Genomic DNA, 42,157 nt, shown 5'->3' with positions numbered 1-42,157 from the left:
TTGACGCACGCGTAACCCGCAGAACATAACCCTCAGGCGGGTCACTCCTCGACGAAAAACCCGGGTCAGCTCTCAGTGGAAATCAAAACCGCGCACCAATGTAGTCGCTGGTCTGGCCCGCTGAAAGGAACATGCGGATCGGCCGACCGCGAGCGTCGGCAACGACGTGTAGTTTGGAGTTCAAGCCACCCTTTGTGCGCCCGATCAGGCGCCCCCGCTTGTCGCCGCAGCCCCTTTTGGGGCTCGCAAGCTGCAGGCCGTCCGGTGCGCCTTCAGGTGGGTTGCGTCGATCATCAGGACCTCGGTCTCCTGATCCTCGGCTGCCAGTTCCAGCAGGATGCGGGCAAACACGTCATGCGACTCCAGCGGACCCAGCGGTTATAGAGAGTCTTGGGCCTTCCATACACAACTGGCGCGTCCTTCCACATCAGCCCGTTGCGCTGTACATAGATGATTCCACTCAGCACCTGACGGTCATCGACCCGTCCTCGCCCGCGTGGCCTTGGAAAGAAGGGTCGTAGCCGCTCCATTTGCACTTCAGATAGCCAGAATTGTTCGCTCATGCAGCACCTCCCGGCGCTGCAGAGAGTCAGAGCCCCTGCGCCAGTGCAATCCGGTTTGTAGGTCCTGAGCCTAGGCCGGTTCGCCGTAGGCTGAGTTAAACCCCAGCGCTGTGTGCACTGAGCGGCCGTTGGGCTTTCGGGGACTCACTTATAATCACCAGGCATGGGTGCGTCACGGCCAAACGGACTGGTGTGCTGCCCCTACCCTCCTCACTGAAACCCGTTCCGTCCCAAGTCCTTTGAGTGTGTCGAGAGTATTTGGCCCAAAAGCTGACCCACCGACTGCCAGACCACAATCTAATGTATGATTTAACTTACAGATTTGGCTTGACTGGCGCACCCGACAGGATTCGAACCTGTGACCTCTGCCTTCGGAGGGCAGCACTCTATCCAGCTGAGCTACGGGTGCCTGCGCGCCGGAATAGGCTAAGCGCGAACGGTCTGCAACCGCAAAACCTCAGCCGAAGAGATCTCGACAAAGTTCGAGTCCCGAGACGAGCGCGTCCACCTCGGCTTCGGTGTTGTAAAGCCCGAAGGACGCCCGGCAGGTGGCGCCTACGCCCAGGTGCTGAAGGAGCGGCATGGCGCAATGGGTGCCCGCCCGTACCGCGATCCCCCTGCGATCCAGAACCGTCGAGATGTCATGGGCATGGGCGCCTTCCATGGTGAAGGAGAAAATCGCGGCCTTCCCATCGCTGTTGCCCTGTAGCTGAAGCCAGTTCAGGCTGCCCAGCCTGTCGCGGGCGTAGTCGCGCAGGCCGCGTTCATGTGCGGCGATGTTCGCCATCCCGAGATCGGCAAGGTAGTCGAGCGCCGCGCCGAAGCCGATCGTCTGAACGATCCCCGGAGTGCCCGCTTCGAACTTCATGGGCGGATCCGCATAGCTCACGGCGTCCCGGGACACCTCACGGATCATGTCTCCGCCCCCCAGGAACGGACGCATCTCCTGCATGCGCTCACGGCGGATGAAGATGGCCCCCGACCCTGACGGACCATAGAGCTTGTGACCGGTGACCGCATAGAAATCGCAACCGATTGACTGGACGTCGATCGGCATGTGAACCGCGCCCTGACTGCCGTCCACAAGGACGGGAACGCCACGGGCATGGGCGCCCTCGACGATCGACGCGACATCGACCACCGTGCCAGTCACGTTCGACAACTGCGTGACCGCCACAAGCTTGGTGCGCGGGCCGATGGCATCGATCACGGCCTGCGGATCGAGATCCCCCTTGGCGTCACAATCCACCCACTTCAGCACGACGCCCTGGCGTTCCCTCAGGAAGTGCCAGGGAACGATGTTGGCGTGATGCTCGAGGACGGACAGGACGATCTCGTCCCCCGCCTCCATCCGCGGCATCGCCCATCCGTAGGCCACGAGATTGATCCCCTCGGTCGTTCCGGAGGTGAAAACGATCTCCTCCTCGCTGGGCGCGTTCAGGAACCGGGCGACCTTGCCACGAACGGCCTCATACTTCTCGGTCGCGAGCGAGGAGAGTGTGTGAAGGCCGCGGTGGACGTTCGCGTACTCTTCGGCATAGCCCTTCGTGACCGCATCGATCACGGTCTTCGGTTTTTGGGCCGAGGCCCCATTGTCCAAGTAGACCAGCGGCTTGCCATGGATCTCCCGCGTCAGGATCGGGAAATCCGCGCGGACGCGTTGCACGTCATACATCAGAAGAGCCTCCGAAACCCACGACGCTCATCAGGATCGTCAGGGCAATGCCGACCACGATCGCCCCCAGCAGAAGCGCCAGGATCGTGCGACCGAAGCCGCCGAAGCCATGAAGCACCCTTGTGAACTGCACGACGCACCAGATCAGAAGGAACAGGCCCGCCAAGGCCAGGATCGGCGCGACCGGCGGCAGCAGGATGGAGAACAGGAGCTGGGCAACCTGGATGACGATCGCCAGCAGTTCCAGCCAGGCGACGACGAGAAGCGCCTGTTCGAACTGACCGCGCCCCCCCAGGACACGCCCGCCCACGAACAGGGCCACCGCCGAGATCAGCAACGAGGCTCCGAGAAGGGCGGCATGGGTGAACGGGTCGAGGATCACGTCCCCATCGGGAAGCGGGATTACGAAAGCGCCCCCGGTCAACGCGCCCAGAAGCAGGGCGTCGAGAATCGAGACCAGCGCCGCCGCCTGAACGACGGCGGCGAGCCCCGGACGCAGCGACAGAAGGCGGCTGGCCACCTCACCGGGCGCAGCGAGGCTGTCGCGGATCAGGACCAGGAGATTGGTATCACTGGACGCCATAGACTTGCGGCCCCCGGGCCGCCTCCCCTTGAGAACGCCACCAGAGGCCGATGAAAACCAGAATCCAAAGGAGGCCCGCGAGATTGGTCAGGATGGACGCCCCCGTGAAGCCGGCCAGGATGCCCGTCAGCAGCGCCAGCGGCGATGCCGCGAGCCACGACCAGAACAAGGCCAGTCGCGCACCGAATGCCGTGCCCTGCCCGCCGGTCAGGCGGGACACCGTGTGGACGACGCCTGCCAGCGCATAGAACACCAGCGGCCAGATCATGAGCCAGCCGAGCAGCGCGTAAGCCGCGAGCCTGGGAAACTCATCTCCCTCCAGCTGAGCGGTCCGCGCCAGGCGCGGCCACTGGCTCACGAAGACCAGGATGCAGCCGATCATCAGGAACGCAAGCGCCCGCGCCTCGTTCTCGCCCCGGGCCAGATGCTCCCGGATGACGGCGCGCGGACCTGTCCGCAAGGTCCGTCCTATGTCGGCTGCAACTCCCATCAGCGCCGCCGGGCCAGCCAGCCCTCAAGGCGGCCTGCCAAATCCTCGGCCAGCCGGGCGTCCGGGATCTCCTGCAGGGCTTCCCGCAGGAAGGCCAGCGTCAGAAGATCCTTGGCGTCGGATTCAGGGACGCCGCGCGACCGAAGGTAGAACAGCGCCGTTTCGTCGATCGCCCCGGCCGTGGAGCCGTGAGAGCATTTGACGTCGTCGGCGTAGATCTCCAGTTCGGGCTTGGCCAGGAACTGGCTCCGCTCATCCAGCAGGAGGGCCTGGCTCAACTGGTAGCCGTCGGTCTTCTGCGCCCCGGCGCGCACGAGGATCTTGCCCTGGAACACGCCGGTGGCGCCGTTCCGCAGCACCTTCTTGAAGACCTGCCGGCTTTCGCAGGACTCGGCCGCGTGGGTCACGAAGACCGTGTCGTCGTGATGAAAGTCACCGTCGCCCACGGCGGCGCCGGCAAGATGGGCAACCGCCCTGTCGCCGTTCAACCAGACCACCGCCTCGTTCCGGGTTAGGACCCCGTTGAAGGTCAGCGTGAAGGACCGGAAGTCCGCTTCGTCGGCCAGGCGCGCGAAGATATGGGTGGCCGTGCGACGATCATGGTCCCGACCCTGGGTCCGGACGTGATGCAGCCGCGCCCCTTCGGCCAGATCGACCTCCACCACGCTGTTGAACCGGGCGGCGGCAGGGCCGCTCTCGAGAAGGGTCAAGCTCGCTCCGGCATCGACCCGGACGAGGTGATGCAGCATGGCATCGGAGTCCGCGGCCTCGTGCCTGTAGACGAGGTGGACCGGCCTGCTCACCGCACCGGTGACGTGGATGACGATCCCGTCGGTCGCGAAGGCGCTGTTCAGGGCCGCCAGCGGCCGCAGCACGGGGTTCTGACCCTCCGACTCGAGGACGCCGTACAACCCCTGCGCCCAGTGGATGTCCCGGTCGGCGACGTCGGCCAGCCGCTCGATCTCCAGGCCATCCAGGTCAAGCGGATCGGAGGCTTGTGGGTCGAAACGACCATCCACGAAGACGAGGCGGAGCGCCTCGACCTCGGCGAAGGCAGGAGCCTCTTCCTCGGGCAACGGCGCCGCTGGCATCGGCTCGGGCGTGACGAGTCCCTGCGGATCGGTGAAGCGCCAGTATTCGTCGCGCCGCACCGGCAGCCCCATGCCTTCGACGCGCGCCAGGGCGGCGGATCGTGCGGCACGCGCCCACGAACCGCCTTCGGGAAGGGTCAGCCCTTCAAGCCGGCTGGTCGTGGCCTGAAGGCGCGGATTGGGGCGCGCGATCATTGCGCCTCCGCCAGGATATCGGCGTAGCCGTTGGTTTCGACCTCGCGCGCCAGCTCGGGGCCGCCCGTCCGGATGATCCGTCCGTTCGCCATGATATGGACCACGTCCGGCGTGATGTGGTCGAGCAGGCGCTGGTAGTGCGTGATGACGAGGAAAGCGCGTCCCTCGTCGCGAAGGGCGTTCACCCCTTCGGACACGAGCCGCATTGCGTCCACGTCCAGTCCCGAGTCGGTTTCGTCCAGGATGCACATCCGGGGTTCGAGGACGGCCATCTGGAGGATCTCGTTGCGCTTCTTCTCACCGCCCGAGAACCCGACGTTCACGGGGCGCTTGAGCATGTCGGCGTCGATCTTGAGGGATGACGCCTTGGCGCGCACCAGCTTGAGGAAGTCGGCAGAGGAGACCTCCTCCTGCCCGCGGGCCTTGCGCTGGGCGTTCAGGGCTGTCCGCAGAAAGGTCATGTTGCCCACGCCCGGGATCTCGACGGGGTACTGGAACGCCAGGAACAGCCCGGCTGCCGCGCGCTCCTCGGGCTCGAGGGCCAGGAGGTCGATATCGCCCAGATGCGCGGTGCCCTCCGTCATGGTGTAGCCGTCGCGGCCCGCGAGCACGTAGGACAGCGTGGACTTGCCGGAGCCGTTCGGACCCATGATCGCGTGAACCTGACCGGCGCCGACGGACAGGTCGAGTCCCTTGAGGATCGGCTTCGCGTCCTCCTCAAGTTCGACGTGCAAGTTCCTGATATCCAGCATCTACGTCTCCTGACCCCTGGGGCCTGTGCTGTTCTTGACCGATCTTGCCTAGGTCGGGTTGCCAATTCCTTAGGCCACCGCGCGGCAAGGGTGAATGACTGATTAACCGAGGCGAACCGCCGTGCCCGAAGCCGACACCATCAGCATGTTGTTGATGACCTCGTAATCGAGGTCGACACCTACGACGGCGTTGGCTCCCTTGGCAGCGGCCCGTTCCTCCAGTTCGCGGAGCGCGGTGTCCCGCGCTTCGGACAGGCTCCGCTCATAGGCGCCGGAGCGGCCCCCGACGATATCGGTGATCTGCGCGAACACGTCCCGGAACACGTTCGCGCCGAGGATCGCTTCGCCCACGACGATGCCCAGGTAGTCGGAGATGGGCCGCCCCTCGACGCTGGGCGTCGTGGTCAGGACCAGTCCCGAGGGCTGCGGCTTGCCCCAGACCATCAGCCGACGCTTCCTTCGAGCGAGATGGCCACGAGTTGCTGCGCCTCGACCATGAACTCCATGGGAAGGACCTGGAGGACCTCCTTGCAGAACCCGTTCACGACCAGCGCGACGGCCTCTTCCTCGCCCACGCCACGCGAACGGCAGTAGAAGAGTTGGTCTTCGTCCACCTTGGATGTGGTCGCCTCGTGCTCCACCCGTGACGAGGTATTCCGGACCTCGATGTAGGGGACGGTATGCGCCCCGCACTTGTCGCCGATCAGGAGGGAGTCGCACTGGGTGTAGTTGCGGGAGTTCGTGGCCTTGGGGTGCATCGACACCAGACCACGGTAGGTGTTCTGGGCGTGGCCAGCCGAAATCCCTTTAGAAACAATGCGCGAGCGGGTGTTCTTGCCAAGATGGATCATCTTGGTTCCCGTATCGGCCTGCTGGTGGTTGTTGGCGATGGCGATGGAGTAGAACTCACCCTGCGAGTCGTCGCCCCGAAGGATGCAGGACGGATACTTCCAGGTGATCGCCGAGCCGGTCTCGACCTGCGTCCACATCACCTTGGCGCGGTCGCCGCGGCAGTCGGCCCGCTTGGTGACGTAGTTCAGCACGCCGCCCTTGCCCTCGGAGTCGCCGGGATACCAGTTCTGGACGGTGGAGTACTTCACCTCCGCGTCCTCCTCGATGATGATCTCGACCACCGCGGCGTGAAGCTGGGCCACGTCGCGCTTGGGCGCGGTGCAGCCTTCGAGGTAGCTCACGTAGGAGCCCTTGTCGGCGATGATCAGCGTCCGCTCGAACTGGCCGGTGTTCTCGGCGTTGATGCGGAAGTAGGTCGACAGTTCCATGGGGCAGCGCACCCCCGGCGGAATGTAGACGAAGGACCCGTCCGAGAAGACGGCGCTGTTCAGCGTCGCGTAGAAGTTGTCGGACGGCGGCACCACGGAGCCCAGGTACTTGCGCACCAGCTCGGGATGCTCGCGGATCGCCTCGCTGATCGAACAGAAGATCACGCCGGCCTTCTTCAGCTCGGCCTGGAAGGTCGTGCCGACCGACACGGAGTCGAACACGGCATCGACGGCGACCTTGCGCGGCTCCTCGCCCTCGGGGCGCTCCACGCCCGCAAGGATTTCCTGTTCCTTCAGCGGGATGCCGAGCTTCTTGTAGGTGTCGAGCAGCTTGGGATCGACCTCGTCCAGCGACTTGGGCTTGACCGCCATGCTCTTGGGACGCGCGTAGTAATACTGGTCCTGAAAGTCGATCTCGGGCAGGTCGAGCATCGGCCAGTGGCGCGGCTCCTCGATCTGCTCCCAACGGGCGAAGGCCTGGAGGCGCCATTCGGTCATCCACTCCGGCTCGCCGTTCTTCTGCGAGATCAGGCGCACGATGTCGGTGTTCACGCCCTTGGGCGCGTACTCGGTCTCGATGTCGGTCTGGAAGCCGTACTTGTAGGCGCCAAGCGACGCGACGGCGGCCACGGTCGCCTCGTCCACGCCTTCGCGCACGTCCAATGCGCTTTCCCGGGCCTCGAGGGCCTCGGCGCGGACCTCCATGACGGGGGCTTCGGTACGATTGTCCAGAGCGGCCATCGGTGTTCCTCTCTCGTCCGAGGCCGTCACGCGGCCCGGCTCCGTTGCTTGCGTCGTGCGGCGGTGAAGGCGTCGGCAAAGCGCAGCACATCGTCCTCCGTCGTCTGGGGGCCGAGGGACACGCGCAACGCGCAGCCGGCCAACCCCTCATCATATCCCATGGCCCGCAGGACCCGGCTCGCCCGGACCTTGCCGGAGGAGCAGGCCGAGCCGGCCGAGACGGCGAACCCCGCGAGGTCCAGCGCCATCACCTGCGTCTCGCCCTTCCAGCCCGGGGTCAGGATCAGGCTGGTGTTGGGCAGGCGCCGCGACCGGCGCCCCACCAATATGGTGTCAGGCGAGTCGGCCTCAAGCGCGGTTTCTAGAATATTTCTAAACTGTGCAACCCGTTCCCAGACCCCGTCCGACAGGTCGCGCAGGGCCGCCCGAGCCGCCGCCGCCATGGCCACGATGCCCAGGATGTTCTCGGTCCCGGCCCGGCGGCCCATCTCCTGCCCGCCGCCTTTCAACCGCGCCTCGAGGTTGCTGTCGCGCGGGACGATCAAGGCCCCGACCCCCTTGGGGCCGCCGAACTTGTGCGCGGACAGGATGACCATCCGCACGCCCGACCAGTCATGCGCGTAGGGCAGCCGCCCGACCGCCTGCGTCACGTCACTGACGGCGAGATGCTGGGGAAGGTCCTGCACTACGCCGGTTTCCGAATTCGCGAGTTGCAACGCCGACCGGGCCGGATCGGACACGGTGACCGCGCCATCGTGATCGACCGGCAGGCTGCCATCGCACCAGGACAGCACGGCCTCGTGCTCGATGCCGGCGCAATGCAGGGTCCGGCCAGCTAGCGCGAGGGCTGCGGCTTCGGTCGCGCCCGAGGTGAAGACGATATCGCTTTGCGCGGCCCCCAGCGCCTCGGCCAGCTGTTCGCGCGACCTCTCGATCAGGGCCTTGGCCTTGCGCCCCTCGGCATGGACGGAGGACGGGTTCCCCACCACGTCCATGGCCGCCAGCATCGCCTCGCGCGCTTCGGGTCGAAGCGGCGTCGTGGCGTTGTGGTCGAGGTAGACGCGGGGCCTCAATCGTCCACGAGCTCCAGGAGCGAGGGCACCGCCGGGCACGGCGCCAGCTGATTGCGAACCACGTCGGACAGGCGGGTCTGGTGGAGGAAGACATAGACCTGCGCCGAGAGCCCTTCCCAGAGCCGGTCGGCCAGCGCCTGCGCGGTCGTCCCCGAGGTGCCCTTCCGGGCGGCTGCGCCCTTGTGCAGGGCGCTCACCGTCTCGTCCACGGCACCCAGGATCTCGGCCACGCGGATGTCCGAGGCGGGTCGGCCCAGGCGGTAGCCGCCGCCCGGTCCCCGCACCGATTCGACCAGGCCCTCGCGGCGCAGCTTGACGAACAGCTGCTCGAGATACGGGAGCGAGATGTCCTGGCGCTTTGCGATCTCGCCCAGGTTCACGAGCGTGCCGTCCGGCTGCATGGCGATATCCGCCAAGGCCACCATCGCATAACGCCCCTTCGTGGAGAGCTTCATCCCCTGCCCCCAAAAACGCCAATTCCGTTGACGCGCCGAACGGGCGTCTTTAACTGCTGCCGAGCACCAGTCTTCCGTCCGGAGGGCTGGTTTAGAATTGTTCTAAGGTCTCTGAGGGTTTCTGTCAAGAAAGCCTCCCGGCCTGTACCGCAAGGGACGTGCATGCCCGAAGTCATCTTCCCCGGCCCCGAAGGCCGGCTCGAAGGCCGCTACCACCCGCAGAAGGACCGGGACGCCCCGATCGCCATCATCCTGCACCCCCATCCGCAGTTCGGGGGCACGATGAACAACCGCGTGGTCTACAACCTCCACTACGCGTTCCACCAGATCGGGTTCACGGTCCTCCGCTTCAACTTCCGGGGCGTGGGCCGCAGCCAAGGCGAGTACGATCAAGGCATCGGAGAGCTCTCCGACGCCGCGGCGGCGCTCGACTACCTCCAGGCGATGAACACCAACGCCAAGCATTGCTGGGTGGCCGGGTTCAGCTTCGGCGCCTGGATCGGGATGCAGCTGCTCATGCGGCGGCCCGAGATCACGGGCTTCGTCTCGGTCTCGCCGCCGGCGAACATGTATGATTTCAGCTTCCTGGCGCCCTGCCCCTCGTCGGGCCTGATCATCAACGGCTCGGCCGACCGCGTGGCGCCGCCCGCCGATACCGTGGGGCTCGTCAACAAGCTCCACGAGCAGAAGGGCATCACGATCACCCATGAGGTGGTCGAAGGTGCCGGTCACTTCTTCGAAGATCCCTACATGGATCGGATGATCGACAACGTGAAAGGCTACGTGCGTCGGCGTCTCACGGAGAATACCCGCTGATGGAGACCGGACCGGGCGAGCCGAACGTGGCTAGCGATCGCCTCGCCCGGCAGATGGCCTTCCTCGCGGAAGCCGACCGGCTCAAGACGGTCCTGCGGGCCACGACCTTGTGCGACGGCTCGCGCCAGGAGAACTCGGGCGAGCATAGCTGGCACCTGGCCCTCTACGCCATGGTGCTGGCCGACCAGGCGGGCCCGGGCGTTCGCATCGACCGGGTGATCCGGATGCTGCTTCTCCACGACCTGGTCGAGATCGACGTGGGCGACGTCCCCATCCATTCGGCAAATGGCCAGGCGCACGGCTCGGCCGAGATCCTGGCGGCGGAGCGTCGGGCGGCCGAACGGATCTTCGGCCTCCTGCCGCCGGACCTGGGCCACGACTTCCGGCTCCTCTGGGAGGAGTTCGAGGCGGCCGAAACGCCGGATGCGGTCTTCGCGAAGTCGCTCGACCGGGTGCAGCCGGTGATGCAGAACCTCGCCTCGGGCGGCGGGACCTGGATCACCTACGGGGTCACGTCCGAGCAGCTCGAATCCCGCGTGGGCGTCAAGGTCGCCCGGGGGGCGCCGCGCCTGTGGGCCTGGGTCAGGGATCGGACGCGGACCTATTTCGGCGCGGCCTGACGGCCCGTATACCACGGCATACCCTATCCTTCCGGCGACAGCCGCGTTATGAGGTCGCCCAACCGAAGCTGCGGACGTGAAAGGCCCCCCGATGACCAAGATCAAAGTCGAGAACCCCGTCGTCGAGCTTGATGGCGATGAGATGACCCGGATCATCTGGGACTTCATCAAGCAGAAGCTGATCCTTCCCTACCTGGACGTCGACCTCAAGTACTACGACCTCGGTATCGAGGAGCGCGACCGGACCAACGACCAGATCACGGTCGATGCCGCCAACGCCATCAAGCAGTATGGCGTGGGCGTGAAATGCGCGACCATCACCCCGGACGAGCAGCGGGTCGAGGAATTCGGGCTCAAGCAGATGTGGAAGTCCCCGAACGGGACCATCCGCAACATCCTGGGCGGCGTCATCTTCCGCCAGCCGATCATTTGCCGCAACGTGCCGCGCCTCGTCCCGGGCTGGACCAAGCCCATCGTCGTGGGCCGCCATGCCTTTGGCGACCAGTACCGCGCGACGGACTTCCGCTTCCCCGGCAAGGGCAAGCTGACCATGAAGTTCGTGGGCGAGGATGGCACCACAATCGAGAAGGAGGTGTTCGACGCCCCGGCCTCCGGCGTGGCGATGGGGATGTACAACCTCGATGAATCGATCCGCGACTTTGCGCGGGCGTCGTTCAACTACGGCCTCAACCTCGGCTGGCCGGTCTACCTGTCCACCAAGAACACGATCCTCAAGGCCTATGACGGCCGCTTCAAGGACCTGTTCCAGGAGGTGTTCGACGCCGAGTTCGCCGACCAGTTCAAGTCCAAGGGCATCCATTACGAGCACCGGCTGATCGACGACATGGTGGCCTCGTCGCTGAAGTGGTCGGGCGGCTATGTCTGGGCCTGCAAGAACTACGACGGCGACGTGCAGTCCGACACCGTGGCCCAGGGCTTCGGATCGCTGGGCCTGATGACCTCGGTGCTGCTGACGCCCGATGGCCAGATCGTCGAGGCCGAGGCGGCGCACGGCACCGTCACCCGGCACTACCGCCAGCACCAGCGGGGCGAGCAGACCTCGACCAACTCGGTGGCCTCGATCTACGCCTGGACGGGCGGCCTCAAGCACCGCGCCAAGCTCGACGGCAACGCCGATCTGATGCGCTTTGCCGAGACTCTGGAGCGGGTCACCGTCCAGACCGTCGAGGATGGCTGGATGACCAAGGACCTCGCACTTCTCGTGGGGCCGGACCAGAAGTGGCTGACCACGATGGGCTATCTCGAGAAGGTCGATGAGTACCTCAACAAGGCCCTCGCGGGCTGATCCAGCGAGGGACGCCGCCCGCGCGGTGACGTCCCCGTCCGCTCCCGCCCACACCGCCGTCGATGACGCCCAGGGCTTGGCCTTCGGCGTCATCATGGCAGCGGTGGGGGTCGCCATCCTCACTCAACTCGGCCTCATCACCGGCCAGACGGCCGGGCTTGCCGTTCTGCTGTCCTACCTGACGGGCCTGCCCTTCGGAGCGGTGTTCTTCGTCCTCAACCTGCCGTTCTACTGGCTTGGATGGCGACGGATGGGGCCGGCTTTTACCATCAAGACCTTCATCTCGGTTGCGGCGTTGTCGGCGCTGACCTGGCTTGTTCCGGGATGGATGAGCTTTGCCCACCTGAACCCGGTGTTCGGGGCCGTGCTGTTCGGCCTGTGCTCGGGCGCGGGGCTGCTCGCTCTGTTCCGCCACGGGGCGTCGCTGGGCGGGGTTGGCATCGTCGCCGTGCTCATCCAGGACCGGACAGGGTTCCGGGCGGGCTGGACGCAACTCGGGTTCGACGCGGTGCTGTTCGCGCTCGCCCTGCTCGTGCTGGACCTGCCCACCGTGCTGCTAAGTGCCCTGGGAGCCGCGGTCCTGAACCTCGTCATCGCCATAAACCATCGGCGCGACCGTTACGTGGCCTACTGAGGCGCATCCTCGGGGAACTAAGGCGAAGCCTTGCCGTTGGCGCATCACATGCGCGCGAGCGGTCCCTGCCGCGCGCCCTGAAAGGAAAGGCCACACATGCACGGGATCATCTACCTCATCGGCCTCGTGGTCGTCGTTCTTGCCATCCTCTCGCTGCTGGGGCTGCGCTGACAATGGCCGAGCGGACCACAATCATCACGCCTGGATCGGGCGGATCGCCAGCACACTACGTGGACTGGCACGCCATCATCGCCGGGGCCGTCGTCGCCACCGCGATCGGAGTCGTCTTCGCGGGCTTCGGCGCGGCACTGGGCCTTTCCGCGATCTCGCCCCAGCCGGGCGAAGGGAACGCCACCCTTTCGTTGATCCTGACGGGCCTATGGGCTCTCATCACCATTCTCGTGTCCTATGGCACGGGCGGCTACATCGCTGGCCGCATGCGGCGGCGTTACGATGGCGCCACGCCTGACGAGGTCAGCGCGCGCGATTCGATCCATGGGATGGTCGTCTGGGGACTTGGCGTCCTGATCGGCGCCTGGATCGCGGCCGGCGCCCTGAGCACCGCCACCACGGCCGCCGGGAACATCGCCCAAGGGGCTGCGCAGGCGGTCGGATCGGCGGTCCAGGGTCTTGGATCGGCGGCTGGCGGCGCGGCCCAGGCCGCGACCGACGCGGCGACGGGCGACGGCGGGCTGAACCTGTCCGCCTTCAATCCCATCGAGGCGGTCAACAACCGGCTGCTGCGCGGCACCGGGGCGCAGGTCGACCCCGACGCGACCGTCTCTCCGGTGGCGCGGGATGTCATCTTCGACGTCGCGCGGACGGGCGAACTCACGGACGCGAATCGCCAGATCCTGGCCGAGGAGGTTGCCCGCAACACGAACCTCACCCCGGATCAGGCCAACGCCCGGATCGATGAGGCCGTCCAGCAGGTAACCCAGTTGCGCGACGAGGCGCAGCAGCGGATCGATCAGGCCCAGCAGGCCGCCCGCGACGCCGCCGACGCGGCACGCCGGGCGACGGTGTTGACCGGCTTCCTCGTGACGGCGGGCCTGGCCATCGCCCTGGGGGCCGCGATGTATGGCGCGGGGCTGGGCGGACAGCATCGCGACGAAGGACGCATGCTCTACCTATTCCGGAGCTACTAGCTCTTCCGTAGCTAGCAGGACGTGCCTATATGACGCACGGGAAAGGGGGTGGCCGGCCCGGGCCGCCCCCTAGCCTTTTCTGCAACTGCATTGTATCGCCGCCCCGTTCCCCGAAAGAGAGCTTCATGGATATCCGCAATATCGCGATCATCGCGCACGTCGACCACGGCAAGACGACCCTGGTGGACCAGCTCCTCAAGCAGTCCGGCGCCTTCCGCGACAACCAGGCGGTGGCCGAGCGGGCCATGGACTCCAACGACATCGAGCGTGAGCGGGGCATCACCATCCTCGCCAAGTGCACCTCGGTCGAGTGGAAGGGGACGCGCATCAACATCGTCGACACGCCCGGCCACGCCGACTTCGGCGGCGAGGTGGAGCGGATCCTGAACATGGTGGACGGGGTCTGCCTCCTGGTGGACGCGGCCGAAGGCCCGATGCCCCAGACCAAGTTCGTGACCTCCAAGGCTCTGGCGCTCGGCCTCCGCCCCATCGTCGTGCTCAACAAGGTCGACAAGCCCGAGGCCGATCCCGACCGCGCCCTTGACCAGTGCTTCGACCTGTTCGCCGCCCTGGGCGCGAACGACCAGCAGCTCGACTTCCCGCATGTCTACGCCTCGGGCCGCTCAGGCTGGGCCGACATGGAGCTGGACGGCCCCCGCCAGGACCTGTCCGCCCTGTTCGACCTCATCGTGCGCCACGTCGAGCCTCCGCGCCAGCTGGCCCAGAAGGACCAGCCGTTCCGGATGCTGGCGACCACGCTGTCGTCGGACCCGTTCATCGGCCGCATCCTGACGGGGCGCGTCGAATCGGGGTCGCTGCGCGCCGGTGACACCGTCAAGGCGCTGTCCCGCACCGGCGAGCGGCTTGAGCAGTTCCGCATATCGAAGGTTCTGGCCTTCCGCGGCCTGAACCAGCAGCCGATCGACGTCGCCGAGGCCGGGGACATCGTGACGCTCGCCGGCATGTCCAAGGCGACCGTGGCCGACACCATCTGCGACCTGTCGATCGACATTCCCCTGCCCGCCCAGCCCATCGACCCGCCGACCATCTCGGTGACTTTCGGGATCAACGATTCGCCGCTGGCCGGACGGGACGGCAAGAAGGTCCAGTCGCGCGTCATCCGCGAGCGCCTGATGAAGGAAGCCGAGCTGAACGTCGCCATCAAGGTGACCGACACGCCGAGCGGTGAAGCCTTCGAGGTGCACGGCCGCGGCGAGCTTCAGATGGGCGTCTTGATCGAGAACATGCGCCGCGAGGGATTCGAGCTCTCGATCTCGCGGCCCCGCGTGCTCTTCAAGGAAGAGAACGGCGTTCGCATGGAGCCGGTCGAAGAGGTCACCATCGACGTGGACGACGACTACACTGGCGTCGTGGTCGAGAAGCTGACCGGCCCGCGCAAGGGCGACCTGGTCGAGATGCGTCCCGCCGGGGCGGGCAAGACCCGGATCATCGCGCATGTGCCGTCGCGTGGGTTGATCGGCTACCAGGGCGAGTTCCTGACCGACACGCGCGGGACCGGTGTTCTCAACCGGATCTTCCACGGCTGGACCGCCCACAAGGGCGAAATCCAGGGCCGTCGGCAGGGCGTTCTGATCTCCATGGAGAACGGGACTGCCGTGGCCTATGCGCTGTGGAACCTGGAAGATCGGGGCAAGATGTTCATCGATCCGCAGGATCCCGTGTACGAAGGCATGATCATCGGCGAGCATAGCCGTGACAATGACCTCGAGGTGAACCCGCTCAAGGGCAAGAAGCTGACCAACGTTCGCGCCTCCGGCACGGACGAGGCCGTTCGGCTGACGCCGCCGGTCAAGATGTCCCTCGAGCAGGCGATCGCCTACATCGACGACGACGAGCTGGTCGAAGTGACGCCGAATGCGGTCCGCCTGCGGAAGCGCCACCTCGATCCGCACGAGCGGAAGCGTCAGGCCAAGGCGAGCTGAGGGACGATCAGGCGGCGGGCGGCGCGGGATGTTCCGCGCTCGTCCGCTCTGTCCCGAAGGACTGCGCTTTCAGCGCCTGCCCCGTGGGGCAAAGGTCAAGAAGTACGCACCGACGGCAGGCGGGGTTGCGGAAGTAGCAGCACCGCTGGCCATGCAGCATCAGCACTTCATGATCGTCGTAGACGGTTTGGGCGTCCCATTCCGGCGGCAAAAGCGCGGCGAGCGCGACATGGGCCGGCCCGACGTCCATGGTTCGTGGGATCAGTCCGGTGCGCTGAGCGACCCGGTGATGGTGGCTGTCAACGGGCAGCGCTGCCTTGCGCAGGCGGCTGAAGGACAGGACCGCGGCGCTGGTCTTGGGTCCGATCCCCGGGATCTGCTCGAGCCAGGCGCGCGCTTCGGGCACTGGTAGTTCGTCCAAGAAATCCAGCGCCAAGGTCCCATGCCGTTCCGTGATGGCCCGCAGGACAGCTTGGATGCGGGGCGCCTTCTGCTCGGGCCAGGTCACGCCCTTGATGAGCGTCTCCACCTCGGCGGTCGGCGCGTCGCGCAACGTTTCCCAGGTCGGGTAGGTGCGCCGGAGCGCCTGGAAGGCTCGGCCGGAGTCCTGATTCCGGGTCCGGTGCGACAGAAGCGACGAGATCAGTTCGCTCAGCGGATCATGATCGTGGAAATAGGCGATGGGGCACCCGTACTCACGGCAGAGCCGCCGGTGGATCTCCAGCGCCTTCTCCTTGAGGTCTTCGGGATCTGGGATGCGTTGTGCCATGACAGCCGAATCCGTGAAGGTCCGCTTCGGTTCCACCTTCGCAGCTACGGGTGGCAGCGCCTGGCCGGATCGGTCAGTCGCCTGACTGATTCACGTCGCGCTGGCGGCCCTGCCATAAGATGGGAACGAAGGGTGGCTCTGCCGCGAACAATGACCAAGCCCGCACGGCGTGTTGCGGCTTGGCCGCGATCTTCCCAGATTGGTTCGTCGGCCGACGGCAGCCGTCGTCATCCCAGTTCAGGGTGTCGAGCCTGTGTCGCCGGCGGCCCTCGACAGCCGGCGACAGGGTCTCAGACCTCCTCGAGAACCATCAGGTCGCGTTCGGCTGCGCCCTTCGCATGAGTCAGGGCCTCCTGGTAGGCGGGAGAGTTGTAGCACTCCACCGCGGCCTCTAGGCTCGGAAAGCGTGCGACGACGTTGCGAGCACGGTCGCGACCCTCAAGCTGGACGTAACGACCCCCGCGCGCGAGGAACACGCCCCCGTGCGCCGCGATAGCTTCGGTCGCAAGCTTGGCATAGCGACCATAGGCCTCCGGGTCGGTCACATGAACATGGGCAATCCAGAGCGCGGTCATGCGAGTACTCCCTCAATGACGGCTTCTGCGGCCTTGATGGCCGCTTCGGCGTTGGCGGCGCTGGCTGCGCCACCTTGGGCGAGGTCGGGCCGGCCCCCTCCGCCCTTGCCCCCGAGTTCCGCCACGGCGGCCCGCAGGATATCCACCGCTGACAGCTTGGGCGCAAGATCGGGGGTCACGCCCGCGGCCACGGCGGCCTTGCCCTGATCTTCAGCGATCAGGAGCACAGCGCCCGATCCCATCTCGGCCTTCATTCCATCGATCAGGGCGGGCAAGTCCTTGCCGGTCACCCCGGACAGGACCTGCGCCCGGAATGGCACGCCGCCGACCTCGCGTGAAGGCTGAGCCTCGCGCGCGGGCCCGCCCAGAGCACGCTCGCGGCGGAGTTGCGCGACCTCGTTCTGAAGCGAGCGACGTTCGTCCATGAGGGACTTGACCCGCGCGCCCACCTCGCTCAGAGGCGCCTTGAGAAGACCTGCCACTTCCTGAAGCGCACGTTCGCGCGCCCGCAGGTGATCCAGAGCCGCCTGGCCAGTCAGAGCTTCGACCCGCCGAACGCCAGCCGAGGAGGCGCTGTCCGACAGGACAACGAAGGCGCCGATGTCGCCAAGCCGCTGGACATGGGTGCCTCCGCAAAGCTCGAGCGAATAGGTCCGCCCCTCCGAGCCCTTGCCGGAGCCGTCGCGCGTCCCCATCGAAACCACGCGAACCTCATCGCCGTACTTCTCTCCAAAGAGAGCCTGGGCCCCGAGGTCCCGGGCGTCGTCCGGGGTCATGACCCGCGTCTCGACCGGTCCGTTCTGGCGGATGTAGCTGTTCACCTCACCCTCGACCTGGGCCAGCTCGTCGCTGGTGAGAGCCTGGCCATGGCTGAAGTCGAAGCGGAGACGGTCCGGCGCGTTGAGGCTGCCCCGCTGGGCGACATGCTCGCCCAAGGCAAGGCGGAGCGCCTCGTTGAGAAGGTGGGTGGCCGAGTGATTGGCCCGGATCGCCGACCGGCGGCCATGATCCACTTCCAGTCCGACGGCGTCGCCGACCGCCAAGCGGCCGGTGTCGAGGGTCACCCGATGCGCGAACAGGCGACCGTCCGCGAACTTCTGGACATCCGAAATCGTGGCGACCGAGTCGTGGTCGTTCAGGCGACGCAGATACCCCTGGTCCGCGACCTGACCGCCCGACTCCGCGTAGAACGGAGTCTGGTTGACGACGATCCAGGCGCTCCCCGGGCCGTCCACGGCCTCGACCGACTGGCCGTTCTCCACGATCGCCAGGACCTGAGCCTCGGCCTTCTCGGTGTCGTAGCCCAGGAACTCGGTCGCGCCGAACGTCTCGGCAAGGTCGAACCAGACCGCAGCATCCTTGGCCTCGCCGGATCCGGCCCAGGACGCACGGGCGCGGGCCTTCTCCTCGTTCATCGCGGCCTCGAAGCCGGCCACGTCGACGCTGCGCCCCTTCTCGCGCAGGGCATCCTGCGTCAGGTCGAGCGGGAAGCCGTAGGTCCCGTAAAGACGGAAGGCCGCGTCGCCGGGCAGGTCGGCCCCTTCGGGCAGGCGCGCCAGCTCGTCGTCGAGAAGCCGCAGGCCGCGATCAAGCGTTTCGCGGAACTTGGTCTCTTCGCGCTTCAGCGTGTCGGTGATGAGCGCCTGCCCGCGCGACAGCTCGGGATAGGCGGCCCCCATCTGCTGGACGAGCGCGGGGACGAGCCGGTGCATCACCGGATCCTTGGCCCCCAACATCGCCGCATGGCGCATCGCGCGGCGCATGATGCGGCGCAGCACGTAGCCCCGCCCTTCGTTCGACGGCATCACGCCATCGGCGATCAGGAACGAGGTGGACCGAAGGTGGTCGGCGATGACGCGGTGATGGATCTTGCCGGGACCGTCCGGGTCCGAATGCGTGGCATGGGCTGACGCCTCGATCAGCGCGCGCATGAGATCGGTGTCGTAGTTGTCGTGCTTGCCCTGAAGGAGCGCGCCGATCCGTTCCAGCCCCATGCCGGTGTCGATCGAGGGGCGGGGGAGACCCTGCCGCGATCCATCCTCGAACTGCTCGAACTGCATGAAGACGAGGTTCCAGATCTCGATGAAGCGGTCCCCGTCCTGGTCGGCCGAGCCCGGCGGGCCGCCCCAGACCGAAGGGCCGTGATCGTAGAAGATCTCGGTGCAGGGGCCGCAGGGACCGGTCGGCCCCATCATCCAGAAGTTGTCGTTCGTCGGGATGCGGATGATGCGGTCATCCGACAGGCCCGCCACCTTCTTCCAGATGTTCGCGGCGTCGTCGTCGGTGTGGTAGACCGTCACCAGCAGGCGGCTGCCATCGATTCCGAAGTCCTTGGTCAGCAGCTCCCAGGCGAAGGGGATCGCGTTCTCCTTGAAGTAGTCGCCGAAGGAGAAGTTGCCGAGCATCTCGAAGAAGGTGTGGTGCCGCGCCGTGTAGCCCACATTGTCGAGGTCGTTGTGCTTGCCGCCGGCGCGGACGCATTTCTGGGCCGTCGTGGCACGCTTGTAGGGCCGGGATTCAAGACCGGTGAAGACGTTCTTGAACTGCACCATCCCCGAGTTGGTGAACATCAGGGTCGGGTCGTTGCGCGGCACGAGCGGGGAGGACGAGACGACCTCGTGGCCGTTGCGGGCGAAGAAGTCCAAGAAGGTCGAGCGGATGTCGGCGAGGCTGGTCATGGCGGAGTTCCCCGGAAGCGGTCGGTGTGGAATAGCCCCCGAGTCACGCGGGGTCCAGTGTTTCACGAGGAGCTTGGCATCAACAGCTTAGGAACCGGTTGCGGCACCGTTCGCCCATCCGGTCGCTCGCGCAACGGCGCGGGGAGACGCGGCGGCACAGGACGGCACCGGCGCATGAGAAAAGGGGCGGAACCCTGCGGCTCCGCCCCCTGCCCCGTCCGTTTCGGGACGACCTTGATCCTTACATCTCGACCAGGTCGCCGTCCTCGTCGTGGCCTTCGCTGGACACCGAGAAGTCGAGCCCGTGCGCCGCACGGATCTTGTCCTCGATCTGAAGGGCCACGTCGGCGTGATCCTTGAGGAACTGCTTGGCGTTCTCACGCCCCTGGCCGATCCGCTCGTCGCCGTAGGAGAACCAGCTCCCCGACTTCTCCACCACGCCGGCCTTGACGCCGAGATCGAGGAGCTCCCCGGTCTTGGAGATGCCTTCGCCGTACATGATGTCGAACTCGACCTCCTTGAAGGGAGGAGCGACCTTGTTCTTGACGACCTTGACGCGGGTCGAGTTGCCCACGACCTCGTCGCGGTCCTTGATGGCACCGATGCGGCGGATGTCCATGCGGACCGAGGCGTAGAACTTCAGGGCGTTGCCGCCCGTCGTCGTCTCGGGCGAGCCGAACATGACGCCGATCTTCATCCGGATCTGGTTGATGAAGATCACCATGCAGTTCGACCGGCTGATCGAGCCCGTCAGCTTGCGCATGGCCTGGCTCATCAGGCGGGCGTGGACGCCCACCGAGGAGTCGCCCATGTCGCCTTCGAGCTCGCTCTTGGGCGTCAGCGCCGCGACCGAGTCGACCACGACGAGGCTGACCGCGCCCGAGCGGACCAGGGTGTCCACGATCTCGAGCGCCTGCTCCCCCGTGTCGGGCTGGGAGATCAGAAGCTCGTCGAGGTTCACGCCAAGCTTCTTGGCGTACATCGGGTCGAGCGCATGCTCGGCGTCCACGAAGGCGCAGACGCCGCCCTTCTTCTGTTCCTCGGCGACGACGTGGAGCGTCAGCGTCGTCTTGCCCGAGGATTCGGGTCCGTAGATCTCGATGATGCGGCCCTTGGGCAGGCCGCCGATGCCAAGGGCGATGTCGAGGCCCAGGGAGCCGGTCGACGTGGCCTCGATCTCGGGCAGCTTGTTGTCGCCGCCGAGCTTCATGATCGAGCCCTTGCCGAACTGCCGCTCGATCTGCTGCAGTGCGCTTTCCAGGGCCTTCTGCTTATCGGCCGTCTTTTTGTCGGTCATCGTGAGGAGGTCTGCCACTGCCATGTCCTGAGTCCTTATCCCATGCCCGCCCCTTGGCGGCAATCAGGCCTTTTGTTCCCGTCTTGTTCCGGTATCCTGAAATAGGACCAAACCGTGAACATTTCAAGCGTTTTCCATGCTGGAAACCATATCTCAGGCAAGGTTAACGGCAGGTTACCGCCCACCTTGGCCAGAGCTGGAAAGGCTTGGAATGCAGGGGCTTGGGGTGGGCTAGCGGGCCAGGACCAGGTCGGCGCGGAGCCCCCCGAGGGTGGCGCTCTGACCCAGGCGAAGGCTTCCCCCATGCGATCGCGCGATATCCGCGACGATGGCGAGCCCGAGCCCCACCCCCGGACTGTCCTGGTTGCGGGCGGGATCGAGCCGGGTGAAGGGGCGCATCGCTTCGTCCCGGCGCTCGGGCGGGATCCCGGGGCCGTTGTCCTCGACGACGAGGCGGATGGTCCGGTCGCTGAAGGACAGGCCGACCTGAACCTGCGTCCCATAGGCCAGCGCGTTGCCGATCAGGTTCTCGAGCGCCCGGCGGATGGCCATGGGGCGCATCGGGACCGGCCCCGGATCGGCGCCCGCGATCGGGGTCAGGACCACCGGGTCGCCCGCACGGCGATAGTCCTCGACGACGCTGCGCACCAGGACGGCAACGGAGGTCGGCTCCTGCGTGTCGCCGGCGTCCCCCCGCGAGAAGGCCAGGAAGGCGTCCACCATGCGGCTCATGTCGTCCACGTCCCGCACGAGATCCCGGGCCTCGTCGTCGTCGAGGAGCGACAGGCCGAGCCGCAGGCGCGTCAGCGGCGTCCGCAGGTCGTGGCTGATCCCGGCCAGCATCGTCGTGCGGGCCTGCGTCTGCCGTTCGATCCGGTTGCGCATATCGAGGAAGGCGGTCCCCGCCGCCCGCACCTCCTGCGCGCCCGATGGCCGGAACGGGATGATGCGGCCGCGACCGTAGGCCGTCGCCGCCCGCGCGAGCCGCTGGATCGGGCGCATCTGGTTGCGAAGGAACACATAGGCGACCGCCGTCAGCAGAAGCCCCAGGACCCCGGTCAGGACCAGCAGCTGATGCGGGTTGGTCGCCGCGATCCGTCGCCGCGCGAAGTTCACCTCGAGCAACCCGTTCGGCGTGTCGATCCAGATGCGCACCCGTCGCGGCGTCCCGAGATCGACCGCGGCGAGTTCCGGCAGGCCCTCGCGCAGGGTGTCGGCCATGGCCTGCCCGGCCAGGTCCCATTGCGGGATGTCGTCCCGTTCGGGCGCCGCCGGGAGGAGCGCGACGTCAAGCTCCAGCGGCACCGCGGCGGCCGTGGCATAGGCCAGCGCGGTGGGAGCATCGGGGGCCGACGCCGCCGCTTCGGCCAGGAACCGCAGTTCGAGAAGCAGTGATCGCGTCATCTGCCGCGTCACATCCTCGTAGTAGCGCTGGACGAAGCCGACCGAGACGGCCAGCTGGAGGATGATGACCGGAAGGACCAGGATCAGGGCGGCCCGCGCGACCAGGGAGCGCGGCATTCGGTCGTGGAGCCAGTCGCGGATCATGACGGCAACCGTAGCCCGCCCCGATGCGCCGCGAAAGGCATGGCGGGCGGCCCGCGGTCCGGGTTATGGCGCGCTGGCGGAGGTGGAGCGACGATGCCAGGGACCGAGCGCGAGCGGGTCAGCGAGCTGGAGCCGGGCCTGGTGCGGGTCCGCGCGGCCAATGCGTCCCCGCTCACGGCGGATGGCACGAACACCTACCTCCTGGGCCATGACGAGCTTTGCGTGATCGATCCCGGGCCGGAGGACCCGAGCCACCTCGCGCGGGTTCTCGATGTGATCGGACGACGACCCGTCCGCGCGATCGCGGTGACCCACGCGCATCTGGACCATTCGGGCCTGTCGCGCGCACTCGCCGCCCGGACGGGTGCGCCCGTGCTGGCCTTCGGCGATGCCAGGGCCGGGCAACGACCCGCTCCGGACGGACTGGCCTCGGGTCCGGGGGTGGACCAGACCTTCCGGCCGGACGGCCTGCTGCGCGATGGCGAGATCCTGGAGGGGGCGGGCTGGCGAATCGTCGCGCGCCACACCCCCGGCCACATGGGCAATCACCTGAGCTTCGACGATGGCCGCCACCTCTTTTCGGGCGACCATGCGATGGGGTTCGCGACAAGCGTCGTTTCACCGCCCGAGGGGCACATGGGGGACTACCTCGATTCGCTCGAGCGGCTGATCCGGATCGGCCCCCGGGTTCTCCTGCCCGGCCACGGCGATTCGGTGGCGGACGGGCTCGCGCGGCTTGGGGAGCTGCTGGCGCACCGGCTTCGAAGGGAAGCTCAGATCCTGGATGTGCTGGCCTCTGGACCGGCCAGCCCGGCCGAGATCGCCGAACGGCTCTATACGGGGCTGGCCCCGGACCTGCGCCCGGCCGCGCGCCGCAATGTGCTGGCCCACCTGATCGCCCTGGTGGACCGCAACCGGGTCACGTCCGACGACTCCGTGTCTGAGATGGCGACCTTCCGTCGGGTCTGACAAAATCTCTCGCCGGGGCCTCTGGACGCCGCCCGAGACCATTGCTATAGCCCCCCTCGTGTTCCGGCGTAGCTCAGCGGTAGAGCAGTTGACTGTTAATCAATTGGTCGTAGGTTCGATCCCTACCGCCGGAGCCAAAATCCTCGCAAGGTGATGAAAAGGCGAGGCCTTCATGAGATGGAGGCTGCTCGTCGCGTCGTCTGGGTCGGCATCGTCTGGGTCGAAGGTCCCGCCCCGCAGTTGAGATGAACGGCACGGCGTCTTGCCCGTCCCCCGCTGCGATTGGAACTGCCGCTGGGCCGCCCCTGTCAGGGTGACGGGATCCGGACGGCGCCGTCCGGCGCGTCGCGAATCGAGAGCACCCGGCTTTCGCCGAGTTCGCCCGCTTCCGCGAGGATCGGGTAGGCCACCGAGGCGATGTGCGCGTTCACCCGCTTCAGGTCCCGCAGGATGTCGAGGTGCAGCGAGCTGGTCGCCAGGGTCTCGGGCTGGCCAGCCCGAAGGCGGTCGAGGTGGCGGCGCTGCGACTGCTCCTCCAGGCGGCGCACCTGCACCTTCTCGCTGGCCAACCGGCGCGCGAGGCTGACATCGCGGCTGAGGAACACGGACTGGGCCAGCTCGAGGTTGGCGATGGTCTTGCGGCAGAACTCGAGGATCTCCCGCTCCCCCTGCTCGGAGAAGCGCACCTGCCGCGCCGCCTTCTTCTCGGCCATTCCGGCCAGGTCGCGGTCGAGGATGTCGCCGACATGCTCGAGGTTGATGGCGTAGGACATGATGTCCTCGCTGCGCCGCTTCTCGCCGACGCTGAGGTCCCGGGCGTTCAGGCGGGCAAGGTACATCTTCACCTCGGCGAGCATCGCGTCGACGCGGTCGTCCAGTTCGGAGGTGGCGCGTCGGACGGCGGGATCGTCGCTCCGGAACGCGGCGACGGTGCGCTCCATCATGGCGGCCACTGTGTCCCCGATCCGCAGCGCCTCGCGCACGGCGCCCGCCAGCGCGAGGCTTGGCATCTCCAGCGCGCTGTCGTCCAAGTGCGAAGCGGCCGTCCTCTCCGTCGGAGCGCCAGGCAGGAGCCGCCGGGTCAGCCGGTCCAGCGGACCGAGCGCCGGCAGGAACACGAGAAGCAGCGCCGCATTGAACCCGACATGGGCGACGACCGGCAGGGATGGCGTTCCGGGCGCCCAGGACTGCAGCCATGGCCCGAGCCAGTTCGCGGTCAGGGTGACCAGCGCGGCCCCTGCCCCGCGCACGGCGAGATTTGCACGCGTCACGCGCTGGGCTTCGATGCCGTCGGTCATGGCGGCAAGGCAGGGGGGAATCGCGCCGCCCAGGTTGGCCCCGGCCACAAGGGCGAGAGCCAGGGCGGGTGGCAGGTTTCCGGCGACCGACAGCGCCGACACGAACAGCACCACCGCCAGGCTCGAGGACGCCGCGACGGCGAGGCCCGCCGCGAAGACGACCGCGAAGGCCGGGGCGTCTGCCAAGGCCCCGAGAAGGGTGACGAGAACCGGAGATTCGCGCAGCGGATCGGTGGCGGCCCCGAGTTGCGCCAGCGCGAACAGCATCAGCCCCAGCCCGATCAGCCCCTTGCCGATGCCCTGCCCCCGGCCCAGCCGGCTGCGCGCGTGCACGGCAACCCCGGCCAGCGTGAAGGCGGGGGCCAGCCAGTGGACGTCGAAGGACAGGGCCACGGCCGTCAGGGCCGTGCCCAGGTTCGCGCCGAGCAGGACCGCCTGCGCCATGCGCCCTTCGATCAGGCCGCGCGCCGTGAACGACGCGGTGATCATCGCCGTCGCCGTGGACGATTGCACGGCCAGCGTCACCAGAAGGCCCGAGGCCGCCGCCGCGACCCGGTTGCCGGTGCCCCTGGCGATCCCATGGCGGAGGGACGCGCCGAACGCAGCGAGGATGCCCGACTTGACCATCCCGAGACCCCAGAGCAGCAAGGCCGCCGCACCCAGAAGATCCAGCAGGATGATGGTCGATGTCATGGGGACCCTCCGCGCGGCCCGACCGGTCGCGCGGGCCGCCTTCCCCTTGACGTAGGCTTGGCTGGGGGCTGTCCAGCCGGCGGGCGTTCCTTGTTCCTCTTGACGCGCCGAACGGGGCTGGGCGCGTCCTTCTGCCGGTCGCTTAACGGCGCGTTGCGCGAACGCGCGACCGGGGGCCGGCCATCCTTCAGGTCCGACACCACGTCTGCGTGACTCCCGTTTGCCTTGGGTCCACGGTCCGCTAGCTGCGGAGGGCTGGGCGTCCGGCAAACGGATGCCGGACCACGAGGCGAGCTGAATGACCGTCTTCCTGAATCGCATCTCGACGGTCGTTCCCCCGACCGACGTGCACCATATGTTCGTGGAGTTCGCCACCGGGCTGCTCAGGGGCACCCGAAGCATCCCCGTCTTCGAACGTCTGGCGCAGCGCAGCCAGATCGAGCATCGCTGGTCAGTGCTGGGCCTGGGCGGCGACGTCGGGGGGGTGGACGCCATCGATCTGTACCGGCCGGGCGCCTTCCCTTCGACGGCGAGCCGGATGCGCCTGTTCGAACGGTTCGCCGCCGATCTGGCCTTCAAGGCCGTGGACGGGCTGGATCTGGGCGCCGGGCTGAGCGATGTGACCCATGTGATCGCCGTGTCCTGCACCGGGCTGTCGGCGCCGGGGCTCGATCTGCAGATCGTGCAGCGCTGCGGCCTGAACCCGTCGGTCGAGCGGACGGTGATCGGCTTCATGGGGTGCTACGCCTCGGTCAACGCCCTCAAGCTGGCGCGGCACATCGTGCGATCGGACCCGGCCTCGCGGGTGCTGATCGTCAGCGTCGAACTGTGCAGCCTGCATCTGCAGGAAACGACGGATCTGGAACAGGTGCTGAGCTTCCTGGTTTTCGGCGACGGCTGCGCGGCCGCCCTGGTGTCCAGCGATCCGGTGGGCCTTTCGCTGGACAGGTTCCATGCGGCCCTGCTGCCCGAGGCGGCGGACCAGATCACCTGGCGGGTGGGCGACCAGGGCTTTGACATGTTCCTGTCGGGACAGGTGCCGTCGTCGGTCGGCACGGCGCTGCGCCGGGGCCGCGACAGCATCCTGGATGGCGCGGCGGTCGGCGACATCGATCTTTGGGCGATCCACCCCGGCGGGCGGTCCGTGCTGGATGCCGTCCAGAACGCGCTGGAGCTCGAGGCGCCTGCGCTCGGCGCTTCGCGGGAGGTGCTGCGACGGTATGGGAACATGTCGTCCGCCACCCTCCTGTTCGTGCTCCAGCGGCTGATGGCTGATGCGGAGGCGGGCCATCGGGGATGCGCCATGGCCTTTGGCCCGGGCCTGACCGCCGAAACGCTGCTGTTCACCGCCGCATGATGCGGGACCTGTCCGAGCGCTCGGGGCAGGCCGAGCTCATGGACTCGCCGGATGTCGACTACGCAACCTTCCGGGCCTGCCTGCAGGACCTGGCCAAGGTCAACGTGCTGTCCCTGGGCTACCGTCCCACGCTGACCTTTCTCGAATCCCTGCGCCGGAAGGGACGGCTGGATCAGGACCGGCCCATCGAGATCCTGGATGTGGGAAGCGGCTATGGAGACCTGCTGCGGACCATCCATCGCTGGGCCGACGGCCACGGAGTCCCGGTCCGCCTGACGGGGCTGGACCTCAACCCCTGGTCCGCCCGGGCGGCTGCCGGAGCCACGCCGGGGAACCAGCGGATCCGGTGGATCACCGGCGACGTCTTCGCGCATGAGGGCCGGGCCGACATCATCGTAAGCTCCCTCTTCACGCACCATCTGGACGATGGGCGGGTCATCCGGTTCCTCCGCTGGATGGAGGGCCGTGCCGGAATCGGCTGGTTCGTCAACGACCTCCACCGCCATGCCCTGCCCTATCGAACCTTCGGGCCGCTGGCGGCGGCGTTCCGCTGGCATCGCTTCGTCCGGCACGACGGACCGGTCTCCTTCGCGCGCGCCTTCGTCCCGGAGGACTGGGGGCGGCTGCTTCAGGCCGCGCAGATCCCGGACCAGGGAACCCAGGTCGCGACCTGGTTTCCGTTCCGTCTGTGCGTCAGCCGCGACCGGATGCGCTGATGCCCGAGATCCTGATCATCGGCGGCGGCCTCGCCGGGGCTGCGGCGGCGACGCATCTGGCGCGGGCCGGCCGGGAGGTAATGCTGCTCGAACGCGAGCCGGGTCCCCATGACAAGGTCTGCGGCGAGTTCCTGAGCTTCGAGGCGCAGGATTACCTGCGGGAGCTGGACATCGATGCCGAGGCCCTGGGCGGCGTTCCTCTCGACCGGGTGGCCGTGCAGATCGACCAAAGGCGGCGCGAGATCCCGCTGCCCTTTCGCGCGCTCAGCCTGTCCCGCCGCGTCCTGGACGAAGCGGTGCTCGGCGGGGCGATCCGGGCGGGCGCGGATGTCCGGCGGGGCGTCCGGGCGACGACCCTGGCGCGGACCGGGACGGGGTGGTCGGTGGGGCTTCCGGGCGGAGGCGGGCTGACGGCGCGCCACCTGTTCCTGGCAACCGGCAAGCATGACCTGCGCGGCTGGAAACGCCCGCCTGGCCGGCAGTCGGACCTTGTCGGCTTCAAGAGCTACTGGCGCTTGCCCGATCGTGGCAACCTGAGCGGCGCGGTCGAGCTGCATACCTTTCCCGGCGGTTACGCGGGCCTGGAGATGGTCGAGGGCGGACGCGCGAACCTGTGCCTCGTGATCCTCAAGACGGTTCTGGCGGCACTGGGCGGCGGATGGCGCGACGTTCTTGCCCATCTTCTGGCGACCTGCCCCGGTCTGGCCCGGCAACTCGTCCTTGGGGCTCCCTGTCCCGGGCGGCCCCTGGCCATCGCCGCGATCCCCTACGGCCTCGTGCAGCGGGAAAGCGACGGCTCGTGGCGTCTGGGCGACCAGGCCGCCGTCATCCCGTCCTTCACGGGCGAGGGCATGTCGATCGCGCTTCATAGCGCGCGGCTGGCCGCGTCCTTCTTTGCCCGGGGACATACGGCCGAGGACTTCCAGCGACGGCTGGCGGCCGACCTGCGCGGGCAGGTGAGCCGGAGCACCATGGCCTCGCGGGTCCTGGTGTCGTCCATGGGGCAGACCGTCCTGGGGCTCGCCTTGACGGCGCCGCTCATGCGCTGGCTGCTGCGGGAAACGAGGATCGCCCCGGTCGCGCGCCTGACGTCCTGACGCCTGGCCGCGAAGGCAGGGTCGGGACTGCCGTGGCGGCAATGGGCAGAACAGGGCCGCGTCTCCCTTGCACGGACGCCGCATCCATCCATATACCATCCACGTGGATGGCAGAGGCGCGGACATGCCGGCGAAGGTTCACCAACTCGCTCCCAAGATTCCGGAAAGCGAGAAGATCACGATCAACCTCGGCTATGTCGATCTGGGCCAGATCGACCTGCTGGTGCGCGAGGGATTCTACTCCAACCGCACGGACTTCATCCGGACGGCGATCCGGAACCAGCTCGATCGCCAGAACGAGGCGGTGAAGCAGTCGGTGGCCCGGCATCAGCTCGATCTCGGGCTCCGGCACTACACCCGAGCCGATCTGGAGAAGGTCAAGGCGGCGGGCGAGATGCTTCACATCCAGGTGCTGGGCCTGGCCGTGATCGCCTCGGACGTGCCGCCCGAACTGGCGCGCGAGACGATCGCGCACATCAACGTGCTGGGTGCCCTGTCGGCCCCTGCCCCGGTCAAGGACGCCCTGGCCGACCGCATCGGCTGACCCGCCCAGGTCAGGGCGGCCGATCCAAGTCCCATGATGGCCGCCCGGCATGGGCCGGCCGATCCCCCCGTCCTGCGGGCGCACAAAGGAACCGCGATGAATCCGTTCAAGCAGATCGACATGGCCGAGGCCACGCGCCTCACGCGGGAGGGACGGCTGGACGAGGCCATGGCCTTGCTGCGCGGCCTGCAACCGGGCGCGGGGCCGTCCACGGGGGCGCCACGGGCCAAGGCAGATGGCAGCGCGCGACGTGCGCCGAAGGAGGTCATCGACCTGGTTCCTCCGGCCCAGGGCTCGGACGGGGTCTGGACGCAGCCGGACGGTCGCCGCGAAGCCACCGCGAAGGCGGCAGCCTCGCCCGGGGGGCGGGACGGCCGCGGCCCCGGCCGGGACCAGCCCGGCCCCTCGCTGCGCGCCGCGGATCTGGAACAGGTTCTGCGGTCAAGCTTGGGCAACCGCTTTGCCGCAGGCTCGCGCAGCGCCGCCGTCGGGGTGCCACCCGGGGCGAGCTTCGAGGAGCACCTTTACACCAACGAGGCGGGAACCCGTCCCTACAAGCTATACGTCCCGGCGGCCCCGGGCGGGAACGCCCGCCCCCTGATCGTCATGCTTCATGGCTGCACCCAGTCGCCCGACGACTTCGCGGCCGGGACACGCATGAACGAACTGGCCGAGGAGTTCGGATTCCTTGTCGCCTATCCGGGGCAGACGCAGTCGGCGAACGTGTCGAAATGCTGGAACTGGTTCAACGCCGCCGATCAGCAGCGCGACCGGGGGGAGCCGTCCCTCCTCGCGGGGATCACGCGGACCGTCCTGCGCGACCACGACGTCGATCCCTCACGGGTCTACATCGCGGGACTGTCGGCCGGGGGGGCCGCCGCAGCGGTCATGGGAGCCGCCTATCCGGATCTTTACGCCGCGGTCGGCGTGCATTCCGGCCTGGCCTGCGGCGCGGCGCGGGACATGGCTTCGGCCTTTTCCGCAATGCGGCAGGGCGCACCGGCCGCCCGCACGAGCGGGGCCCCGAAGGACGGACCGCCTACGATTGTCTTCCACGGGGACCGGGATACGACCGTCCATCCGACCAACGGCGATCATGTCGTCGCTCAGGTCGGGGCCGGGCAGCGCACCGAGGTTCGGGACGGGCGGTCCGAGGGGGGCATGACCTTCACCCGCACCATCCAGTTCGACCGGGCCGACCGGGTCCTCTCCGAGCAATGGGTCCTGCACGGGGGCGGGCACGCGTGGTCGGGCGGCAGCGCGTCGGGCTCCTACACCGATCCGCGCGGCCCGGACGCCAGCCGCGAGATGGTGCGCTTTTTCCTGGAGCATGGCCGTCGCGGGCGGGTCGGGTGACCGCCGGACAGCCCTGAATACGCACCCATCCGAATGGGGTGGGTTCTGACACCCGAGGACGCCCGAGCCGACCCATCCCCCGGGACGAGGCGGCCGGTCACGTCATGTCTTGCCGGATCCGGGCTCGGAGAGGCCGCGGTGGATCTGCGCCGCCAACGGCGCCGGGGTGACGTCCGCAATCCCGGCCATGACCTTGTTCTTGAGCGTGGGGACGACCTTGTGCCGGTCGGCCATCAGCGCCTCGAACGCGGCCTTGGCCACGACGTCGGGATCGTCCTTGCCTTGCGACGCGCCCGCGCGGGTATCGTCCATGTCGGCGCGGTGGAAGAAGTCGGTGTCGGTGACGCCGGGCATCAGCACCGTGACGGCGATGCCCGTGTCCTTGAGCTCGTTCCGCAGCGCCTCGCCGAACCAGCGCAGGAAGACCTTGGTGCCGCCGTAGACCGCCTCGAACGGATCCGGCATCGTCGCCGCGATCGAGGACGTGAGCAGGATCCGGCCCTGGTCGCGGGAGATCATGTCCCGGAGCACAAGCTTGGTGAGCTGGACCGCGCCCCGGACGTTGAGGTCGATCATCCGCAGCTCGCGCTGGAGGTCCGTGTCGGCGAAGGCGCCGCCCAGACCGACCCCGGCGTTGACGCACAGGGTATCGACCGTCCGGCCCCGCAGGCTGCCGTAAAGCTGGTCCACGCCGGATTCGGTCGCGAGGTCGCTGGCGTGGGTGTCCACCTTGGCCCCGGTCGGCGCGAGAGCTTCGGCGGCCTCGCGCAGGTGCTGCGGATCCTCGGCCGCCAGCACGAGGTCGTAGCCGTTCTCGGCGAACTGGCGGGCCAGCGACAGGCCGATCCCATTCGAGCCGCCGGTGATCACGGCCAAAGGCCGGGTGTCGTCGTCAGGCATGTCACGCTCCGAAGCCAAGGGGGTCGCCCTCCAAGGCCGGATGCGGGGAAGTGGTTCCCTTGGGCGGCCACGACGGCCCGCCCCCGGGGACGCCGGGCCGTGGACTCAGGCCGACAGCCTGTTCGGGAACGGACCCAGGATGCTGCTCCAGGGGCGGCCGGACTTGCGGAGCACCATGATGCCGTCGACCACCACCACGAGGACGAGGACCGCGCCGATCACCACGGCCTGCCATTCGGACGGGACGGACAGGAGGTTGAACGCGTTGGTGAGCAGCGTCACGAACAGCACCCCGGCCAGCGCCCCGGCGTAGCTTCCCTTGCCACCCGCGATCGAGCCGCCGCCGATCAGGCAGGCGATGAAGATCTGCATCTCCAGCCCCTCGCCCATGTAGCGGTTGGCCATGCCGACCCGCGCGGTCATCAGCACCCCGGCCAGGGCCGCGAGTCCGCCCGACAGCACGAAGCACCAGAACTCGGTCGAGCGGCGGCGGATCCCGGTCGCCTCGGCGGCCTGCGGGTTGCCGCCCAGGAACAGCAGCGAGCGGCCCCGGAAGGTCAACCGCAGGAACGCCTCGAACCCGATGCAGAGCAGGAGCGCGAAGAGGAACAGGCCCGACAGGCCGCCGACCTCCCATTGGCCCAGAAGGTTGAAAGCCGGCGGGAAGCTCGTGAAGCCCGCGAGCTTTTCCCCTGACATCACGACCTCGATCACGCCGCGGGTCATGTAGAGCACGCCCAGCGTCACGATGAGGTGGTTGATCCCGAGCCGCGCCACCATCAGCCCGTTGAAGGCCCCGATCAGGAGCCCCGTCGCGATCCCGGCCAGGAAGGCGACCGGAACGGGCATCCCGGCCTCCAGCGCCATGGCCGAGGCGATGCCGGAGATCCCCATGACCGCGCCGACCGACAGGTCGAACCGCCCGATCATGAACAGCGTCATCATCCCCAGCGCGACGATGAGGTTCGGCGCCAGCGCGGTCTGGAGCGAGGCGAGGTTGTTGCCGTCGAGAAACGCCGGGGACACCACCGACAGCGCCACGGCCAGAAGGAGGACCACGCCGAAGGTGAGGCTTTCCTGTTCGAGCCGGGCGGAGCGGAGGAACGAAGTCTTGCGGATCGTGTCGGTCATCTCGGCCTCACTTGGCGCGGCGGTTGAGGACGGTGTCGAAGGCGACGGTCGCGATCAGGAGCGCACCGATGACGAACTGCTGGAAGACCGGCTCGATGTCGAACATGATCATCCCGTTCAGCACCAGGGCCAGAAGCAGCAGCCCGAGCGCGGAGCCGCGCAGGTCGCCCCGCCCGCCATAAAGGCTGGCGCCGCCGATGATCGCCGCGGTGACCATGACGAACTCGAGCCCCATGCCCATCTGCGTGTCGGCATGGGTGATCCGCGAGGCGGTGAAGATGCCCGCGATGCCCGCCGTCACCGAGCTGAGCACGAAGGCCAGGATCTTGATGCGGCCGACCCGGATGCCGTGCAGGACGGCCGAGCGGACGTTCTCGCCGATGAAGCACATCTTCCGGAACAGCGCGGACTGGCGCTGGAACACCCAGGCGGCCAGCACGGCGACGACCATGACGACGATCGTGATGCGGATGTCGAACAGGTCGGTCCGGGCGAACTGCCGGAAGGCGCGCGGGTAGGTCTGCCCGCCCAGGCTGTTGGCCAGCACGTTGGCGAGCCCCCGGACCAGCAGCATCGTCCCGATCGTCAGCATCAGGGAGTTGATGTTGAAGCGGACCACGAGGAAGCCGTTGATGAACCCGATCAGCGCCGCCACCCCGAGCGCCACCAGCGCGGCCGGCCAGAACGGCCAGTCTGCGACGAGGAGCGTCCCCGTGAGCATCCCCGTCAGGGCGAAGACCGATCCCACCGACAGGTCGATCTCGCGCATCACCATGACATAGGTGAAGCCGATGATCGCCAGGAACTCGATGGACACGCCAAAGAGGACCGAGTTGAGGTTGGACGCCGTGGCGAAGTTGGGCTGCGTGGCGGCCAGGAACACGGCCACGGCGGCCGTGACCAGCGCGAGCGGCAGGACGTTCGAGCCGAAGCCCCGCGCGCCGCCGAAGCGGAACCTGCGGACCGGGGTGATCTGTTCGAGCTGCTGGCTCATCATCTGTCCATCCCTCCTCAGCGGGTTCCGGCGGCCAGCGCCATCACCGCCTCTTCGGTCATTGCCTGGCCTGCCACCTCGCCCGCGAGGCGGCGCGATCGCATGACGACGATTCGGTGCGCGAGCCGCAGGAGCTCGGGCAAGTCCGAGGAGAACACGAGAACGGCCTTGCCCTGGGCGGCCTCGGCCCGCGCGGCGTCGTGCACCTCGGCCTTGGCGCCCACGTCCACGCCCCGGGTGGGTTCGTTGAGGATGATCACGCGCGGATCGTTGGCGAGGCAAGCCGAGACCATCACCTTCTGCTGGTTGCCGCCCGAAAGCTGCTTGGGCAGGCCCTCGGGACCGGGCACGCGGACGGCGAAGCGGCGGATGTCCTCGCGGGCGCGGTCGAGGACCTGCCGGCGGTCCACCATGCCCCAGCGCGACAGGCGGTCCAGGATGGGGGCGGATACGTTGTCGGCGATGGACCGCTCCATGTAGAGCCCCGCTTCCTTGCGGTTGCCGTTCAGGTAGGCCATGCCGGCGCGCATCAGCGCCGAGGGGCTGATGTCGCGCACAGGGCGGCCGTCCAGCTCCATGCGCCCCGAGGTCGGCGGCACGATCCCGAACAGGGACTGGGAGAACTGCTCGGCACCCGAACCTTCCAGCCCGAAGACCCCGACGATCTCGCCCTTTCGGACCTCGATCTGCATGTCCTGGAACTGTCCCGCCATCGACAGCCCCCTAACGGCAAAGGCTACGGGGGCGTCGGCCAGGGCCGCCGTGTCGGGGGCGCTGACCGGGCCGAGGTCGCGGCCCACCATGCGGCGGATCAGGTCATCCTCGCCGATCCCCTCGTTCCGGAGGGTTTCCACGAACTGGCCGTCCCGCAGGACGGTCACGTGGTCGGCGATCTCCAGCACCTCTTGGAGCCGGTGCGAGACGTAAAGGATCGTGTGCCCGCCGTCGCGCAGCCGCTGGATCAGGGACAGCAGCGTCTCCGCCTCGTGGTTGTTGAGGCCGGAGGTCGGCTCGTCCAGGATGAGGAGGCTCGCGTCGCTTTCGACGGCGCGCAGGATCTCGACGATCTGCTGCTGCCCGGGCGTGAGGCTGCCCAGGATCTCGCGCGTGTCGATCTGGAGGCCGAAGAGCCGCAGGAGCTCGGCCGCCCGCGCGTGCAGCCGGGGGAAGTCGATCCGCCCGCCCCGGCGCGGCATTCGGCCGACGAAGATGTTCTCGGCCACCGACATGTTGGGAAAGACGGCGAGTTCCTGGTGAACCATCGCGATGTCGCCGGACTTGCGGTCGCGGGCGCGGGTCGCGGCTCCGGCCAGGAGGATCTCGCCTTCGTCGGGTTCGATCTCGCCGTTGATGATCTTGAGCGTGGTGCTCTTGCCGGCCCCGTTCTCGCCCAGGATGGCGTGCACCTCGCCCCGGGCGACGCGGAAGGACACGTCGCGGAGCGCGCGGACGGCCCCGTAGGACTTGGACACGCCCCGGAGTTCAAGGATCGTCCCGGCGGGCCTGGCGCCCTCGACGCGGACGGGTTCGGCAATCGTCATCGCATCCTCCCTTGCGAGCGTCCGCCCGGAGCCTTTGCGCTCCGGGCGGGCCTGACGGTCAGAACTGCGGCAGGGCCTGGCGTTCGAACTGGTCGACGTTCTCGGCGTCGATCACCTCGGTGCCCATGTAGATGGCCTGCGGGAACGGATTGACGCCCGCCGCGGCGTTGTCCGCCGAGATCGGCACCGTGGCGAGGCCGGTGGCCGCATCGTTGTAGGCTTCGAGCATCTGCACCGCGAGGAAGGCCTGGAGCGCCGTCTTGTTGATGATGGACGCGTCGATCACCCCGTCCGCGATGCATTCGAGGACCGGGTCCTCGCGGTCGTGGACGATGACGGTCAGATCCTCGATGTCCATCTCGAGCTCCTCGGCGGCGAGGCAGATCCCCGTGCCGGACGAGCTGTCGAGCCCGACCACCGCCGTGATGTCCGGGTAGGTGTTGAACATCGTCTTGGCCGCGTCGATCGCCGCCGAGGTCGTGGCCTTGTCGTCGATCCGCCCGGCGAGCTCCCATTCGGAGTTGGCTTCGAGGTAGTCGACCATGCCCTGGAACTTGGCGTCGGTGTTGGACGCGCCCCAGTTGCCGGACGCGACATAGGTGCCGGAATTGCCGCCACGGGCGATCAGCTCCTTGGCGGTGTCGACGCCGGCCTGGTAGTTGTCCAGGCCGATGAAGGTCAGCGCGCCACCGTTGTCGGGCGTCACCGCCTCGATCACGACGACGGGGATGCCCTGCTCCATCGCCCGCCGGATACCCGGCACGGCGCCCGGCTCCCACAGGGTCGTGATGATGCCGTCGGGCTTGCGGGCGATCGCCTGCTCCACCGCCTCGGCGCCGGCGACGGGGTCCCAGCCCTGCGGGCCGAGCCGTTCAACCGTGACGCCGAACTTCTCCTGGGCGTAGTCCATGCCCAGCAGGCTGTCGAGCAGGTACGGATGGCCCTGGAGTTGCGACGCGTAGATGTAGGTGCGCCCGTCCTGCGCTACGGCCGGGCCTGCCAGGGCTGCGGCGATGGCAAGGGTGGCTGCGACAGCGGACGCGCGTGGGGCGGCGATGGATGCGGTCATGGTTCTCCTCCGGTGTCTCGGTGCTGGCACCTGCCACGCCCCATGAGCGTCGGCCCTCCCGGCTCAGCATCCGGATGGGAAATAGTTAACCAGCCTGAAAATGGCTGTCTACAAAAATTTGTATCTTGAAAGTGGCTTTCACGGGCGGCTAATTTCACGTCAGGGTAGCGTCCGACAGCGGCGCCTTGGAACGAAGAGATGGCATCCGAAGTCGGCATCCTGGAACACATCCAAAGCGTCAGGGGCGGCCTCAAGCCGACGCTGCAGGTCGTCGCCGACGCAGTCCTGGCCCGCCCCGCCGAGATGCGCAGCATGAGCATCCGGGAGCTGGCCACGACCTGCGGAGTCTCCGAAGCTTCGATCAGCCGTTTCGTGCGCGGGATCGGGCTTCCCAACTACCGGGCGTTCCAGCTCCGGATGGTGGAAGAAGGCGCAAGCGGCGCCGCGCCGCGCGGACAAGCGCCGGACGAGGGGCTGATCTACGAGAACATCGGCCGAACCGACACCGCCTCCACGATCCTGACCAAGGTCGCCCACCGCAACGCCGACGTGGCGCGGGCCTGCCTCTCGACCCTTGACCCCGCCGCCCTGGAGCAGGCGGCGCGCCTCGTGGGACAGGCGAGCACGCTTTACTTCTTTGCCGCCGGGCTGTCGGCGCTTGCCGCCGAGAACGCGCTGCTCCGCTTTGCCCGGATCGGCAAGCCCGCGATCTTTCATCGGGACCGGAACAACCAGATCCTCCTGGCGGGGTCGCTGCGCCCCGGCTCCCTCGCCATCGGGATCAGCGACTCGGGCAGGACGAACCAGACCGTCACGGCCCTGTACGCGGCCAAGGCGGCGGGCGTGCCGACCGTCGCGATCACGGCCTACGCGGATTCGCCGTTGTCACGGCAGGCCGACGTGACGCTGATCACCCCGGCCGGGTACCAGCCCTCCGGCGACGAGCCTCTCTACTACGAGAGCATGGTCTCGAAGTTCGGCCAGCTCATTGCCATCGACGTCCTTTATTCGCTGGTTGCCGTCCACGACTACGACGCGTCCGCGGCCGCCGTCCGGCGCGGCAACCAGTTCATCCAGGCGAGCCGAACCGCGAGGCGCCAGAATGGCACGGAATGACGTATCCCACGCCGCCCGTTCTGGCGCGGCGGGTCCGCTGAACCGGCATTGGCCCTACCGGGGCGGCTCCTTCGAGGAGCTTCTGGCCAGCACGCCCGAGGAGGGTCCCGTCCCGGTGCCCGGCCCCTCCGAGGTGGTCGCGCGCGTCGAGGCGGCGTCCATCTGCTCGTCGGACATCAAGGTGGTCCGGATGGGGTCCAGCCACCCGCTGTTCCGCGAAGGCGCCGGGGTCGACACCGTCCTAGGCCATGAGGTGTCGCTGCGGGTGCATTCCGTGGGGCAGCGCCAGCAGGACAGGTTCCGGCCGGGGCAGCGGCTGGGCCTCCAACCGGCCATGCGGATCGACGGCGAACGCCGGATCGTCGGCATGGACCTTCCGGGCGGCTTTGCGCAGTACATCGTGCTCGGCCCCGAGGTGCTGGCCGACTACGTCTTCGAGGTGCCCGACAGCCTCGGGGCTGCCGACGTGGCCCTTCTGGAGCCCTATGGCTGCATCGAGCGCGCCTGGCGCCCGAATGCGCGGACGAGCTTCCTGCCGGGCGGGCGGGCGCTGGTGGTCCTTGGCCCCGGGGCCGAGGCCTTCACGCTGGCCGATGTCCCCGCCTGGGGAGATGTCGCCGTCCTCGGGGGACGCCTGCCGTTTCCCGTTGGCGGCACCGCCCGCGCCCTGTCCGGGGTCGGCGCGGAACGGTTCGACGACATCGTTGCGCTCGGGGATCTTTCGGCCGGCGAACTCGAGACCCTCGTGGATGCCCTCGCGGATGGCGGGCTTCTCCTCCAGGCGCGCCGCGGTCCGTCACCGGGGCTGGTCGGCGTGGACCCCGCGCGCATCCATTACGACGCCCTGAGTTTCGTGGGCACCACCGACCCCGAGATCGGAACCGCGCTGTCCGCCGATCGGCAGCGGTTCGACGTCCGTCCCGGAGGCGTGGCGCTGATCCACGGCGCCGGCGGCGCCATGGGCCGCATCCATGTCCACCGCCTGCTGGAACTCGACGCCGGACCGTCGACCATCCTGGCCTCGTCGCGCAAGGGCAAGCGCCTGGCCGACCTCGAAACCGATTTCGGTCCCCTTGCCGCCGCTCGCGGCCGCAAGCTGGTGGTGGTCGATTCGGACGCCCTGCCCCGCGCCGTGGCGGACCATGCGCCGGGTGGACTGGACGACGCGGTCGTGGTCGCGCCGGACCCCGAGGCCATCGCGACGGCGGCGGGGTGGCTTGCGCCGGATGGGCTTCTCAATGTCTTCGCGGGCTTTCCGTTCGGCCGGAAGATTCCGCTCGACCTCGCCGGAGTGGCGCTGTCGGGCCTGCGGCTGATCGGGTCGACCGGATGCTCGGTCGCGGACATGCAGGGCGTGCTGGATCGCGTCCTGTCGGGCGAACTGGACCTGTCGACCAACATTAAGGCCGTGGCCGGGCTGGACGCTCTTCCGGCGGCGCTGGAGGCGGTCGCGAGCGGACGCGTTTCGGGCAAGATCGTGGTCTATCCGGACCGCCCGGACCTGCCGCTCACGCCCCTCGATCGACGTTGGGGCCGTGACGCCGAGCGCGCGATGCTGAGATGACGCCAGCCGCCGTCCGGCAGGACCGCGGGTGAACACGAGGCGAGGCCGCGCGGATCCGCGCAGCCCCGCCCGACAAAAACGGGAGGAGCCAATGCAGGACCATGTGATCGGTGTCGACATCGGCACGACCGGAACCAAGGCCGGGATCTACGACAGCGCGGGGCAGCTGAAGGGCGAGGCCTTCGAGGAGTCGATCCTGCGCTATCCGGGTCCCGGCCTCGTGGAGCAGGACCCCGAGGACATCTTCACCTCGGTCCTGAACACGGTGCGCACGGCGATGTCGCGCGCCGGTCTTGGGCCCGAACGGATCGCCGCCATGGCGCTCGACGGGCAGATGGCCGGGCTCATGGCGGTCGATGCGGACTGGAACCCGGTGACGCATTACGACAGCTGGCTCGACACCCGCTGCGCGCCGTGGCTCGAGGAGCTGCGCCCGCATGAGGAGGAGATCATCCGCACCTGCGGGATGGCGCTGGCGTTCAATCACGCGCCCAAGCTCCTGTACTGGCGCGACCAGCCCGAGGTGTGGAACCGGGTGGCCAGCTTCATCCAGCCGGCCGCCTACGCAGCGGGCAAGCTGGCCGGGCTGAAGGGCGCCGACGCCTTCATGGACCGGACCTACATCGTGTTCTCGGGCTTCGGCTCGGGCGAGACCTTCACCTGGAACGAGCAACTCCTTGCCAGGTTCGGCCTGACCACCGAGAAGCTGCCCCGCATCTGCGAGCCCTGGGAGATCATCGGGCACCTGCGCCCGGAATGGGCCGCCGCCATGGGCCTGCCCGAGGGCCTTCCGATCGCGGCGGGCTGCGGCGACCAGAGCGCCAACGTCCTGGGCGGCGGGCTGGTGGATCCCGGTGCCGTCTTCGACACCTCCGGCACGGCGTCCGTCTTTGCCACGGTGATCGACCGATTCGGCACCGACACGACCTATCGCTGCCTGATGACCTGCCCCCACGTGGTGCCAGGGCTCTACTTCCCGATGGCCTATGTCGCGGGCGGCGGCCTCAACCTTCGCTGGTTCCGCGACACCCTCTCGCCGATGGAAAAGGCGGATTGGGAGACCAGGGGCGTCAATCCCTATGACGCGCTCGCGCAGGCCGCCGGGCAGATTCCGCCGGGTTCGGAGAAGCTGATCTTCCTGCCGCACCTGTCGGGCCGCAACACGCCCAACGATCCCGACATGCGCGGGGCCTTCCTGGGCCTGACCTGGCGGCACGAAAAGCCCCACATGGTTCGCGCGATCATGGAAAGCATCGCCTACGAATACGCGCTCTACCTCCGGGCCGTGCGGGAGATCGCGCCGGGCTACGACCCGACCTTTGCGGTGAACATCGGCGGCGGCGCGAAATCCGAGGTCCTGCGGCAGATCAAGTCCGACGTCCTGGGGCTGGAGTACCGCTGCATGGACCGGGAGGAGTTCGGCACGCTGGGCGCGGCCATCGTCGCGGGTCACGCGGTGGGCCTCTTTCCCGACATCCGGGAGACGGCCCGCCGCTTTGCCGGACCGACGCGGGTCATGACGCGGCCCCGGCCCGAACGGACGCGCGCCTACGCCGCCTATGTCGATGCCTATATCGACGCGCTCCAGTCGCTTTCGCCCTTGTTCAACCGGTTGTCCCGCACCCTCCCCGACGCCGCCTGACCCTCGGGTCGCGCGGATCGGGGAGAGTCTCGTCCCGGGCCCCCTGTCCTGACACGGGGGCCCGGGGCCCCGTGGCCGGACCCGGATCGGATCGTGCGGAGCCGGTCCTGCCTGCCGGGACGGTGCAGCCGCCGGTAGCCGCCGTCCCTGGCGTCGCCTCGTTTTTCGGCGGACGAGGCCCGGGCCAAGGTTCGGCCGTCGCGTCGGTCGGCTTCGGGCTTGTTGGGTTCCGACGCCGCGATAACCTCGGGCGCACGGAGGACGTTCAACAGGGAAGACTGACACATGAAGACCACGGCACTTTTCGGCCTCGCCGCGATACTGGCCTTGTCCGTTGGCGGGGGCGTTCGGGCGCAGGACTCCGAGCTCCTGGTTTTCGACTACCCCGGCTTCGAGCGGCCGGAGTTCCACGGCGCCTATGTGGAACGATACGGCGCCTCGCCCACGTTCTCGTTCTTCGGCGACGAGGAGGAAGCCTTCCAGAAGATCAGGTCCGGGTTCCAGACCGACGTCACCTCGATCTGCGCGGGCAGCGTGCCGAAATGGCAGGAGTCTGGCCTCATCGAACCCTGGGACACGTCCAGGATCACCGACTACGCCAACCTGGACGCCAACCTGACCGGCACCTCTGTCGGCGCGGGCGGGGAGGTGTACTTCCTACCCACCTACTTCGGCACCACGGCGATCGCCTACAACCCCGACGAGGTGCCGGCCGAGGACGTGGCGAGCCTGGAGGTGTTCAAGAACCCCAAATACGCCGGGCGCATCGCCCTGCCCGACAACGTGGACGACGCCTGGGCGCTGGCCTACCTCGCCACCGGCGTGACCGACTGGACCAACGTCACCGACGCGCAGTTCGAGGCCGCCGCCCAGTGGCTCCGCGAGGTGCACCCCAACCTGCGCACCTACTGGACCGACCCCGCCGAGCTGGCGCAACTGATGAGCACGGGCGAGGTGCTCGTGGCCTGGGCCTGGAACGAGACCTTCCCCACCATGAAGGAGGAAGGCCGCCCCATCGGCTTCCAGCGCGAGCCCCAGGAGGGCTCCTCCATCTGGCTTTGCGGCCTCGTCAACATGGTCAACGGCCCCGGCTCCGAGGACAAGGTCTACGATTACGTGAACGCGTTCCTGGCGCCCTCCTCCACGGCGGCCCTGGCGTCGAACGGGTGGGGCCACGCCAACGCGGTAGCCTTGGCCGAGCAGATCCCCGCGGATGTGCTCGAGGCGAGCGGGATCGGCCAGATCAGCGCCCCGATCTTTGCCCAGCTGCCGATCTCCATCGAGTCGCGCGAACGCCACGCCCAGACCTTCGAGGAGATCAAGGCCGGATTCTGACTCCGGGCTGGGCTGGGGCAGCCCCGGCCCATGCCTTGGACGCAAGAGCCTGCTGCGATCGGCGCGGCTAGCGGCGCGGCCGGAGCATGCGCATCAGGAGCGGCGCACCCAGCAGCACGATCAGGATCCGTGCGAGGTGATGGAGCACCACAAAGCCCAGCTCGGCCCCGGCGACGATCGCTAGCACCGTCATCTCGGCCTGCCCGCCGGGGGCGAAGGCCAGGAAGGCCTCCACGGGCGGCGCCAGACCAAGGAGCACCACGGCCTCGGCGACGGCTCCGGCGAGCACGGCCAGTATCACCATGAACAGGGCGCTGACGCCGATCGTGCGGCGCAACTCCCGCCAGGTCACGCCGACGTAGTGCACGCCGATGCCGATCCCGATCAGGAACTGGGCCGCCTGAAGCGCCTCGCGCGGGGGACGCTCGTGAACGACGCCCAGGAGCGAGAGCGCCAGGGTCAGGATGAGGGGGCCGAGGATCGCGGCCCCGAACAGGCCCACGCGTTCGCCCAGCTTCCATCCGACCAGGGCGGCAACAGCCATGATCGCCATTTCGGAGATGGGCAGGCTGGCGGCCGACTCCCCCAGGGGACGGTCGAGCG

At 68.1% G+C, this 42,157-nt stretch carries 37 protein-coding genes, 2 tRNA genes and 1 pseudogene (1 of these 40 running past the window's edge); 17 read left to right on the top strand and 23 right to left on the bottom strand.

Features of this window, described 5'->3' with window-relative positions; all coding sequences use genetic code 11:
- Positions 1 to 91: 91 nt before the first annotated feature.
- The 11 genes and pseudogenes from J3P31_RS17345 to iscR form a co-directional block, all read right to left on the bottom strand.
- Positions 92 to 563: pseudogene (locus J3P31_RS17345) on the bottom strand (IS5 family transposase); the annotation flags it as partial.
- A gap of 332 nt (positions 564 to 895) precedes the next feature.
- Positions 896 to 972: transfer RNA gene (locus tag J3P31_RS17340), tRNA-Arg, on the bottom strand.
- A gap of 48 nt (positions 973 to 1,020) precedes the next feature.
- Entirely contained in the window at positions 1,021 to 2,238 is a 1,218-nt protein-coding gene (locus tag J3P31_RS17335) for a cysteine desulfurase (RefSeq protein ID WP_210529763.1), read from the bottom strand.
- Positions 2,231 to 2,821 carry a YIP1 family protein gene (locus J3P31_RS17330; RefSeq protein WP_210529762.1) on the bottom strand — a complete coding sequence of 197 codons (591 nt, stop codon included), beginning with the start codon at positions 2,819 to 2,821 and terminating at the stop codon, positions 2,231 to 2,233. The genes J3P31_RS17335 and J3P31_RS17330 overlap by 8 nt, the downstream gene beginning before the upstream one ends.
- The gene (locus J3P31_RS17325; protein ID WP_368373102.1) at positions 2,808 to 3,281 is read right to left on the bottom strand and encodes a YIP1 family protein; all 474 of its coding nucleotides are present in this window, start codon (positions 3,279 to 3,281) and stop codon (positions 2,808 to 2,810) included. The genes J3P31_RS17330 and J3P31_RS17325 overlap by 14 nt, the downstream gene beginning before the upstream one ends.
- Positions 3,282 to 3,310: 29 nt before the next feature.
- Positions 3,311 to 4,594, bottom strand: a complete 1,284-nt coding sequence (sufD, locus tag J3P31_RS17320) for a Fe-S cluster assembly protein SufD (RefSeq protein ID WP_438270308.1) — start codon at positions 4,592 to 4,594, stop codon at positions 3,311 to 3,313.
- Entirely contained in the window at positions 4,594 to 5,349 is a 756-nt protein-coding gene (gene sufC, locus J3P31_RS17315) for a Fe-S cluster assembly ATPase SufC (protein WP_210529759.1), read from the bottom strand. Before sufC ends, sufD begins: the two co-directional genes overlap by 1 nt.
- A 102-nt stretch (positions 5,350 to 5,451) precedes the next feature.
- The gene (locus J3P31_RS17310; RefSeq protein ID WP_210529773.1) at positions 5,452 to 5,763 is read right to left on the bottom strand and encodes a heavy metal-binding domain-containing protein; all 312 of its coding nucleotides are present in this window, start codon (positions 5,761 to 5,763) and stop codon (positions 5,452 to 5,454) included.
- Between the two features lie 29 nt (positions 5,764 to 5,792).
- Positions 5,793 to 7,334 carry a Fe-S cluster assembly protein SufB gene (gene sufB, locus J3P31_RS17305; protein WP_210529772.1) on the bottom strand — a complete coding sequence of 514 codons (1,542 nt, stop codon included), beginning with the start codon at positions 7,332 to 7,334 and terminating at the stop codon, positions 5,793 to 5,795.
- A gap of 62 nt (positions 7,335 to 7,396) precedes the next feature.
- Complete coding sequence (locus J3P31_RS17300) at positions 7,397 to 8,443, bottom strand: cysteine desulfurase family protein (RefSeq protein WP_210529758.1); 1,047 nt, start codon at positions 8,441 to 8,443, stop codon at positions 7,397 to 7,399.
- Positions 8,440 to 8,898 (bottom strand): Fe-S cluster assembly transcriptional regulator IscR, encoded by a 459-nt coding sequence (gene iscR, locus J3P31_RS17295; RefSeq protein WP_210529757.1) that lies wholly within the window; start codon positions 8,896 to 8,898, stop codon positions 8,440 to 8,442. The genes J3P31_RS17300 and iscR overlap by 4 nt, the downstream gene beginning before the upstream one ends.
- 162 nt (positions 8,899 to 9,060) lie before the next feature.
- Here iscR and J3P31_RS17290 point away from each other — a divergent pair, with 162 nt between their 5' ends.
- The 6 genes from J3P31_RS17290 (at position 9,061) to typA (ending at position 15,365) form a co-directional block, all read left to right on the top strand.
- Complete coding sequence (locus tag J3P31_RS17290; RefSeq protein ID WP_210529756.1) at positions 9,061 to 9,714, top strand: alpha/beta hydrolase; 654 nt, start codon at positions 9,061 to 9,063, stop codon at positions 9,712 to 9,714.
- Entirely contained in the window at positions 9,714 to 10,334 is a 621-nt protein-coding gene (locus tag J3P31_RS17285; protein ID WP_210529755.1) for an HD domain-containing protein, read from the top strand. The genes J3P31_RS17290 and J3P31_RS17285 overlap by 1 nt, the downstream gene beginning before the upstream one ends.
- 91 nt (positions 10,335 to 10,425) lie before the next feature.
- Positions 10,426 to 11,640: an NADP-dependent isocitrate dehydrogenase gene (locus J3P31_RS17280; protein ID WP_210529754.1), complete on the top strand. Its 1,215-nt coding sequence runs from the start codon at positions 10,426 to 10,428 to the stop codon at positions 11,638 to 11,640.
- A 25-nt stretch (positions 11,641 to 11,665) separates the two neighbouring features.
- Positions 11,666 to 12,274, top strand: a complete 609-nt coding sequence (locus J3P31_RS17275) for a YitT family protein (protein ID WP_210529753.1) — start codon at positions 11,666 to 11,668, stop codon at positions 12,272 to 12,274.
- Between the two features lie 173 nt (positions 12,275 to 12,447).
- The gene (locus tag J3P31_RS17270; protein WP_210529752.1) at positions 12,448 to 13,422 is read left to right on the top strand and encodes a hypothetical protein; all 975 of its coding nucleotides are present in this window, start codon (positions 12,448 to 12,450) and stop codon (positions 13,420 to 13,422) included.
- 125 nt (positions 13,423 to 13,547) lie between these two features.
- Positions 13,548 to 15,365, top strand: a complete 1,818-nt coding sequence (typA, locus tag J3P31_RS17265) for a translational GTPase TypA (RefSeq protein WP_210529751.1) — start codon at positions 13,548 to 13,550, stop codon at positions 15,363 to 15,365.
- A 7-nt stretch (positions 15,366 to 15,372) separates the two neighbouring features.
- Here the strand turns inward: typA and J3P31_RS17260 are convergent, their stop codons facing one another.
- From J3P31_RS17260 to J3P31_RS17240, 5 genes are all read right to left on the bottom strand, one after another.
- Entirely contained in the window at positions 15,373 to 16,134 is a 762-nt protein-coding gene (locus J3P31_RS17260) for an endonuclease III domain-containing protein (protein WP_210529750.1), read from the bottom strand.
- 290 nt (positions 16,135 to 16,424) lie between these two features.
- The gene (locus tag J3P31_RS17255) at positions 16,425 to 16,709 is read right to left on the bottom strand and encodes a DUF1330 domain-containing protein (protein WP_210529749.1); all 285 of its coding nucleotides are present in this window, start codon (positions 16,707 to 16,709) and stop codon (positions 16,425 to 16,427) included.
- Positions 16,706 to 19,387, bottom strand: coding sequence for an alanine--tRNA ligase (alaS, locus tag J3P31_RS17250; protein ID WP_210529748.1), 2,682 nt, complete (start codon positions 19,385 to 19,387; stop codon positions 16,706 to 16,708). Before alaS ends, J3P31_RS17255 begins: the two co-directional genes overlap by 4 nt.
- 241 nt (positions 19,388 to 19,628) lie before the next feature.
- Positions 19,629 to 20,708, bottom strand: coding sequence for a recombinase RecA (recA, locus tag J3P31_RS17245; RefSeq protein WP_210529747.1), 1,080 nt, complete (start codon positions 20,706 to 20,708; stop codon positions 19,629 to 19,631).
- A 207-nt stretch (positions 20,709 to 20,915) separates the two neighbouring features.
- The gene (locus J3P31_RS17240) at positions 20,916 to 22,232 is read right to left on the bottom strand and encodes an ATP-binding protein (RefSeq protein WP_210529746.1); all 1,317 of its coding nucleotides are present in this window, start codon (positions 22,230 to 22,232) and stop codon (positions 20,916 to 20,918) included.
- Positions 22,233 to 22,325: 93 nt separating this feature from the next.
- Here J3P31_RS17240 and J3P31_RS17235 point away from each other — a divergent pair, with 93 nt between their 5' ends.
- Positions 22,326 to 23,201 (top strand): MBL fold metallo-hydrolase, encoded by an 876-nt coding sequence (locus J3P31_RS17235; protein ID WP_210529745.1) that lies wholly within the window; start codon positions 22,326 to 22,328, stop codon positions 23,199 to 23,201.
- A gap of 62 nt (positions 23,202 to 23,263) precedes the next feature.
- A tRNA-Asn gene (locus J3P31_RS17230) sits at positions 23,264 to 23,338 on the top strand.
- A gap of 171 nt (positions 23,339 to 23,509) precedes the next feature.
- On the opposite strand, the gene J3P31_RS17225 is transcribed toward J3P31_RS17230, so the two are convergent.
- Positions 23,510 to 25,192 carry a Na/Pi cotransporter family protein gene (locus J3P31_RS17225; RefSeq protein ID WP_210529744.1) on the bottom strand — a complete coding sequence of 561 codons (1,683 nt, stop codon included), beginning with the start codon at positions 25,190 to 25,192 and terminating at the stop codon, positions 23,510 to 23,512.
- 298 nt (positions 25,193 to 25,490) lie between these two features.
- Between J3P31_RS17225 and J3P31_RS17220 the strand changes: the two genes are divergently transcribed.
- From J3P31_RS17220 to J3P31_RS17200, 5 genes are all read left to right on the top strand, one after another.
- Entirely contained in the window at positions 25,491 to 26,549 is a 1,059-nt protein-coding gene (locus J3P31_RS17220) for a type III polyketide synthase (protein ID WP_210529743.1), read from the top strand.
- The gene (locus tag J3P31_RS17215; RefSeq protein ID WP_210529740.1) at positions 26,546 to 27,265 is read left to right on the top strand and encodes a methyltransferase domain-containing protein; all 720 of its coding nucleotides are present in this window, start codon (positions 26,546 to 26,548) and stop codon (positions 27,263 to 27,265) included. Before J3P31_RS17220 ends, J3P31_RS17215 begins: the two co-directional genes overlap by 4 nt.
- The gene (locus J3P31_RS17210) at positions 27,265 to 28,362 is read left to right on the top strand and encodes an NAD(P)/FAD-dependent oxidoreductase (RefSeq protein ID WP_210529739.1); all 1,098 of its coding nucleotides are present in this window, start codon (positions 27,265 to 27,267) and stop codon (positions 28,360 to 28,362) included. The genes J3P31_RS17215 and J3P31_RS17210 overlap by 1 nt, the downstream gene beginning before the upstream one ends.
- Before the next feature lie 124 nt (positions 28,363 to 28,486).
- Entirely contained in the window at positions 28,487 to 28,906 is a 420-nt protein-coding gene (locus J3P31_RS17205) for a ribbon-helix-helix domain-containing protein (protein WP_210529738.1), read from the top strand.
- 96 nt (positions 28,907 to 29,002) lie between these two features.
- Complete coding sequence (locus J3P31_RS17200) at positions 29,003 to 30,262, top strand: extracellular catalytic domain type 1 short-chain-length polyhydroxyalkanoate depolymerase (RefSeq protein ID WP_210529737.1); 1,260 nt, start codon at positions 29,003 to 29,005, stop codon at positions 30,260 to 30,262.
- Between the two features lie 102 nt (positions 30,263 to 30,364).
- Here J3P31_RS17200 and J3P31_RS17195 read toward each other — a convergent pair whose 3' ends face one another.
- The 5 genes from J3P31_RS17195 to J3P31_RS17175 form a co-directional block, all read right to left on the bottom strand.
- The gene (locus J3P31_RS17195; protein WP_210529735.1) at positions 30,365 to 31,162 is read right to left on the bottom strand and encodes an SDR family NAD(P)-dependent oxidoreductase; all 798 of its coding nucleotides are present in this window, start codon (positions 31,160 to 31,162) and stop codon (positions 30,365 to 30,367) included.
- 105 nt (positions 31,163 to 31,267) lie between these two features.
- On the bottom strand, positions 31,268 to 32,293 hold the full coding sequence (locus J3P31_RS17190; protein WP_210529733.1) for an ABC transporter permease: 1,026 nt from the start codon (positions 32,291 to 32,293) through the stop codon (positions 31,268 to 31,270).
- A 7-nt stretch (positions 32,294 to 32,300) separates the two neighbouring features.
- Complete coding sequence (locus tag J3P31_RS17185) at positions 32,301 to 33,290, bottom strand: ABC transporter permease (RefSeq protein WP_210529732.1); 990 nt, start codon at positions 33,288 to 33,290, stop codon at positions 32,301 to 32,303.
- Between the two features lie 14 nt (positions 33,291 to 33,304).
- Entirely contained in the window at positions 33,305 to 34,828 is a 1,524-nt protein-coding gene (locus J3P31_RS17180; RefSeq protein WP_210529731.1) for a sugar ABC transporter ATP-binding protein, read from the bottom strand.
- Between the two features lie 58 nt (positions 34,829 to 34,886).
- Positions 34,887 to 35,897 carry a substrate-binding domain-containing protein gene (locus tag J3P31_RS17175; protein ID WP_210529730.1) on the bottom strand — a complete coding sequence of 337 codons (1,011 nt, stop codon included), beginning with the start codon at positions 35,895 to 35,897 and terminating at the stop codon, positions 34,887 to 34,889.
- A 198-nt stretch (positions 35,898 to 36,095) separates the two neighbouring features.
- Between J3P31_RS17175 and J3P31_RS17170 the strand changes: the two genes are divergently transcribed.
- The 4 genes from J3P31_RS17170 (at position 36,096) to J3P31_RS17155 (ending at position 41,554) form a co-directional block, all read left to right on the top strand.
- Positions 36,096 to 37,013: a MurR/RpiR family transcriptional regulator gene (locus tag J3P31_RS17170; RefSeq protein WP_210529729.1), complete on the top strand. Its 918-nt coding sequence runs from the start codon at positions 36,096 to 36,098 to the stop codon at positions 37,011 to 37,013.
- Positions 37,000 to 38,577, top strand: coding sequence for an alcohol dehydrogenase catalytic domain-containing protein (locus J3P31_RS17165; protein WP_210529728.1), 1,578 nt, complete (start codon positions 37,000 to 37,002; stop codon positions 38,575 to 38,577). Before J3P31_RS17170 ends, J3P31_RS17165 begins: the two co-directional genes overlap by 14 nt.
- 91 nt (positions 38,578 to 38,668) lie before the next feature.
- On the top strand, positions 38,669 to 40,219 hold the full coding sequence (locus J3P31_RS17160) for a xylulokinase (RefSeq protein WP_210529726.1): 1,551 nt from the start codon (positions 38,669 to 38,671) through the stop codon (positions 40,217 to 40,219).
- A gap of 285 nt (positions 40,220 to 40,504) precedes the next feature.
- Positions 40,505 to 41,554 (top strand): extracellular solute-binding protein, encoded by a 1,050-nt coding sequence (locus J3P31_RS17155; RefSeq protein WP_210529725.1) that lies wholly within the window; start codon positions 40,505 to 40,507, stop codon positions 41,552 to 41,554.
- 67 nt (positions 41,555 to 41,621) lie between these two features.
- Here the strand turns inward: J3P31_RS17155 and J3P31_RS17150 are convergent, their stop codons facing one another.
- Positions 41,622 to 42,157: the 3' portion of an AbrB family transcriptional regulator gene (locus J3P31_RS17150; RefSeq protein ID WP_438270307.1), read on the bottom strand. The gene runs 499 nt beyond the window's last position; only the last 536 of its 1,035 coding nucleotides appear in the window; its start codon lies off the right edge, out of view; its stop codon occupies positions 41,622 to 41,624.

The sequence above is a fragment of the Rubellimicrobium arenae genome (genome assembly GCF_017916275.1).
GTDB classification, from domain to species: domain Bacteria; phylum Pseudomonadota; class Alphaproteobacteria; order Rhodobacterales; family Rhodobacteraceae; genus Rubellimicrobium; species Rubellimicrobium arenae.
This window is presented reverse-complemented; position numbering and strand designations above follow the sequence as displayed.

Coding starts and splice junctions, on each gene's coding strand:
- J3P31_RS17195 (WP_210529735.1), bottom strand. CDS start 31,162: ATGCCTGACGACGACACCCGGCCTTTGGCCGTGATCACCGGCGGCTCG.
- J3P31_RS17185 (WP_210529732.1), bottom strand. CDS start 33,290: ATGATGAGCCAGCAGCTCGAACAGATCACCCCGGTCCGCAGGTTCCGC.
- J3P31_RS17155 (WP_210529725.1), top strand. CDS start 40,505: ATGAAGACCACGGCACTTTTCGGCCTCGCCGCGATACTGGCCTTGTCC.
- J3P31_RS17190 (WP_210529733.1), bottom strand. CDS start 32,293: ATGACCGACACGATCCGCAAGACTTCGTTCCTCCGCTCCGCCCGGCTC.
- sufC (WP_210529759.1), bottom strand. CDS start 5,349: ATGCTGGATATCAGGAACTTGCACGTCGAACTTGAGGAGGACGCGAAG.
- J3P31_RS17335 (WP_210529763.1), bottom strand. CDS start 2,238: ATGTATGACGTGCAACGCGTCCGCGCGGATTTCCCGATCCTGACGCGG.
- J3P31_RS17175 (WP_210529730.1), bottom strand. CDS start 35,897: ATGACCGCATCCATCGCCGCCCCACGCGCGTCCGCTGTCGCAGCCACC.
- J3P31_RS17170 (WP_210529729.1), top strand. CDS start 36,096: ATGGCATCCGAAGTCGGCATCCTGGAACACATCCAAAGCGTCAGGGGC.
- J3P31_RS17235 (WP_210529745.1), top strand. CDS start 22,326: ATGCCAGGGACCGAGCGCGAGCGGGTCAGCGAGCTGGAGCCGGGCCTG.
- J3P31_RS17290 (WP_210529756.1), top strand. CDS start 9,061: ATGCCCGAAGTCATCTTCCCCGGCCCCGAAGGCCGGCTCGAAGGCCGC.
- J3P31_RS17255 (WP_210529749.1), bottom strand. CDS start 16,709: ATGACCGCGCTCTGGATTGCCCATGTTCATGTGACCGACCCGGAGGCC.
- J3P31_RS17165 (WP_210529728.1), top strand. CDS start 37,000: ATGGCACGGAATGACGTATCCCACGCCGCCCGTTCTGGCGCGGCGGGT.
- recA (WP_210529747.1), bottom strand. CDS start 20,708: ATGGCAGTGGCAGACCTCCTCACGATGACCGACAAAAAGACGGCCGAT.
- alaS (WP_210529748.1), bottom strand. CDS start 19,387: ATGACCAGCCTCGCCGACATCCGCTCGACCTTCTTGGACTTCTTCGCC.
- J3P31_RS17270 (WP_210529752.1), top strand. CDS start 12,448: ATGGCCGAGCGGACCACAATCATCACGCCTGGATCGGGCGGATCGCCA.
- sufB (WP_210529772.1), bottom strand. CDS start 7,334: ATGGAGGTCCGCGCCGAGGCCCTCGAGGCCCGGGAAAGCGCATTGGAC.
- J3P31_RS17280 (WP_210529754.1), top strand. CDS start 10,426: ATGACCAAGATCAAAGTCGAGAACCCCGTCGTCGAGCTTGATGGCGAT.
- J3P31_RS17210 (WP_210529739.1), top strand. CDS start 27,265: ATGCCCGAGATCCTGATCATCGGCGGCGGCCTCGCCGGGGCTGCGGCG.
- J3P31_RS17215 (WP_210529740.1), top strand. CDS start 26,546: ATGATGCGGGACCTGTCCGAGCGCTCGGGGCAGGCCGAGCTCATGGAC.
- typA (WP_210529751.1), top strand. CDS start 13,548: ATGGATATCCGCAATATCGCGATCATCGCGCACGTCGACCACGGCAAG.
- J3P31_RS17240 (WP_210529746.1), bottom strand. CDS start 22,232: ATGATCCGCGACTGGCTCCACGACCGAATGCCGCGCTCCCTGGTCGCG.
- J3P31_RS17200 (WP_210529737.1), top strand. CDS start 29,003: ATGAATCCGTTCAAGCAGATCGACATGGCCGAGGCCACGCGCCTCACG.
- J3P31_RS17220 (WP_210529743.1), top strand. CDS start 25,491: ATGACCGTCTTCCTGAATCGCATCTCGACGGTCGTTCCCCCGACCGAC.
- J3P31_RS17225 (WP_210529744.1), bottom strand. CDS start 25,192: ATGACATCGACCATCATCCTGCTGGATCTTCTGGGTGCGGCGGCCTTG.
- iscR (WP_210529757.1), bottom strand. CDS start 8,898: ATGAAGCTCTCCACGAAGGGGCGTTATGCGATGGTGGCCTTGGCGGAT.
- J3P31_RS17180 (WP_210529731.1), bottom strand. CDS start 34,828: ATGACGATTGCCGAACCCGTCCGCGTCGAGGGCGCCAGGCCCGCCGGG.
- J3P31_RS17285 (WP_210529755.1), top strand. CDS start 9,714: ATGGAGACCGGACCGGGCGAGCCGAACGTGGCTAGCGATCGCCTCGCC.
- J3P31_RS17260 (WP_210529750.1), bottom strand. CDS start 16,134: ATGGCACAACGCATCCCAGATCCCGAAGACCTCAAGGAGAAGGCGCTG.
- J3P31_RS17160 (WP_210529726.1), top strand. CDS start 38,669: ATGCAGGACCATGTGATCGGTGTCGACATCGGCACGACCGGAACCAAG.
- J3P31_RS17205 (WP_210529738.1), top strand. CDS start 28,487: ATGCCGGCGAAGGTTCACCAACTCGCTCCCAAGATTCCGGAAAGCGAG.
- J3P31_RS17330 (WP_210529762.1), bottom strand. CDS start 2,821: ATGGCGTCCAGTGATACCAATCTCCTGGTCCTGATCCGCGACAGCCTC.